Raw genomic sequence first — 52,619 nt, 5'->3', positions numbered from 1 at the left:
GGTAGGTCTGGAGCTTGACGCCCTTGCCGCGGGGCATCTCGGGGAGCTCGTCGGCGGGGAAGATCAGGATCTTGCCGTTGTCGCCGACGACGGCCAGGTGGTCGCCGGTCAGAGGGAGGGAGACCTGGGCGGCGTTCTTGCCGTTCGCGCTGGAGACGTTCAGCACCTGCTTGCCGGCGCGGCGGAAGGCGATGGCCTCGTCCTCGGGCAGGATGAAGCCGTAGCCCTCCTTTGACGCGATCACGCGCTTGCCGCCCGGGCGGTGGGTGAAGACGTCGAGGATGCCCACCTTGTCGTCGAGGTCGATCATCAGGCGCAGCGGCTCGCCGTGGCCGCGGGCGCCCGGCAGGGTGTGGCAGGCGAGCGTGAAGAAGCGGCCGTCGGAGGCGAAGATCAGGAGCTTGTCGGTGGTCTCGGCCGGGACCAGGAAGGCGAGCTTGTCGCCCTCCTTGAACTTCAGCTCCGACGGGTCCTCCACGCGGCCCTTGGCGGCGCGGATCCAGCCGCGCTCGGACAGGATGACGGTGATCGGCTCGCGCACGATGGTGGCGGCGAGCGCGGCCTCGGTGTCGACCTGGGGGGCGTCGGCGAAGATCGAGCGGCGGTCGTTGAGGGCGCCCAGCTGGGCCTTGGTGTCCTTGAGCCCCTGCCCCACCAGCTTCCACTGGGCCTTGTCGGAGGCCAGCATGGCGTTGATGCCGTCGCGTTCCTCGGAGAGCTCGGCGTGCTCGCGGCGCAGCTCCATCTCCTCCAGGCGGGCGAGCTGGCGCAGGCGCGTGTTGAGGATGGCCTCGGCCTGGATCTCGGTGAGGTCGAAGGCGGCGATCAGCTTGGCCTTGGGCTCGTCCTCGTAGCGGACGATGCGGATCACCTCGTCGAGGTTGAGGTAGGCGATGACCAGGCCGTCCAGGATGTGGAGGCGGGCCTCGATCTTGGCGAGCCGGTTGCGGGCGCGGCGGACCAGCACCTCGCGACGGTGGTCGAGGAAGGCCTTGAGGGCCTGGCGCAGGTTCATGACGCCCGGGGTGCCGCGGGCGTCGAGGACGTTGAGGTTGACGCTGAAGCGGGTCTCGAGGTCGGAGAGCTTGAACAGGCTCTCCATGAGCACTTCCGGCTCGACGTTGCGGCTCTTGGGCTCGAGCACCAGGCGGACGTCCTCGGCGGACTCGTCGCGCACGTCGCCGAGCAGCGGAGCCTTCTTGGTCTCGATCAGGCCGGCGAGCTGTTCCACCAGGTCGGCCTTCTTCACCTGGTAGGGCACCTGGGTGACGACGATCTGCCAGGTCCCCTTGCCGAGGTCCTCCTTCTCCCACAGCGCGCGCAGGCGCACCCCGCCGCGGCCGGTGTCGTAGGTCTCGAGCAGGCTGGCGCGGGGCTCGACGATGACGCCGCCCGTGGGGAAGTCGGGGCCCTGGACGTGGGCCATCAGGGCCTCGGTGGAGGCGTCGGGCTGGTCGAGCAGCAGCAGGCAGGCGTCGATCAGCTCGCCGGCGTTGTGCGGCGGGATCGAGGTGGCCATGCCGACCGCAATGCCGGTGGTGCCGTTGGCCAGCAGGTTGGGGAAGCCGGTGGGCAGGACCACGGGCTCCTCGTCGGCGCCGTCGTAGGTCGGCTTGAAGTCGACCGCGTCCTCGTCGATGCCGTCGAGCAGCAGCATGGCCGCGGCCGTCAGCTTGGCCTCGGTGTAGCGCATGGCGGCGGGGTTATCGCCGTCGATGTTGCCGAAGTTGCCCTGGCCGTCGACCAGCGGATAGCGCTGGGCGAAGGACTGGGCCATGCGGACCAGGGTGTCGTAGATCGCCTGGTCGCCGTGGGGGTGGTAGCCCCCCATGACTTCCCCCACCACCTTGGCGCACTTGCGGGCGGCGGCCTCGGGGTTCAGGCGCATCTCGCGCATGGCGTAGAGCACGCGCCGCTGCACGGGCTTCAGGCCGTCGCGCACGTCCGGCAGGGCGCGGTCGGTGATGACGCTGAGCGCATAGGCCAGGTAGCGGCGGCTGAGCGCCTCGGCCAACGGCTCGCGGATGATCCCCGGGCCGTCGTTGTCGGCGGGATCGTCGGTTTCGGGCGGGGGCACGTCGAGGGGCATGGGCGGTCAGTCAGGCAGAATCGGAAGGGTTCGACCCTCAGTCATAGCGGTCCGCCGCGCGCGCGTCCCTGCGGCGCGGCGGACCTTCCACATCATTCGCTCAGAACGGCAGGGGCGCGAGGTCGGGAGCCACCCAGGCGCGGCGGGCCTCGACGCTGAACAGCCGAGCTCGGGACCAGTGGGCGAGCAGCCAGTCGGAGCGGCCGCACGGCCCGGCGAGCAGCGCCGCCAGGGCCTCCGCCGGGGTGCGGCCCACGAGCGCCGCGCGGGCGGCGCGCAGCGAGGCCTGGGTGATGGTCTCGTGGTAGCCCTCGCTGTCGGTGTTGGGCGTGCCGACGGCGGCGTTGTAGGCGCGGATCAGGCCCGGCATCTCGGCCACGGCGTCGCGGCCCGGCTGGGCGAGCAGCCAGACGGCGGCGGCGAAGTGGGCGGCGTGGGTCCACTCGGGCTTCGGCAGGGTGCGGGCGGCGACGCCTTCGCCGATGCGGGCGATGTCGGCCTCGGTGAAGGGATGATGGGGCGGCATGGTCGAGCTCCTGTAGCGTGGGGCTCGGCGGGGCGGCGCGCAGCAAAAACCCCGCCGGAGCGGGGTTTGCGGGGCCTGCTTCTCGGTGGGAGGTCAGACGCGCGCGAACACCGCCATGGGCTGGCGTTGCTGTTGCTGGGTCTGGTTCGCGCGGCGAAGCATGGCGGCGCTTCTAGCACATCGAACAGCGGTTGACAGGATCGATTACGGGCGTAATCGTCAGGCCAACGATTACGGACGTAAACATCGATGCGGATCAGCGGCGCCGAGAGCGTGGTGATGGAGGCCCTATGGCGGAAGAGCCCGCGCACGGCCGAGGACGTGGCCGCCGAGGTGGCCGGCCCGCAGGGCTGGACCGAGGCCACGGTGAAGACCCTGATCAACCGGCTCCTGAAGAAGAAGGCGGTGGACGCCGAGCGCGAGGGCCGGCGCTACCTCTACCGGCCCCGGCTGACCCGGGACGCCTGGCTTGCGACGGAGAGCGGGACGGTGGTCGACCGGCTGTTCGGCGGGCGCGTGGCCCCGCTGGTCAGCCATTTCTCGAAGAGCGGCCGACTGACGGCCGAGGACGTGGCCGAGCTGAAGCGGCTCGTGGCGGAGCTGGACGATGAGTGAGGTCCTGGCGACCCTCCTGCGGGTCAACCTGGCGCTCGCCCTTTCCGTGGGCCTGACGCTCGTGCTGCGCGCGCCGGTGCGGCGAGCGTTCGGAGCCCGAGTAGCCTATGCGCTGTGGGCGCTGCCGCTGGCGGCGAGCCTCGCGGCCCTGGCGCCGCGGCCGGCGGCGCAGACCCTGCCGTTCGTGGCCGAAGCGACGGAGGCGGTGGCTCGGGCGATCCCCCGCGCGACGGCCGGCGGGGCCGCGGCGGAGCTCTGGATCGGCCTGTGGCTGGCCGGGGCTGCGGCGGCGATCGCCTGGACCGCCCTCCGGCAGGCGCAGTTCGTGCGCGGCCTGGGACGGCTGCAGCCGGCGCCCGGCGGCGTCTGGCGCGCGGCCCGTCCCGACGCGGGGCCGGCGGTGGTCGGCGCGCTGCGGCCGCGGATCGTGACGCCCAGCGACTTCGAGCAACGGTTCGACCCGGCCGAGCGCGAGGTGATCCTGGCGCACGAGCGGGCGCACCTGAGGGGCGGCGACGCCCTGGTCAACGCCGCCCTCGCGGCCGTCCAGGCCCTGTGCTGGTTCAATCCGGCGGCGCACCTGGCCGCGCGCGCGCTTCGCGTCGACCAGGAGCTGGCCTGCGACGCCGCCGTGCTGGCGCGCTTCCCGAAAGCGCGGCGGCTCTACGGCGAACTGCTCCTGAAGACCCAGATCGGCAGCCAGCCGCTGCCCCTCGGCTGCCACTGGCCGCCCGCATCGCAACACCCCCTGAAAGAGAGGATCGCCATGCTGAAGTCTCCCCTGCCCGCCCGCTCGCGCCGGCGGCTCGGCCTGGCGGCCGTGGCGTCTCTCGCCGCCGCCTGCGCCGGCGCCGCCTGGGCGGCCGGCGGCAAGCCGGCCGAGGTCGGAGCGCCGCAGTGGGTGGAGCGCCCGACCGGCGCCGACATCGCCGACGTCTATCCGCCGCAAGCGGCGGCGCAGAACCTGGGCGGGCTGGCCCTGATCACCTGCCGGGTGAACGGCGAGGGGCGGCTGGAGCGCTGCGCCCTGCTCAAGGAGGACCCCGCCGGCGCGGGCTTCGGCGAGGCCGCGCTGCGGCTCTCCGACCGGTTCCGGATGACCACGACCGCCTCCGACGGCGCGTCCACGGCCGGGGCGGAGGTGCGGATCCCGATCCGCTTCCTGATCCCGGGATGATGGCCTCCGCCGACATCCCGCCCGAGCCGCCGGGCGTGGTGGTGATCCGCCGGCAGGAGGTGTCGGAGGTGGTGGCGGCCAGCGACCTGCCGCGCCGGCTGGTGAAGGGTCCCCAAGCCGAGCAGGCGCTGATCCGCCAGGCCCTGTTCGTGTCGGGCGCGGTGCGCGTGACCCGGCCGGCGGCCGATCCCGAGGCGCCGCTCGCCTACGCCTGGAGCTTCCAGGGCTTCGTGCAGCGGCAGGTGTGCTTCACCTCGATCACCGGCCTGTTCGCCTGCAGCGAACCGCAGGTGGAGAAGCTGCCCGACGCGGCGGAGGGCGACGCGCCGCTCGGGCCCGGCGAGCCGCCGGCCTTCCCGCTGGCGGAGGCCGCAAAGGCGCAGCTCGCGGCGGCATTGAAGGCGCGTGCGCCAGCGGTGTTCGACGCCGACAGGCGGGCGCGCATCGAGCCGCTGTTCCGCGCGGCGGGCGTGAGCACGCCGCGCCCCGCGGCGCGCTGATCAGAGCCGCCCCGCTTCGGCGAGGCGGTCAACCAGCCACAGGCGGGCCGGCGGCAGGGGACGGTTCAGCGGGTTGAAGATGAAGGCCTCGAGAAAGTGGGCGGTGAGGTCGAGGCCGGCCTTCACGTCGCCGGGCCCGAGCCCCGCCTGGCTGGCCAGCAGGAAACCCGGCAGCGGCAGGAGCCGGTCCTTATAAGGCTCACCGGCTTCGCGGCTGACGGCGCGGCCGGTGCGGGGACTGACCCAGACGAGGTCGTCCACGGCGCCGGTGGCGGCGCACTTCGAAAGGTCGAGGCCGAAGCCCAGCTCCTGCAGCAGGCCGGCCTCGAAGCGGACGAAGACGGCGGGCCAGACCTCCGGGTGAACCAGGGCGCGGGTCAGCGCCTCGAAGGCGTAGTAGGCGCCCGGGTGCGGCTCGCGCTCGGGCAGAGCGCCGGCGGCCACGGCGGCCGCCGCCTGAAGGCCGACGAGCGCCAGCCGGTCGTCGAACAGAGCGGCCGGCCCCTCCCCCACCGGCTCGAGGCTGGCGGAGCCGAGCTGGTCGGAGACCCGGGCGCGATAGCGCGCGATCACCTGGGCGCCCGGCTGCAGGAAGGGCTTGATGCGCCGCGAGGAGCCGCCGGCCACATGGGCGGCGTACTTGCCGTGCCGCTCGGTCAGGAGCTCGACGATGGCCCCGGACTCGCCGTGGGCGCGGGCCTGGAGCACGAAGGCGTCGTCCTCGAATTCCATGCCGACACCCTAGGGCAAGACGCGGCTCAGGCCGAGGCGGCGCTGCGCACCCGGGCCTGGGGCGCCAGCCGCATCCAGACCTCTTCCAGCGCGTCGCGGAAGCGGGCGTGGGACCACTGGCGGGCGGTCTCGAACCCCGCCTCCCGGCGGCGCGCCAGCTCCGGCCCGCCGGTGAGGAAGATGTCGGCGGCCCGGGCGAGCGCGTCGGCCGCGGCCTCGCAGTCCTCGGACGGGACCCAGAAGCCGTTCTCGGGCGTCGCGTAAGCCTCACCGCCCACGCCGGTGAATCCCGCCACCAGGCAGCCGCTGGCCATGGCCTCGAGCGGCGTCATGCCGACGGATTCCAGGTGGCTGAGGCTGAGGAACAGCCCCGCGCGGGCGAAGGCCTGCGCCACCTGCTCTTCCGTGGCGCCCTTGAGCTCGCGCCAGTCGAGCTGAAGCCGCCCCGGGATCAGCCGGCGATAGAAGGCCTGGATTGCGGCGGCCTCCACCGGGCGCTTGCGCGGCACGAGGGCGACCTCGGCCGCCTTGTCCGCCGTCGGCCGGAACAGGCGCTCGTCGGCGAAGCAGGGCACGATCTCGACGACGTTGTCCGGGAACGCGCGTCGGAAGGTGGCGGCCAGCCGCGGAGCCACGGCGATCACCGGCGGGGCTTTCTCCGGCGGGTAGGCCGCGATCGCGTCCAGGCCACCGCTCGAGGCCGCGTAGTAGGGGTTCTGCGCGAAGACGACGACCGGATATCGGCGCGCCACCAGGTCGCGCAGGGCGGGTGTCTCGTCGTCGGGGACCACAATGATGTCGCCGGATTTCAGACCGCCGCCGATCAGGAACGGCGCGTCATGCTTGAACCAGCTCGGCACGACGTTCTTCGGGTTGGTGTAGCAGGCCGCGTCGAAGCCCAGCTCGCGCAGGGTCTCCACGTGCCGGATGATCATCTTGTGCCCGCCGGCGATGCCACCCCCGGACACGGCCATGTAGACGATGCGGCTCATCGGCGGCGCAGGCCCTCAGACGTCATAGTCCAGGCCCATGTCGCCGTAGAACTCGCGCTTGTCGGCCCAGCGCTCGTCCACCTGGACGTGGAGGAAGAGGTGCACCGGGCGGTCGAGGATGGCGGTGAGCTCCTCGCGGGCCTTCTGGCCGATCCACTTCAGGGTCTGGCCGCCCTTGCCCAGGATGATCGGCCGCTGGCTCTCCCGCTCGACGTAGATGGTCTGCTCGATGCGGATGGAGCCGTCCTTGCGATCCTCGAACTTGGTGGTCTCCACGGCGGCCGAATAGGGCAGCTCCTCGTGGACGCGGAGGTAGACCTTCTCGCGGGTGATCTCGGCCGCCAGCAGGCGGGCCGGCAGGTCGGCGGTCTGGTCCTCGGGGTAGAACCAGGGGTTCTCCGGCATCAGCGCGGCGATCCGCGCCTTGAGGTCGTCCACGCCGGAGCCGGATACGGCCGAGATCATGAAGACCTCGTCGTAGACGCCCGCCTCGAAGAGGCGCTGGGAGAGCGCCAGCAGGTTCTCGCGCTTGACCTGGTCGACCTTGTTGAGCGCCAGGATGGCCTTGCGGCCGGACTTCTTCAGGCCGTCCACGATGGCCTCGACGTCCTGGGCGGCGCGGCGGTCGGCGGGCTTGCCCTCGGGCGTCCCGGCGGCGATCTCGGCGGCGGCGTCCACCAGGTGGACCACGGCGTCGGCGTCCTCGGCCCCGCCCCAGGCGGCGCGCACCATGGCGCGGTCCAGGCGCCGGCGCGGCTGGAAGATGCCGGGGGTGTCGACCAGGACGATCTGGACGTCGCCCTCGATGGCCACGCCGCGCACGGGGAAGCGGGTCGTCTGCACCTTCTGGGTGACGATCGACACCTTGGCGCCCACCAGCCGGTTGGTGAGCGTCGACTTGCCGGCGTTGGGCGCGCCGATGATGGCGCAGAAACCGGCGCGGCTCATTCGTCGTCCAACTGGCGGTCCGACATGTTCGGTTCGGGTCCTTCGCGCTTGAGCAGCATCTGCTGGGCGGCGGCCTTCTCGGCGTCCTGCCGCGAGCGGCCCTGGGCCTGCTCGGGCGGGAAGCCCTCCACCGTCACCTGAACGGTGAAGGACGGTGCGTGATCCGGCCCCTCCCGGGAAATGATCTCATAGGCCGGCAGGGGCAAGCCCTGGCCCTGCGCCCACTCCTGGAGCTGGGTCTTGGGATCCTTCGAGCGCGGCTCGTCCAGGCGGGCGAACTCCTCCTGCCAGAACTTCAGGAAGAAGGCCCGGGCGCACTCCAGCCCGCCGTCGATGTAGAGGGCCGCGATCAGCGCCTCGCAGGCGTCGCCCAGCACGGCGTCGGACTTGCGCGCCCCGACCTTGGTCGCCGAGGCGCTCATGCGCAGCGCCTCGGGCAGGCCGCAGCGCTTCGCCGCCCGGGCGCAGGCGTGGTAGTTCACGAGGGACGCCAGGAGCCGGCTCATCTCGCCTTCCCGTGCGTCGGGATCGAGCGCCATCAGCCGCTCCGCGGCGCAGAGGTTCAGAACCCGGTCGCCCAGGAACTCCAGCCGCTCGTTGTGGCGCACCGAACGGGCCCCGTCGCCCACGCTGGCGTGGGTGAGCGCACGCTCCAGGAGGTCGCGGTCGTGGAACTGGTAGCCGATGCGCCGTTCGAGCTCGGCGACGGCGGCCTCACGCGTATTCATCGATTACTTCAGAAGGTGGAAGAAGCGGCTGGGCTGGGCGTCGAGCACCCAGGTCCACGGCTTGAAGATGGAGGCCCCAGGCTTCCACGACAGCAGGATGATCTGCGCCTTGCCGACCAGGTTCTCGGCCGGGACGTAGCCGACGCCGCCGGCCTCGGGGATGACCCGGCTGTCGGAGGAGTTGTCGCGGTTGTCGCCCATCATGAAGTAGTGGCCCTCGGGCACCACGTAGATCTCGGTGTCGTCGAGGTCGTGCTCGGGGCCGAAGTCGTTGGTCATGTAGGTGCGGCCGCCGGGCAGGGTCTCGCGGAAGCGCGTGACGTCGCGCTCGAAACCGTAGCCGGACTGCTCGCGGAAGGTTCCTTCGGCCTGACGGCGGACCTGTTCGCCGTTGAGATAGAGCAGGCCGTCGCGCATCTGGATCCGGTCGCCCGGCAGGCCGATGACCCGCTTGACGTAGTCGGTGTGGCCGTCGCGGGGCAGCTTGAAGACCACGATGTCGCCGCGGGCCGGCGCGCGGCCCAGAACCCGGCCCTCGAAGACGGGCGGGCTGAACGGCACGGAGTGCTTCGAGTAGCCGTAGCTGAACTTCGAGACGATGATGTAGTCGCCCTCGTAGAGGTTCGGCTCCATGGAGGCCGACGGGATGGTGAAGGGCTGGAAGAACAGCACGCGCAGGACGAGCGCGATCAGCAGGGCGTAGATCACCGTCTTCACGATCTCGACGATCTCGCTGACGGCGCTGGATTTCCCCTCGGGCTGCGCGGCCTGCACGTTCTCGCTCATGGTGGTCCCTGCGTGACTCCGGCGGGCCGGACGTGGGTGTCGTTACGCGCTGGCGGGTGCGGGGGCAAGGTGGGGGCGTGTGCTGTGGAGCCCCCTCGCGCGCGGCCGGAGGAGTCCCGCCGCCCGCGCCGCGCCTCTCCCGGCCCTCTCCCCTCGGGCTGCGCCTCCGGGGAGAGGAGGATGCGGTCAGCCCAGCGGGCGGAGGAAGCGGGCGGTGTCGAGGTTGAACCAGGTCCAGGGCTTGAGGATCGAGGCGCCCGGCTTCCAGGAGACGAGGACGATGCGGGCGCGGCCGACGAGGTTCTCCTCGGGCAGGTAGCCGACGCCGCCGGCGGCGACCGGGACCCGGCTGTCGGCCGAGTTGTCGCGGTTGTCGCCCATCATGAAGTAGTGGCCCTCGGGGACCACATAGACCTCGGTGTCGTCGTACGGGTTGTCCGGGCCGTAGTCTTGGGTGAGGTAGGCGCGGCCGCCGGGCAGGGTCTCGCGGTAGAGGCGGCCGCCGCCGCCGCGCCAGGACATCGACGTGGCGATCTCGCGGGGCGGCGGATCGACCAGGGCGCGCGGGACCGCCTCGCCGTTCAGGTAGAGGACGCCGCCGCGCATCTGGATGCGGTCGCCGGGCAGGCCGACCACCCGCTTGATGAGGTCGGTCCGGTTGTCGCGCGGGGTCTTGAACACCGCCACGTCGCCGCGCTGCGGCGCGCGGGCCAGGACGCGGCCCTCGAACAGCGGCGGGCTGAACGGCGCGGAGTGCCGGGAATAGCCGTAGCTCCACTTGGTGACCACGATGTAGTCGCCCTCATAGAGGTTCGGCTCCATGGAGGCCGAGGGGATGGTGTAGGGCTGCAGCAGGAAGACGCGCAGCACGAGCGCGATGGCCAGCGCCCAGAGGATGGTCTTCAGGACCTCGGCGAACTCGTTGGCGGCGCCCGACGGCGACCTGGACTTGCTCAAACGGCGATCCTCCGCTGCGCCGGCCGACTCCGGCGCTCCTGTGTTACGACAGCCGGGCGGCCGGCGCCCATGAACTTGTGGTCACACGGACGCCCGCGGGACGCGCGGGGGACTATCCAAACGGCAGCGCTGCGGCCATATCGGCCGCATGACCCGGCCCGCCCTGCCCCCGCTCCACGCCCTGCTCGCGCTCGCGGTGGTGGCGGTATGGGGGACCAACTTCGTGGTCATCCGCTGGGGGCTGGACGACCTGCCGCCGCTGACCTTCGCGGCGCTGAGGTTCACCTTCGCGGTGCTGCCGGCGGTGTTCTTCCTGAAGCGGCCGGCCGTGCCGTGGTGGAACCTGGCGGCCTACGGCGTGCTGATCGGGGTCGGGCAGTTCGGCATGCTCTACATCGCGATGACCCAGTGGATCTCGCCGGGCCTGGCGTCCCTGGTGGTGCAGACCCAGGCCTTCTTCACCATCGGCTTCGCCATGCTGATGGCCGGCGAGCGGGTGCAGCGGTTCCAGCTCGCCGCCCTGGGCCTGGCCGCGGCGGGACTGGCCTCGCTGATGATCCACGCCAACGCCGACGCGCGCCCCTTGGGCATCGCCCTGGTGCTGGTGGCGGCCCTGTCGTGGGCCGGCGGAAACACGGTGGCGCGGCGGGCCGGGCCGGTGAACATGCTGGCCTATGTGGTCTGGGCGTCGATCTTCTCGGCCCCGCCGCTGTTCGCGCTCGCCATCGCCTTCGAGGGCTGGCCGGCGGTGAGCGGAGCGATCGCGCATGCGGACGCCGGCGCCTGGAGCGCCGTGCTCTGGCAGTCGGTGGGGAACACCATCTTCGGCTACACCGCCTGGGCCTGGCTGCTGGCCCGGCACCCGACGGCGACCATCGCGCCGCTGTCGCTGCTGGTGCCGGTGTTCGGCATGGGCGCCTCGGCGCTCCTGCTGAACGAGCCGCTGACCGCCTGGAAGCTGCTGGCGGCGCTGCTGGTGCTGGCGGGCCTGGCGCTGAACACCCTGTGGCCGGCCTGGAAGCGCCGGGCGATGGTGTCGGGCGAGCCGGCCTAGGCCGGGATCAGCCGCCCGGCTGCTGCAGGCTGCTGGCGGCGACGCCGCCCTGCTGCACCTCGACGCCGAGGTAGCGCATCACGCCGCCCGCGAAGCTGATGTCCTCCAGGCCGACGCTGGCGTCGCGGCGGAGCTGGTTCAGCTCGCCCAGGGTGAGCAGGAGGCGCATGTCGCCGCGGGCGACCCCGGCGGCCTCGGCCGCCTCGATCTCGCGCCGGAAGCGCAGCGCCACGGAGGGTCGGACGGCGGCCTTCATGACGCGAAGAAGCCGTGCTCGCCCATGACCCGCACCTGGCAGGCGCGGCCGTCGTCCTGCATGGACCGGGCGCGCCGGTTGGCGGCGGCCTTGCAGACTTCCTTGTCGGGCGAATGGCCGAAGAACTCGCCGTCGAGCTCCACCGCCCAGGCGCCATCGTGTCGGACAACCGTGAGGACGGCCCGTTCCTGTGTCATTCTCATGATTTACCGTAGCACACGAAGGCGCCGGTGTCAGAGTTTTCATAATATTCTTTGGCAAGACGAGTCTCGGGGAACGGTGGAATGCTCGACGGCGACCGGAAGAGGCAGCCGCGAATCCCAGGCGAGAATTTGCCGACGCGGCGCGCCGGACCGGCGAGATCTGGGGCCCGGCGGCGCGCCAGGCGAGCCGCCCGACGGAAAAGCGACAGCGGCTTGCCCGATGTGAAGGCGCGGCCCCCGGGCTCCGTCGTAGAGTCGACGGATGCTGTCGTTCGAGTTCTGCCTGTCGAAGGCCGAGGAGTGCGAGTTCCGGGCGCAGGAGAGGCCGGAGTCCGCGGACGCCCGCGAGTGGCTCTGGATGGCGAACGAATGGCGGCTGGCGGCGACGCTCTGGGACGCCCCGCCCGATGGCTGCGGGGTCCGGCCTGGCGACCGGCCCGCTCGGCCACGAACGTCGGGCGAAGCCGTAGGGCGCCGTCGCCGTCCGTAACCTCGACGCGCCACCGGCCGCAGCCCGCGTCACGCCTGGCGGCGGCCCGACACGACCTCCGGGCGGCGGCGGATATAGTGGAGGTAGTTGGGGTTGAACTCCGCCAGGGCCTCCAGGCGCGGGCGGTCGAGAATGGTCAGGGTCTTCTCGCGCCACTCGATCAGCTCCTCGGCGCGGAGCTGCTGCAGGACGCGGTTCACGTGCACGCTCGAGAGGCCGACGGTGTCCGCCAGGTCGGTCTGGGTGACCGGGAGCTCGACGCTGCGGCCGTCGCTCGCGCCCACCGCCTCGAGCCGGGCCAGGAGCTCGCAGAACAGGTGGGCGATCTGCCGTTCCGCCGGGCGGCGGCCCATGGCCACCAGCCATTCCCGGAGGATCGCCTCGTCCACCAGGGTGGCCCACCACAGGGCGCGCGAGAGCTGCGGGCTGGTGCTGGACAGCCGCTCCACCTGGTCGCGCGGGATCGCGCCGATGCGCGAGGGGGTGAGCGTGCCGATGTTGTGGTCCATCTCGCCCAGGATGGCCACGTGCAGGTCGCAGAAGTCGCCCGGCACCAGCCAGGCCATGATCTGCCGGCCGCCGTCGGGCAGCATCTTGAAGCGGCAGGCGAAGCCCTCGAGCACCACGTGGACCTCGTGGGGCCGGTCGCCCTCCTGGATCAGGTTCGCCCGCGCCGGGACCTCCTTCACCGTGGCGCAGGCCTGGAACAGCGCCTGCTCGTCGGCTTCTGAGAGCTCCGCGCCGTGGCGCAGCTTGCGGACCATGGGAGTCGGCATCGTGATCCTCCCGAAGGCGGATGGCTCCTGCCCTTAACCTATGTAAGCCGCGGTTGTTGCGCGAACGCCTAAGATAAAGGGGAGGTCCGCCCAACCAGCTCCGCCCCGGCGTTCGGACGTCCAGGCCTCGCGGAGATCCCCTTGAAGCCATCCGGAACACCGGCGCCGGTGACGGCGCGTCTGGTCGCGAAACTGCGCACCATCGCGAACCTTCCGAGCGCCGCCGAGCAGGCGCTGCTCGCCCTCCCCTACCGCCTGAAGCGCTTCCCCGAGAACGCCGACCTGGTCAGCCAGGGCGACCGGCCACTGGAATGCGGGCTGCTCGTCGAGGGCTTCGCCTGCCGCTACAAGATGCTCGGCGACGGCCAGCGGCAGATCCTGTCGTTCCACATCCCCGGCGACGTTCCCGACCTCCAGAGCCTGCACCTGCCGGTGATGGACCACAGCATCCTGGCGATGACCGAGGTGCAGATGGCCTTCATCCCGCACGCCGCCATGGACCAGGTGATCCGCACCTATCCGGAGGTGGCCGGCGCCTGCTGGCGCGACACCCTGATCGACGCGGCCGTGTTCCGGGAATGGCTGGCCGGAGTCGGGCGGCGGAGCGCGCGGCAGCGGATCGCCCACCTGATCTGCGAGATCTATGTGCGGATGCGGGCGCTGGGGCTGACGGAGGAGCTGCGCTTCCCCCTGCCCGTGACGCAAGCGGAACTGGCGGACGCGCTGGGGCTTTCCTCTGTTCACGTGAACCGGGTGCTGCAGGACCTCCGCCGCGAAGGGCTGATCTCCTCCAGCGGCCGGTACATGGCGATCAACGACTGGGAACAGCTCAAGGCGGCCGGCGACTTCGAAGCGGGCTACCTCCACCTGAGGGATGTGGCGGCCGCGTGAACCTGACCTTCCAACCCGCGCTTGTGGCGAGCGGCGAGGACGGGGAAGCCCGGCTCGTCTGGCGGGACGACTACCTGGTGGCGGTGCTGGTCCGCCTGTCGAGCGCGCAGGGCGAGATGGCCGGCCACTGGTTCCTGGAGAAGGGGTTCGGCAGCCTAGACGCGCCGAACCCGCCCGCCTTCTTCGACCTGGACACGGCGGAGAGCTGGATCCGCGAGCGCCTGGCCGACGGCTTCGGCGGCCGCTACTGGCCGTAAGCGGACGACCTTAACCCAGTTAATTCGGGTTCTCGGCGCGCCCGTCCATGCAAGGGGAATGGCCGGGCGATTCCTCGCGAACCTTGAAAACTATATGCCTCTGGACGATGCGGCCCGACGCGCGGTGCAGGCGCTGAGCGGCGCGCGGCGGAGCTTCCGCTCCGGGACCGACCTGGTGGAGGACGGCGAGCCCGTGGGCGAGAGCCTGCTGCTGCTGGTGGACGGCCAGGCCTTCCGCCACAAGACCTTGCCGGACGGGCGGCGCCAGATCCTGTCGTTCCACGCGCCGGGCGACCTGCTCGACCTGCAGCGGCTGTTCATCGGCGTGGACTACAGCGTCTGCGCGCTGAGCGCCGGCGAGGTGGAGGTGATCCCGCGCGTCGCGCTGCAGCAGATCATGGCCGACCACCCGCAGGTGGCCCAGGCGCTGTGGAAGATCAGCCTGGTCGAGGCCGCGATCTATCGGGCCTGGATGGTGGGGATGGGCCGCCGGACGGCCTACCGGCGGGTGGCGCACCTGCTGTGCGAGGTGTTCACGAGGCTACGGGCGGTGGGGGAATGCGACGGCTGGGCCTGCCCCTTCCCCGCCACCCAGACGCATCTCAGCGACTCGCTGGGGCTGTCGGTGGTGCACACCAACCGCGTGCTGCGCGCCCTGCAGCGCGACGGGCTGGTGGCGGTCCAGGGGCGGCAGATCCTGGTGCGCAACTGGCCGGGGCTGAAGGCGGCCGGGGAGTTCGACCCCTGCTACCTCCAGCTTCCCGACATCGCCGCCTGACGCCTCAGGAGGCCGTGCGATCGAGGCGTGCGGCCCGGCGGGCCACCAGCCGGCCGCCGCGGCGCAGCTCGGCCTCGCCTTCCGGCAGCGGCAGGTCCTGGAACCGCCGCAGCGCGGTTTCGCCGTCGCTGCAGCGAAGCGTGGCCCCGCAGAAATACTGACCATTCCTGGTCACCGTGACCTCGTAGCGCAATCCGTCCTCCTGATCCGCGCGTGAAGGCCCCCTCCCATGCTCAGCCTGCCCGCTCCGCCCGTCTCGGGAAATAAACCAGGTTAGGATTTGAGCATTCAGGCGCCGTGCAGAGCGGCCGGGACGAAGGCCTGGTCGAAGATCGCGTGCAGCGCCTGGACGTGGCCCTGCACGCCGCGCGCGGCCGGGTCGGAGGTCATGGCCACGGTCAGGCCCAGCGTCGGGGCGACGTAGACCATCTGGCCGCCGTAGCCCCAGGCGAAGGCGACGGGATGCCCCGCCGCCTCGCGCAGCCACCAGCCGAGGCCATAGGTGTAGCCGGTCCAGGGCGAGCGCCCGCCGCGGGAGCGCCAGGCGTCGCGGACGAAGGCCTCGGGCAGGACACGGACGCCGGCGTGGAGGCCGCCGTTGCGATGCATCTCTCCGAAGGCCAGCAGGGCGCGGGGCGAGAGCGCCATCTCGTTGCCGCCGAAGTAGATCCCTTGCGGGTCCCGGGTCCAGGCCGGGATCTCGACACCCAGGGGGCCACCGAGCCAGGCGCGGGTGTTCTCCAGCGTCGAGCGGCCGGTGGCGGCGGTGAGCACGGCCGAGAGGATGTGCGAGGCGCCCGTGGAGTAGAGCATCCGCCCGCCGGGCTCGTCGACGAACGGCCGCGACAGCGCATAGCCCACCCAGTCGCGGCTGGAGACCCAGGCGCCGTAGTTGGCGCCGGAGGTGGGCTCGAGCCCGGCCTCCATCGAGAGCAGGTGCTCGACGGTGATCCGGCGCACGCGGGGGTCGGCGGCGGCGGGCACGCGGCGGCCGAGGATCGGTGCGACCGGCTGGTCGAGGGCGAGCTCTCCGCGGGCGATGGCGGCGCCGGTCACCGAGGCGAGCACGGTCTTCGACGCCGACTTGACGTTGACCGGGGTGTCGAGCCCGGGACCGCGGAAGGCGCGCTCGAAGGCGACCTCGCCGTCGCGGGCGACGATCAGGCTGCGGAGCTGCGGCAGGCGCCCGGCGGCGTCCACGCCCTCGGCCAGGCGGCGGGCGTCGAGGCCCGGACGGCGCGGCGGCGGCGCGGCGGCAGCGGCGGCCCGCGGGGCGGCCTCGCCGCAGCCGGCGAGCGGGACGAAGGTGGCGGAGAGCAGGCCGGCGGCTGCGGCGCGACGGGTGGGCATCCCGTCTAGATAGGCAGCGCCTCGATGATCACGAAGGCCTGGGCGTAGGGATGGTCGTCGGTGAGCGACAGGTGGATGTGCGCCTTCATGCCCGGCGGGGTGATCTCCTCCAGCCGCTTCAGCGCCCCGCCGGTCAGCGCCATGGTCGGCTGGCCGGAGCGGAGGTTCACCACGCCCATGTCCCGCCAGAAGACGCCCCGGCGCATGCCGGTGCCGAGCGCCTTGGCGCAGGCCTCCTTGGCGGCGAAGCGCTTGGCGTAGCTGGAGGCCGCGTCGGTCTTGCGGTCCGAGCGGGCGCGCTCCAGTTCGGTGAAGACGCGGTGGCGGAAGCGGTCGCCGAAGCGATCCAGGCTCGCCTGGACACGGCGGATGTCGGACAGGTCCGAGCCGATGCCGATGATCACGCGGCCACCTGGGCGCGGGCCTCGTCCATCAGGGCGCGCATCCGCTGGATGGCGGGGCCCAGGCCGATGAAGATCGCCTCGCCGATCAGGAAGTGGCCGATGTTGAGCTCCATCACCTCGGGGATGGCGGCCACGGGCTTCACGGTCTCGTAGTCGATGCCGTGGCCGGCGTGGACCTCCAGGCCGAGGCGAGCCGCCTCGCGGGCGGCGGCCTTCAGGCCCTCGAGGATCTGGCCGGCGGCCGGATCGCGGTGGCGCACGGCCTCGCAGTAGGCGCCGGTGTGCAGCTCGACCACCTGGGCGCCGGCCGACCTGGCGGCGGCCACCTGGGCAGGGTCGGCGTCGATGAAGCAGGAGACGCGGATGCCCGCGTCGGCCAGCCGGCCGATCACCGGGGCGATGCGGTTGTGGCCGCCGGCGACGTCCAGGCCGCCCTCGGTGGTCACCTCCTCACGCCGCTCGGGCACCAGGCAGGCGGCGTGCGGCCGGTGGGCGAGCGCGATGGCCTCCATCTCCGGCGTCACGGCGCACTCGAAGTTCAGCGGACGGCCGCGGCGGCGGCAGATCACCGCGAGCTGGTCGATGTCGGCGTCCGAGATGTGCCGGCGGTCCTCGCGCAGGTGGGCAGTGATGCCGTCGGCCCCGGCGGCCAGGGCCATCTCGGCGGCGCGCACCGGGTCGGGATAGCTCTCGCCGCGGGCGTTCCGCACCGTGGCCACGTGGTCGATGTTGACGCCCAGCCTGAGCGCGGACTTCGCGGTCACTTGTTCAGCCTCCGGCTGCCGGGGTCCTCGATGGGGATGGCGGCAAGCTCGGGCGGGAGCTGGTCGGCGGGATAGGCCGGAACGTCCAGCCGCGCGAGCGCCACGAACGGCGCGCCGGGATCGGCCCGGCCGCCCGAGCGGTCGACGATGCAGGCGGCGACCACCACCTCGCCGCCGGCCTTGCGGATTGCGTCGACGCACTCGCGGGAGGACAGGCCGGTGGTGACGATGTCCTCGACCATGGCCACGCGGGCGCCCGGCTCGATCTGGAAGGCCCGGCGGAGCTTGAACTCGCCCCCTTCCCGTTCGACGTACATGGAGGGCACGCCCAGGTGGCGGGCCGTCTCGTAACCGGGAATGATGCCGCCCACGGCCGGCGAGATGCAGCAGTCCACCTCGCCCACCGTCTCGCGGATCTTCGCCGCCAGCGCCTTGCACAGGCGCTCGGTGCGCTCCGGATACTGGAAGACCAGGTTCTTCTGCAGGAAGACGCCCGAGTGCAGGCCGGACGACAGGACGAAATGGCCTTCGCGCAGGGCGCCGGCGCCGCGGAACTCGTTGAGGACGTCTTCGGTGTTCATGGAAACCGGAGATAATCCCGTTCGAGGCGGTGCGGAAGGTCGGCCGGGCAAGTTGCTCCCCCTCCGGGGGAGCTCGCAGCGAAGCTGACTGAGGCGGTCGGAGCCGCGGTTCGAGCGGACACCCTCCGGCCCTCCGGGCCACCTCCCCCTGCGGGGGAGGAACTGTCCCCTAGCCCTTCACCCGGTCGACGGTTTCGACGCTGGGGTTGGCGCGCAGCGCGGCGGCGATGTGGGTGAGGTGCCGGGCGTCGTTGACGTCGACGTCGAAGTCCACGTCGAAGAAGTCGGCCTGGCGGTGGTGCATGCGCACCCCGACGATATTGCCGCCGGCCTCGCCGATGATGGTGCAGGCCTGGCCGAGCACGCCCGGCGCGTTGCGGATGGTGGCCGTGAGCTTGGCGCGGGCGATGGCGTTGCGTTCGGCCTCAGGCGTCCACTGCAGGTCGCGCCACAGCTCCTCGCGATCCTCGAAGGCCTCGAGCTGCTCGCAGTCGATGGTGTGGACGGTGAGGCCCGTGCCGTCGCTCTCCAGGATGCCGACGATCCGGTCGCCGGGCACCGGCGAGCAGCAGGCGCCGAAGTGGAGGGTGACGCCGGGGGTGAGCCCGCCGCCGCGGACGTAGAGCCGGGCGGACTTGCCGTCTTCGATTCGCCCGCGGGCGGCGGCGGCCTCGCGCTCGGTGGGCTTCAGGCCTGGGAAGACGGTCTCGAGCACCTGGGGCGGCGAGACCCGGCCGCGGCCGACGGCCTCGAACAGGTCTTCCTCGGTGGCGGCGGCGAAGCGCTCCATGGCCGGGCGCAGGGAGACTTCCTTGCGGCTCTTGCCGGCGGCCTCGAAGGTCTGGTCGACGGTGGCGCGGCCGAGACGGAGGAACTCCTCCTTCTCTGTCTGGCGGATGTGCCGGCGGATGGCCGACCGGGCGCGGCCGGTGACGGTGAGCGAGCGCCAGTCGGGCGGCACGGTGGGCTTGCCGCCGCGGATGACCTCCACCACGTCGCCGTTCTGCAGCACGGTGCGGAGCGGCTTCAGCTCGCCGTTGATCTTCACCCCGATGGCGGTGTCGCCGATATCGGTGTGGACGGCGTAGGCGAAGTCGAGGGGCATGGCCCCGCGCGGCAGGCTGACGAGCTGGCCCTTCGGCGTGAAGACGAACACCTGGTCGAGGAACATCTCGAGCTTGGCGTGCTCCACCAGCTCCTCGGCGTCGCCACCGTGTTCCAGCACCTGGACGAGGTGGCGCAGGTTGACCAGCGGGTCGCGGCCGCCGGCCTCCTTCTGGGCGTCCTGATCGAAGCCGTAGGACTGGTCCTTGTAGCGCCAGTGGGCGGCCACGCCCTCCTCCGCCACCCGGTCCATGGCCTCGGTGCGGATCTGCATCTCGATCCGCATGCCCTTCGGGCCCACGACCGTGGTGTGCAGCGAGCGGTAGTTGTTCCGCTTGGGCGTCGAGATGAAGTCCTTGAACCGCTCGGGCACCGCCGGCCACGCCCGGTGGATGACGCCCAGCGCGCGGTAGCAGTCCTCCTCGGTGTCGACGATCACCCGGAAGGCATAGATGTCGGAGAGCTGGGAGAAGCCGATCGACTTGCGCTGGAGCTTCCGCCAGATCGAATAGGGGTGCTTCTCGCGGCCGAAGACGCGGGCCGGGATGCCGCCGTGCTCCAGCTTGTTGGCCACCTCCTGGCTGACCAGGGCCACCGCCCCGCCCTGCTCGTGGCGCAGCGCGTCGAGCCGGCGGTAGATGGCGTCCCGGGCCACCGGGTTCAGGTGCTCGAAGGCGAGCTCCTCCAGCTCGGTGCAGATGCGGTGGACGCCGATCGAGCGGGCGAGCGGGGCGTAGATGTCGAGGGTCTCGCGCGCGATCCGCTCCCGCTTGGCGGGGCTGGAGATGAAGTGGAGCGTGCGCATGTTGTGGAGCCGGTCGGCCAGCTTCACGAGAAGCACGCGCACGTCCCGGGAGATCGCGAGGATGAACTTCCGGAGGTTCTCCGCCTGGCGCAGGTGCTCGGAGGACAACTCCAGCTTGGAGAGCTTGGTGACGCCCTCGACGAGCTCGGCGATCTCGGCGCCGAACAGCTCCTCGATCTCCTTGCGGGTGACCGGGGTATCCTCGATCACGTCGTGCAGCAGCGCCGTGACGATGGTCTCGGTGTCGAGGCGGTAGTCGGTGAGGATGCCCGCCACCTCGATGGGGTGGGCGAAGTAGGGGTCGCCGGACGCCCGCTTCTGCGCGCCGTGCATCCGCATGGCGTAGACGTAGGCGCGATTGAGCAGCGCCTCGTCGGCGGTAGGGTCGTAGGAGCGGACCTTCTCGATCAGCTCGAACTGGCGGAGGAACTTGGGACGCTTCGCCGCCGCGGCGGCTGCCGGCGGCGGCTGGGCGTCCTTGGGCGCTGCGGCGGGTTGGGCCGCCGCCGGAAGAGTGAGGGGGTCTGCGCCTTCGGGGCTCAGTACCGCTCCTCCTGGCCGCCGTCGCGGTCGCTCTGCAGGGCGCGGACCAGTTCCAGCTCGCTCATCTGCATGTGGGTCGGATCGGCGAGCAGGGCCAGGGTCTCGGCCTCTTCCTCGGCTTCCGAACGCTCGTCGACGCGCTGCAGCGTGCCGATCAGGGTTTCCTTCAGCTCGTCGGCGTCGACCACGTCGTCCGCGATCTCGCGCAGGGCCACGACCGGGTTCTTGTCGTTGTCGCGATCGACCAGAAGCTGCGAACCGGCCGAGATGGCGCGGGCGCGATGGGCCGACAGCAGCACGAGGGCGAACCGGTTCGGGACCTTTTCGATGCAGTCTTCGACAGTGACGCGGGCCATGGAGCTCTCTTGCGGGAGGATAGAACCGGAGAAAATAGAGGTTCGCTCCCCATTGTGCAACGCCGCAAAACGAGCTCGGCCGGTGTTTCCGGCCGGCCGGGCCCAACCGGGCTGGTGGGCGAGACCCGGTGAGCCGCTGATCCGCGCGCGCCTGCGGGCGCTGGGCGACGCCGGGGCTAGGCCGCCGCCTGGGCGATGGCGCCGGCCAGGTCCTGGAGCTGGAACGGCTTGCGGATGACGGTGACGGCGCCGCGCCACGGCGGCTCGAGCCCGGCCGAGCCGTAGCCGCTGGCGAAGATGAAGGGCACGCCCCGGGCCTGCAGGCGCTCGGCGACCGGGAAGGAAAACCGCCCGTCGAGGTTGATGTCGAGGATGGCGAAGTCGCAGGGCTGGGCGTCGGCCATCTGCAGGGCCTGCGGCAGGCGCATGGCGAGGCCCACCACTTCGTGGCCGAGGTCGGTGAGCATGTCCTCGATGAGCAGGGCGATGGTCATCTCGTCCTCGACGACCAGGATGCGCAGCGGCCGGGTCATGGGGCGGGGTCTCCGTCGTCCGGGATCAGCGGGGCGTCGACCCGGCAGACCAGGCCCTGCGGCTCGAACACCAGCTCCACCCGGCCGCCGAGCTCGGCGGCCAGGCCGCGCTCGATGAGCCGCGAGCCGAAGCCCCGGCGGGCGGGCGGGACGACCGGCGGACCGCCCTGCTCGCGCCAGGTGAGGCGCAGGCGGCGGGCCTCCTTGGGCCCGTCCACCTCCCAGCGGACCACGACCCGGCCCTGCGGCGAGGACCAGGCGCCGTATTTCACGGCGTTGGTGGCCAGCTCGTGCAGCGCCATGCACAGCGACAGCGCGGTCTTGGACGAGAGCTGGACCGGCGCGCCGGAGACCTCCAGGCGGTCCGAGGCGCCCTCGCAGTAGATGGCCAGGCTCTGGCGGACGACCTCCTCCAGCGAGGCGCCCGCCCAGCGCTCGCTGGTCAGCAGGTCGTTGGCGCGCGACAGCGCCATCACCCGGCCGGTGAAGTTGGCCTGGGCCTGGGCCAGGTCGTCGGCGTTCCGGAAGCTCTGGGCCGCCAGCGCCTGCATCATGGCCAGCGTGTTCTTCACCCGGTGGTTCAGCTCATTGATGACGAGCCGCAGGTGCTCCTCGATCTGGCGACGGTCCTCGATGTCGAGCACCGAGCCCACGTAGCCCAGGAACTCGCCGTGCTCGCCCAGCCGCGGGACGGCCGCGTCGATGGCCCAGCGGTAGACGCCGTCGGCCCGGCGCAGCCGGTACTCCAGGCGGAACGGCTCGCGCCGTTGGTTCGCCTCGACGAAGACCCGCTGCGCCTCGGCCCGGTCGTCGGGATGGGTGGCCTCCAGCCAGCCGTACCCCAGGGCTTCGGCGGGCTGCTGGCCGGTGAAGTCGTACCAGGACCTGGACAGGAAGCTGCAGGCGCCGTCCGGCTCGGTGACCCAGACCATGACCGGGGCGTTGTCAGCCAGGTGGCGGAAGCGGCTCTCGCTCTCCCGGAGCTGCAGCTCGGCCATGACCTTGTCGGTGGTCTCCACCACGATGGCCAGCACGCCGGCCGGGCGGCCGTCGTCGCCGAGCACCGGGCCGTAGTTCAGGTCCATCCACACCTGCTCGGGCCGGTTGTTGCGGTAGAGGGTGAGCTCCTGGTCCTTGAACGAGAGCGTGCCGCCGGCCAGGCCGACCTCGAGGACGCGACGGTTGAAGTCGGCCACCTCGGCCCAGCCCTCCAGCACCTTGGAGCCCAGAAGCCAGGGGTGGCGCTGGCCAGCGAACACCGAATAGGCGTCGTTGTAGATCATCACGCCGTCGGGGCCCCACAGCATGACCAGGGGCAGCGGGCTCCGCAGCACGATATTGGTGGCGGTGCGCAGGGCTGGCGGCCAGCCGGAGATCGGGCCCAGGCTGGTGGCGCTCCAGTCGAACCGGCGGATCAGCTCGCCCAGCTCGCCGCCGCCCACCGGAAAACGCGCGGACTCCTCGCCCGCCTGCAACTCGACTCCGACGCTCACGTCCGCTCCAGCTTCGGGCCGGACGCCTGCCTGCGCCGTCGACCATGATCACCCTGAACGCCCGGCCCCCGCCCCGGAGCCAACCGCGCGAGCGTCGGCCTCTGTTAGACGCCGGCGGGGGCAGCCAGCAAGCCAGACGTGGCGGCGCGGCCCGGCCGGGGCGAACCCTCACAAGTTAGTGCGGCGGCCCCCGGCGCCGCGTAAGACCCGAGCCCCTCCGCCGACCGGAGTTCCGCCGCCGATGCCCAGGTTCTACTTCCACCTCGTCAACCGGATCGGCGCGTCCCCGGACGAGGACGGCCGCGAACTGCCCGACCTCGCGACCGCGAGGCAGGCGGCCATCGACGACATCCGCTCGATCCTCAGCGACGACGTGAAGACCGGCGTCCTCGACCTCTGCGGCCGCATCGAGATCGCCGACGAGGCGGACCTGCGGACCGCTGTGCCGTTCGCCGAGGCCATCGAGCTGAAGCTGCCGGACCTCCGCGCATGATCGAGCGGCACCTAATGAAGCTTCGGGCGCGGGACGAGATCAGCGACGAGGAGGAAGCGGCCATCCGCGCCTCCGTCGCCACCATCCGGCGCGTCCCGGCCGACCAGCCGATCGCGCGCGCGTTCCAGCCGCTGGACGTCTGCACCATCCTGCTCGACGGCTTCGCCGCGCGGGCGAAGGACCTGGAGGACGGCCGCCGGCAGATCACCGAGCTGCACACGCCGGGCGACTACACCGACCTGCACAGCTTCACCCTGAAGCACCTGGATCACGACGTGATCGCGCTGTCGGAGTGTACGATCGCGCTCGTGCCGCACACCACGCTGCGGGAGATCACCGAGACCCTGCCGCACCTCACCCGGGTCTATTGGTTCGCCACCAACCTCGACGCGGCGATCCACCGGGAGTGGGAGCTGTCGCTCGGCCGCCGCACCGCGCTGGAGCGCATGGCGCACCTGTTCTGCGAGCTGCACGTGCGGATAGGCCTGGTCGGGCTGACGGACGGCGACAGCTACGAGCTCAGCCTCACCCAGGTGGAACTGGCCGAGTGCCTGGGCCTCACCTCGGTGCACGTGAACCGCACCCTGATGCAGCTCCGCGAAGATGGGCTGCTGGAGTTCCGCGCCCGGCGGGTGACGATCCACGACATGGCCAGGCTGCGCGAGCTGGCGGGGTTCGACCCCGCCTACCTCTACCTTGAGCGCGGGGCGCGCTGAGGCGCACGGAGGCGGACGGCCGCGCCGGCCGCCGCGCCGGCCACCAGCAGCGGCCACGCGACGAGCGCCAGGCGACCGGCGCCGGCGAGCGCGCCCTGCAGCGCGCTGTCGAGGCCGGCGGCGCGGCCGCCTTCCAGGCGTCCCACCAGGAAGGCCGCGCCGAACGCCAGAACGAACCAGAAGGCGAGGCTCGCCGCCAGGCCGACGAGGAGACCGCCCCGGCCGAACCGGGCCGTGAGCCAGGCCAGCGCCAGCGCCTCGCCGACCAGGGCGAGCTGGAGCCAGAGCGGGGCGGTCAGCAGGGTCACGCGGGCTGCTTCGCCCCGCCGAGGCCGATGCGCTCGGACTGGGCCTTGAGGTCGGCGTCGAAGGCGTCGCCGAAGTCCTCGATCTCGTAGACCGGCCGGACCTCGAGGATCAGGCCGTCGCCGCCGTCGCACTCCGCCGGCCAGCGCTTGGCCCACTCCAGCACCTGCTCCAGGCTGTCGGCCTCCACGAGGGTGTAGCCGGCGATCAGCTCCTTGGTCTCGGCGAAGGGGCCGTCGATCACCAGCGGCTTGCCGCCCTGGAAATGGACGCGCGCGCCGGTGGAGGTGGGCTTCAGACCGTTGCCGTCGAGGATCTTCAGGTGCTTCGCCATCTCCTCGTGGTAGGCGATCATGGTGGCGGCGAGCTCGCGGTCGGGGGCCTTGCCGGCCTCGGTGTCGGCGTCGGCCTTGCGGATGATCATGAAGCGCATGGGCGGGTCTCCAGGGGGGCCGCCGGGATGGCGTCCCTGCGCGAAGGACGGCGCAGGCCGGCGGCGCCCGACATTTTCCGGATCAGGCCGCGCGGAAGGCGCGCCGCGCCCGGCCCGCATAGTCGGCCAGGGTGACCATGGCGAGCGCGGCGGCGACCGCCAGCAGGCCCGCTCCGAGCGCGTGCTGCCCGACGCCGGCCAGGTCGAAGAACGGCGGGGCGAGCAGCAGGCCGGCGGCCACGAAGTGGCAGGTGATCTTCACCCGCTCGAGCGGCGAGACGCGGATCTCGAGGCGGCCCGGCAACGCCTCGTTGAAGCTGGCGACGACCAGGTCGCGCACGATGAGCGCCAGGGCTGCCAGCGCGCCCCAGCCGCTCAGCGTTCCGGCGACCAGGAGGCCGAGCAGGGTCACCACCGTCAGCAGGCGGTCGGCGATGAGGTCGAGCATGGCCCCGAAGGCGGAGACCTGGTTCAGCCGGCGAGCCAGGAAGCCGTCCACCACGTCGGTGAAGCCGGCGGCCAGGAACACGGCGAGCGCCCACCAGCGGGCCTGGTCCCCCTCCCCCAGCGCCAGCAGGCCGTAGAGCGGCGCCAGGAGGACGATCCGGAGCGAGGTGACGGCGTTGGCGATCATTGCGCCCGCGCCGCCTCGGCCGCCACGATGTGCGCCCCCAGCGTGGCCCCGTAGTCCATGAGCTTCCGCGCCTCCCCCTCGGTCATCGCGAGGTTCATGCCGCCCTCGTCCGCCGTCAACCGGGCCTGATAGATGCGCGCCCGGCGGCCGGGCGCCCGGGCCGCCGCCCGCAGCCGGCCCTCCCGCAGCGCCACCAGCAGCGACCAGACGAAGGGACGCAGCGTGGTGAGGTCCGGCGGGCGGTCGACCTCGGCGGGGTCCAGCTCGCGCACCCGCGGCAGGTGGGCGTCGGCCGGGTGCAGGGTGTCGAGGTCGAGCCCCAGGGTGAGGCGCGCGTCGGCCTCGAAAAGCTCGAACGGGAAGTTGGTGGTGAGCCCGCCGTCGGAGAACCAGACCCGCGCGCCGCCGGGGGCCACCGCCGGGACCGCCTCCATGAGCGCGGGACAGGCGAGGCTCATGCGCACGGCGACCAGCACCGGCAGCGCGTCGCCCACGGGAATCGGCGCCAGATCGTCGACCGGCAGCGCCGTCATCACCTCGGCGGGGAACAGGCGGGCCCACTCGGCCGGCCGGAAGTCGAGGCCCGCGCCCAGCTCGGGCGAGACCTCGGGCCGTGAGGTGGAGAGGTTGGTGGTCACGAGCCGCAGGTCGATCCCCGCACCCGCGAGGTCGCCGAAGGTCAGCGGCCGGTCGAGGCGGGAGATGGCCTGCAGGCTGTCGTGCAGCCAATCGGTGAGCGCCGGGCGGCCGGTGCGGGACAGGCCGCTGCAGAGGCCGAAGTTGTGGCGCGGCGCCTCGCGGACCAGCAGCCACGCCAGGTGGCCGGCGAGCGCGAAGACGGCGCCGGCGGCGGCCCCGAACACCGCGCCCAGCAGCTCGGGCGCGCCCAGCAGCAGGCCCAGCAGGGCGCCGGCGAGCAGGGTCGGCCAGAAGGCGAGCACGGCCTCGACGATGCGCGCGCGGCCCGTGCCCGGCGCGAGGCGGACCAGCGCCCGCATCAGCCGCTCGAAGGGCGGCGAGGCCTGGAAGAGGTCCGGCAGCCGCGTCGGCAGCTCGGCGCAGCGCGCCTGAAGCCGCTCGAAGCCGGCCGGGTCGCCACGGACCCGGGCGTACTCTGCGGCGGCGCAGAAGGCGGCGGCGATGGCCCCGGCGCTGGAACCGGCGACGGCTCGGAAGCGGTAGCGGGCGGCGAGCGGCGGGAAGGCGCCCGCCCAGACCAGGCCCGAGGTCACACCGCCCTTCAGGACGAGGTTGCAGTCGATCATCGAACGGGCTCCGCATCGCGGCCGACGGGAGCCTCCGCCGCCAGTTCGACGGCGGTCCGGCCGAGCACCGGATGGCGCCAGCCCGGCAGCAGCTCGGCCAGGGGGCCCATGACGAAGCGGCGCTCGTGCGCCCGGGGGTGCGGCAGGACGAGGCCTGGCGTGTCGATCACCTGCCGCCCGTAGGCGATCAGGTCGAGATCGAGGGTGCGGGGCGCGTTTTTCGCAGATCGGGTACGGCCGAGGTCGGTTTCGATCGCCAGCAGGGCCTGGAGCACCGCAGCCGGCCCCTGGTCCGCCTCGACAAGCGCGATTCCGTTGCGATACTCAGGCGCAGAGGGGTCGGGCCAGGCGGCGGAGCGCCACCAGCTCGACCTCGCCACGACACCCAAGCCCGCCCGGGGGAACCGCGCCAGAGCCGCTTCGAGCAGCGCCTCGCACGAGGCGAAGTCGCCCGCCAGGTTGCCGCCGAGGGCCACGACGACGGCCTCGTCCGGCCTGATCTTCAGGAAATCCGCTTCTATGACCTTCTACCCCACGGACCGGCTGGCGCTCTTCATCGACGGGGCCAACCTCTATTCGGCCGCCAAGGGCCTCGGCTTCGACATCGACTACCGCAAGCTGCTCGAGGAGTTCCGCAAGCGCGGGGTCCTCGTGCGGGCCTACTACTACACCGCCCTGGTGGAGCAGGAGGAGTATTCCCCCATCCGGCCGCTGGTCGACTGGCTCGACTACAACGGCTACCGCCTGGTGACCAAGTCGGCGCGGGAATACACCGACAGCCAGGGGCGCAAGCGCTGGCGCGGCGACATGGACGTGGAGATCGCCGTCGACATGATGGAGATGGCCAGTCACGCCGACCACCTGGTGCTGTTCTCCGGCGACGGCGACTTCCGGGTGCTGGTGGAGGCGGTGCAGCGCCGCGGCTGCCGGGTGACGGTGGTCTCCACCGTGAAGTCCCAGCCGCCGATGGCCTCCGACGACCTGCGCCGGCAGGCCGACACCTTCGTGGACCTGGCGGACCTGGCGGACATCATCGGCCGGCCGAGCCGGCTGCCGCGCTTCATCCAGGAAAGCCGCGCCGCCGAGCGCGACCTAGATCCCGCGACCGATGCCGAAGCTTGAGGCGCAGGCGGCGCTCGCCGCCGGCCCCGAGGCCCCGCCCGACTGCCCGCTCTGCCCGAGGCTGGTGGCCTACCGGGCGGCCAATGCGGCGGGAAACCCGGACTGGTTCAACGGCGCCGTCCCCTCGTTCGGCGACGAGAACGCACGCCTGCTGGTGGCGGGCCTGGCGCCCGGGCGCACCGGTGCGAACCGGACGGGCCGGCCGTTCACCGGCGACCACGCCGGCATGCTGCTCTACGGGACCCTGCTGAAGGCCGGCTTCGCCACGGGCCGCTACGACAAGGACGGGGCCGACGACCTGCGGCTGGTGGACTGCATGATCACCAACGCGGTGCGCTGCGCCCCGCCGGGCAACAAGCCGGAGACGATCGAGGAGGCCAACTGCCGGCCGTTCCTGCAGGCCAGGCTCTCCGCCCTGCCCCGGCTGAAGGTGATCGTGACGCTGGGCGACGTCTCGCGGCGCAACGTGCTGCGCGCGCTGGGGCTCAAGGCCTCGGCCGGGATCGCCGGCCACGGCACGGAGTTCCAGGCCGGACCCTACACCGTGCTGAACAGCTACCACTGCTCGCGGCTCAACACGAACACGGGCCGGCTGACGCCCGAGATGTTCGAGGCGGTGTTCGCCCGCGCCCGCCAGCTCATCGGCGACTGAGGCCATGCGCTGCCTGATGATCAACCGCGACGGGGCCGCGGAGCGCCGGCGAAATGTCGAGGCCAGCTTCGCCGCCACGGCCCCGCCCGGCTGGGAGCTGGTCCGGGTGGCGGCGCGGGAGGGCGCCGAGCCGGCCGCCGAGGCCGGCGGCCTGACGCCGGCCGAGCGGGCCTGCCGCCTTAGCCACCTGGATGCGCTGGCCATGGCGGGACCCGAGGACGTGCTGATCGTCGAGGACGACACGCGCTTCTCGCCCAAGGTGTTCGCGGTGGCCACGGGGATGCTGGCCGCGGCGCCCGACTGCGACCTGCTGTTCACCGAGCTAATGCCCACCGACGTACGGCTGCTGGCGGACCTCGCGCGGCAGTGGCCGGCGCTGACCCGGAAGGGCGACTTCCTGATGCAAAGCCTGGCGCGGACCGGCTTCATCGGGGCCAGCGCCTACCTGGTCCGCGGCGGCGCGGCCGCGAAGATCGCCGCCGCCCTGGCGGCGCCGGAGCTGGCCGCCGTGCCCTACGACATCGCCCTGGGGAAGCTCGCCCAGTCGGGGACGATCCAGGCGAGGTTCGCCTTCCCCTTCCTGACCGCCCCCAGCGAGGACGCCGACCGCTCGCAGATCCAGGGCGCGGACGCGGACCTCAGGCAGGCCACCCTGCACGCCTTCCGGCGGCTGATGTTCGTGGACCGGGACCTCGCGGGCTCGCGCGCCGAGATGGCGAGGCTGACCGCCGCGCACGGGGACGAGGGCGCGAAGCTGATGGGGGCCGTGTTCGCCGCCCTGATCTCGGAGGCCTTCCCCGACAGCTATTGAACCGCCGCGCGTTTACCCGGCCGCCCGCGCATGGCACGGAGCGCCGATGAACGACGAGGCCGAGACCCTGCTGCGCGACGGCGACGCGCACTACGCCGCCGGGCGCTTCGACGCCGCCGCCCAGGCGTATCGCGCAGCCTTCGGGCTCAGCCCACGGAACCTGGCGGCCGGCTTCAACGTCGGCAACGCGCTGAAGCAGGCGGGCCGCCCGCGAGAGGCCATCGCCGCCTACGACGCGGTGCTGGCGATCGCCCCCGACTTCGCCATCGCCCGGCACAACCGCGCAACCTGCCTGCTGCAGGTGGGCGACCTGGGCGACGGCTTCCGCGAATACGAGTGGCGCAAGGGCTGCCCCGGCTTCGTGGACGACGCGCGCTACGGCCTGGAGCGGCCGTGGCGGGGCGAGGAGATCGCCGGAAAGACCCTGTTCGTCTACCCGGAGCTGTTCCAGGGCGACCTGATCCAGTTCGGCCGCTACGCGGTGATGGCCGAGCGCCTCGGAGCGCGGGTGATCCTGGGCGCGCCCCGGACGATGCACGCCCTGCTGTCCACCATGAGCCCGACGCTGACGCTCGTGGACAGCGAAGGGCCGGCGCCGGACTACGACTACAACGTGGCCCTCATGACGCTGCCCGCGATGTTCGGGACGACGCTGGAGACCGTGCCGCGGGCGGGACGCTACCTGCAGGCGCAGCCCGAGCGGGTGGCGCGCTGGCGCGAGCGGCTCGGAACCGAGGGCGTAAAGGTGGGCATCGCCTGGCAGGGCAGCGCCAATGCGGCGCAGCGCTCCTTCCCGCTCGCCTTGGCCGCCGAGCGGCTGGCCGCAGTGCCGGGCGTGCGGCTGATCAGCCTGCAGAAGGTGAACGGGCTGGAGCAGCTCGCCGCCTTACCGCCCGGCCTGGTGCAGGACCTGGGCGACGACTTCGATCCGGGGCCCGACGCCTTCGTGGACACCGCTGCGGCGATGATGGCCTGCGACCTGTTCATCAGCGCCGACACCAGCGTGGTCCATGTGGCCGGCGGGCTTGGACGGCCGACCTGGCTCGCCACCACAACCCCCGCCGACTGGCGCTGGCTGGAGGATCGGGTGGACAGCCCCTGGTACCCGAGCCTCAGGATCTTCCGCCAGCCGGCGCCCGGCGACTGGGCGGGCCTGTTCGACCGGATGGCGCAGACGCTGCAAGCCACACTGGCGGCGCGGGGGAACGCGGCGGGGGGCTAGCGCGGCCGAGCCTTCCCGGCTTAGCGTCGCTGGCCTTTCAGTCGGGGAGTCGAAGCGTTGCGTCTCATGAAGCCGGCGGCCGTGGCGGCCGCGATCCTCGCCCTCGCCGGGCCCGCCGCCGCGGCGGCCAAGCCGGATCCGAAGCTGCACGCCGAGGCGCTGGAGATCCTCACCAAGGGGATCGCCTTCCGGACGGTCACCGGCCACCCCGACCAGACGGTAGCCTACGCCGAATACCTGAAGGGCGTGCTGGTCAAGGCGGGCTTCGACCCGGCGGACATCAAGGTGACGCCGTCGGACGGCACGGCCTTTCTCACCGCCCGCTACCCCGGCCGCGACCGGGCGAAGAAGCCGATCGTCATCCTCGGCCACATGGACGTGGTGGAGGCCAAGCGCGAGGACTGGACCCGGGACCCGTTCGTTCCGGTGGTGGAAAACGGCTACGTCTTCGGCCGCGGCTCGGTGGACAACAAGTTCGACGTCTCCATGGCGGTGGCGACGCTGGCCAAGCTGAAGCGGGAGGGCTGGGTCCCCGGCCGCGACGTGATCCTGGCGCTGTCCGGCGACGAGGAGACCGCCATGGCCACCACCCAGAAGCTCGCCGCCGAGCTGAAGGGCGCGGAGATGGCGCTGAACGCCGACGGCGGCGGCGGGATGCTCGACGAGGCGGGCCGGCCGGTGGTCTACGGCCTGCAGGCCGGGGAGAAGACCTACGCCGACTTCACCCTCACCGTGACGGATCCCGGCGGCCACTCCAGCCGGCCGGGAAAGACGAACGCGATCAACACCCTGGCCGCGGCGCTTCAGAGGATCGGGGCCTATCAGTTCCCGGTCATGCGCTCGGAGCTGACGGACGCCTACTTCCGGGCGAGCGCGCCGCGCACCGAAGGCCCGGTGGGCGAGGCCATGAAGCGCTACGTGGCCAATCCGGACGACAAGGCCGCCATCGCCGTGCTGGCGGCCGACCCGGAGTACGTGGGCCAGCTTCGCACCACCTGCGTGGCGACCCAGGTGAGCGGCGGCCACGCGCCCAACGCCCTGCCCCAGCGGGCCACCGCCAACGTCAACTGCCGGATCTTCCCGGGCACGCCGTCCGAGCGGGTGCGCCAGGAGCTGGCCGGGGTGATCGCCGATCCCGCGGTGAAGATCGAGCGGGTGCAGGGCGACGGGGCCATCGACAGCCCCGCCTCCCCGCTGCGCGCGGACGTGATGGCGGCGGTGAAGAAGGCGGTGAACGCCCGCTATCCCGGCGTGACCATCGTGCCGTCTATGTCGGCGGGCGCGACGGACTCCATGCACTTTCGGGCCCAGGGCGTGCCGAGCTACGGCGTCGCCGGCCTGTTCATGAAGTCGTCGGACGACTTCGCGCACGGGCTGAACGAGCGCGCGCCCGTGGGCTCCATCGACGGCGCGCTCGCCCACTGGGAAAGCCTGCTGAAGGACCTGGCGAAATAGGCCCTCAGGCTGGGGCCAGGCCCGCGGCGCGGTAGCGCGGCGCGGGCTGCGCCTGGCTGAAGCCGGGGATCATCGCGCGGCGGGCGGCCTCGAAGGCCTTCCACTGGCCCTCGTCATGCAGCGGCGGGATGCTCACGCCCTCGCGGGCGTCGAAGCCCGCCAGAGCGGCGTCCACCAGGTCATCCACCTCCATCAGACCCGGAATGGCGTCCGGGTCCTTGCCGGACTTCTTCCAGATGTCGGTGCGCGTGGCGGCGGGCAGCACGGCCTGGACGTAGACCCCCTTGGGCCCGACCTCGGCGGCCAGCGCCTGGCTGAAGTGCAGGACGAAGGCCTTGGTCCCGCCGTAGACCGCCATGGCGAACTCGGGCGTGAGGCCGACCACCGAGCCGATGTTGACGATGGCGCCCTGCCCGGCGCGGGCGAAGCGGCCAGCGGCGGCGTTGGCGAGGCGGGCCAGCGCCGTGACGTTGAGCGCGATCAGCCGGCCGACGTCGTCCGCCGACTGGTCGAGGAAGCCGCCCGCCAGGCTCGCGCCGGCGTTGTTCACCAGCACGTCGATACCGGCGTCGTCGCGAAGCCGCTGCTCGACGCGGGCGAGGCCGGACGGGTCGGCCAGGTCGGCGGCGAGCACGTCCACGGCCACGCCGGCCTCGGCGCGGAGGCGGGCGGCGAGCGCATCCAACTGGTCCTGGCTGCGGGCGACGAGCACGAGGTCGTGGCCCCGGCGGGCGAAGCGGTCGGCGTAGGCGGCGCCGATGCCGGTGGAAGCGCCGGTGATCAGGACGGCGGGCTTGGCGGACATGGAGAGCTCCTGCTGCGAAGGGGTTTATATGACACGCATCATACCATCAGCGCAGATGGCGTCCCACGGCGGCGCTTTCAAGCGGGGATCGGACGTGAAAGCCGCGGGGCGGCTGGACCTTGTGCGCGAGCCCGGTATCTGAAGGACATGACCCGACACCCGCTCGACCGGCCGATCTGGACGGCGCTCTCCGGCCGGCAGTCCGGCTTCGCCCTCGGCACGGGCCGCGCCCGCCGCATCGCCGCCGACGTGGGCGTGTTCATCGCCGCCGAGGACGATAGCCCCGGGAGCCTGGCGGCGCTGGCCGAGCTCGTGAGGGCCCATGGCGAATCCTGGCGGATGGAGGTGGGCGCCGCCCCGGTTCCAGGCGTGCAGACGCTCAGCGAGGCGGCCGGGGTGCAGATGGTGGCCGAGTCGCTGACGCCCGCCCCGCCCCCGGCCTTCGCGTTCGAGCCCCTGACCGAGGCGGACGCGCCGGCCATGCTGGCGCTGGCGACGCTCACCAAGCCCGGGCCGTTCCTGGCGCGCACCCACCAGCTCGGCGATTTCGTCGGCGTGAAGCGCGACGGCGAGCTGATCGCCATGGCCGGCGAGCGCCTGAAGCCCGTGGGCTACACCGAGGTGAGCGGGGTCTGCACCCACCCGGACCATCGCGGCAAGGGCTACGCCGCCGGCCTGATGCGGCACGTGGCGGGCAGGATTCTCGAGCGCGGCGAGACGCCCTTCCTGCACGCCTACGCGACCAACACCGGCGCGATCGCGCTCTACGAGACGCTCGGATTCCGCATCCGGACGCAGGTGACGGTGACGGCGCTGGTCCCGGCCTGAGCGCTCAGCGCGACCAGTAGTGATAGGTCCAGGCGCGCTGGAAGCCGGCCTTGCGGTAGAGGCTGCGCGCCGGGTTGGGCTCTTCCACCTGAAGGAAGACTCGGGCGACGCCCCGGGCCAGGGCGAGGCGACCGAACGCGGCGAGTATGTGGCCGGCGTGGCCCTGGCCCCGGTGCTCCACGGCGGTGCGCATCCCGTGGATCCCCATCCAGCCGTGGCCGAAGCTCGCCACGCCCACGGCCGCCGCCCGGTCGCCCACGCGGACCACGCCGTAGGCGGCGCCGGGCGAACGGCTCAGCACCCTGACGCGATGGGCGCCGTCCACGGGATCGAAGCCAGGTCCCAGGAACACCTCGCCCCAGCCCGCGTCGGGGGAGTCGAGGATCTCCGCGGCGGCGCCGGAGAAGGCGGCGAGCCGCGCCACGTCGCCGATCTTGACCAGGGTCGGCTTGCCCGGGGCGAGGCCCTCGGCGGCCAGGACGGCGCGCAGCGGCGCGAGAGCGTCCGTGTCGGGGATGCGGAAGACGGGCGGCAGGCCGCGGGCGGCGTAGGCCTCGAGGATCGCCGGAACGGGGGCGGCCGAGACGTCGTGGCGGAGCGGGACCGCGGACCTGGCCCGGCCGATGGTCCCGTCGTCGAAGGCCAGCAGCCAGCCGGGCATCTCCATCACCTCGGGCGGGGCCACCGCCGCGACGGTGGCGCGCTCGAGGCTCTCGACGAGCCCGGCCTCCAAGCTCAGCCCTTGTCCCGGAGCAGGCGGGCCTTGTCGCGCTGCCAGTCGCGCTCGGCGACGGTCTCGCGCTTGTCGTGCACCTTCTTGCCCTTGGCCAGGGCCAGTTCGAGCTTCGCCAGGCCCTTGTCGTTCCAGTAGAGCCGGGTGGGGATGATCGTGCGCCCTTCCCGGTTCACCGCGCCGATCAGCTTGTCCAGCTCGCGCCGGTGCAGCAGCAGCTTCCGGGGCCGCCGGGGCTCGTGGTTGAAGTGCGGGCCGGCCTGGGCGTACTTCGGGATGTCGGCGTTGATCAGCACCACCTCGTCGCCTTCCACGGCGGCGTAGCTCTCGGCGATGTTGGCCTTGCCATTGCGCAGGCTCTTCACCTCGGAGCCGACGAGCGCAATGCCGGCCTCGAAGGTGTCCTCGAGGAAGTAGTCGAATCGGGCGCGCCGGTTCTCGGCGATCAGCTTCTGGGCCATCAGACGACCCCGGCCGCCCGCATGGCTTCGAGCACCTCGCGGCGGGAGGCCTCCGACGCCGGCACGATCGGCAGGCGGACGTCCTCGGCGCAGAGGCCGAGGTGGGCGAGCGCGTATTTGGTGGGCGACGGCGAGGCGTCGGAGAACAGCGCCTTGTGCAGGCGCACGAGCCGGTCCTGGTGCTGCAAGGCGCCGGCCCAGTCGCCGGCCAGGGCGGCGTCGTACATGGCGGCGGTCTGCTCCGGGGCGACGTTGGCGGTCACCGAGATGCAGCCGTGGCCGCCGTGGGCCATGTAGCCGAGCCCCGAGCCGTCGTCGCCGGACAGCATCACCCAGTCCTCGCCGCACTCGATCCGCTGCAGGCTGGCGCGGGTGAGGTCGCCGGTGGCGTCCTTGATCCCGACGATGTTCGGCAGCTTCGAAAGCCTGGCCAGGACGTCGTTGGAGATGTCGACGCTGGTCCGGCCGGGCACGTTGTAGACCAGGATCGGGAGCTGCACGGCCTCGTTGATCGCCGCATAGTGGGCGTAGAGGCCCTCCTGGCTCGGGCGGTTGTAGTAGGGCGTGACCACCAGGGCCGCGTCGGCGCCGATGGCTTTGGCGTGGCGGACGAGCTCGATGGCCTCGTCGGTGGAGTTGGAGCCGGCGCCGGCGACCACGGGCACGCGGCCTCTGGCGGTCTGGACGCAGAGCTCCACCACGCGGCGGTGCTCCTCGTGGCTGAGTGTCGCGGTTTCACCGGTCGTGCCTACGGGTACAAGGCCGTGGACTCCCCCAGCGATCTGCCGCTCGACGAGCGCCACGAAGGCGTCTTCGTCCACGCGGCCGTCGCGGAACGGGGTCACAAGCGCCGGAAGGACGCCCCTGAACAAAGGGTCGGTCATGGTGTGCAAAATGCCGTGAATGGAGCGCTTGTTAAGCGACGTTCAGAATTTGCCGGACAATATCGGGATGCGGGCGGCGCTCGCAATCACCATGTCGGCGGTACCAGTTTGGGGGCGAGAGTTGCACGCCAAGGTCCGTAAAGCGTTTCTCCTGTCGAGCGTGGTCCTGCTGGCCGGGACCCTGGCCCGCGCCCAGTCGGCGACCGATCCCGTGGGGGACCTGCTGGCCAACCTGCCGGCCGAGGCGCCCGCGCCCGTCACCCAGCACCAGACCGTGCGTCGGCCGCTGTCGGAGGCCGACGCGGCCAACTTCCGCCGCGCCGTCGATTCGGCCCGCCGGGCCGACGTGAGCGGCGCGCGCGCCGCGATCGCGGCGATCGACGATTCGCTGGCCCGGAAGGCCGCCACCTGGGTGCTGGTGGACGCCAACAGCCAGGCCGTGAGCTTCCACGAGGCCGACCGGGCCCGCCGCGAGCTGGACGGCTGGCCGCGCGAGGCGCGCCGGCAGCAGGCGGCCGAGCGGCTGCTGGAGACCTCGGGCAAGAGCCCGCACCAGATCGTCGAGTGGTTCGGCGGCCGCGAGCCGCAGACCGCGGAGGGCGCCATCGCGCTGGCCTCGGCCTGGCGCGTCCAGGGCAAGACCGGCGAGGCTTCGGCGCTGATCAAGCGCTGGTGGCGCGACCGGAGCTTCGAGGCGGACGCCCAGCGCTCGATGCTGGCCCGGTTCGGCGACGTGCTGACCGTGGACGACCACGTGCGCCGCGCCGACATCCTGCTCTACGGCCCGCAGGGGCCGGCGACGCGGGACATCGTGGCCCTGCTGCCGGCCGATCAGCAGCAGGCGGCGTTCGCGCGCATCGCCCTGCGCTCGGGCGCGGCCAACGCCACCACCCTGGTCAACGCCCTGCCCCCGTCGGTGGCCCAGAGCCCCGGCGTGGCGGTGGAGCGCGCCTCGTTCCTGCGGCGCGGCGGCATGGACACCCTGGCCGCGGCCCAGCTCGCCTACTTCCCGCGCGAGGTGGTCACCGACGAACAGGCCGACAAGATCTGGGACGAGCGCCGGCGCCTGGTGCTGGCGGCGCTGCGCAACGGCGACGCGCAGGGCGCCTACGCCGCGGTGGCCAACAGCGGGCTCAACAAGGGCAGCGACGCCACCGACGCGGAGTTCTACGCCGGCTGGATCGCGCTCTCGAAGCTGAAGGATCCCGACCGGGCGCTGAAGCACTTCGCCGCCATCGAGCGGATCGGCTCCTCGCCGATCACCCGCGGCCGGGCCTTCTACTGGCAGGGCCGCGCGGCCGAGGCCAAGGGCGACCACGCCGCGGCGCAGGAGTTCTACGCCCAGGGGGCGCAGTACTACACGACCTTCTACGGCCAACTCGCCGGCGAGAAGCTCGGCCAGCAGCTCGTGCTGCCGAAGGACCCGGCGCTGACCAGCGCCCACCGCGCCCGCTTCGAGGGCCGCGACACCGTCCAGGCCATGCGGCTGTTCTACGACCAGGGTTACCGCGACCTGTTCCGGGTGTTCGCCCTGTCGCTGGACGACACCTTGCCCTCGCTCGAGGACCAGGCGCTGCTGGTGGACCTGGTGCGCGGCTACGGCGACCAGGACACCTCGATGAAGGTGGTCCGCGGCGCGGCGCAGCGCGGCATGATCCTGGCCGAGCGCGGCTATCCGTACCGCTCGCCGCCGTCGGTGGCGAACGCGCCGGAGCCGGCGCTGGTGCTGGGGATCACCCGGCAGGAGAGCGGCTTCGACCCGCTGGTGCGCTCGGGCGTCGGCGCGCGCGGCATGATGCAGCTCATGCCCGCGACGGCGCAGATCGTCGCCCGCCGGATCGGCGTCTCCTACTCGCCCAGCATGCTGGACGAGCCGGAATACAACATGCGCCTGGGCTCGAGCTTCCTCGGCCAACTCGTCGGCCAGTTCTCCGGCTCCTACGTGATGGCGACCGCCGGCTACAACGCCGGACCGGGCCGCCCGACCCAGTGGACCGCCTTCTGCGGCGACCCGCGGGGCGGGAGCAGCGACCCGCTCGACTTCATCGAGTGCATCCCGTTCTCGGAGACCCGGAACTACGTCATGCGGGTGATGGAGGGGATGCAGGTGTACCGCGCGAAGATCCACGGCGGCGCCGTGCCGATCACCCTGTCCAACGACCTGCGCCGCGGCGGCTACGGCTATCCGCCGCCGGCCGCGACCGTCGTCACGGACGCCCGCTAGGCCGCCGTCCGGCCGCCAGCACCGGACCGTGGGGGCTGGCCTGCAGCGCCCCCTCCAGCCCGAACGCCTGGGCCAGCACCTCGGGCCGCAGCGCCTCGGCCGGCAAGCCGTCGGCGACCACTCGGCCGCCGTGCAGCACGACGAGCCGGTCGCAGGCGCGCGCGGCGAGGCCGAGGTCGTGCAGGGTCATGACCACCGCCGCGCCGCGGGTCGCCTCCTCGCGGAAGAGGTCGAGGGCGAGCAACTGGGCGTCGGGATCGAGGCCGGCCGCCGGCTCGTCGGCGACCAGCAGCGGCGCGCCCGAGACCAGCAGGCGCGCGAGCAGCGCCCTCGCCCGCTCTCCGCCGGACATGTCCAGCACGCCGCGCGACTCCAGCCCCGCGAGCCCGACCCGGGCCAGGGCGGCGTAGGCCATCTCCCGGGCCACGGCCGGCGGGCGATCGAAGGCCCCGAGGCTCGCCACGCGCCAGGCCGGCAGGTTCCAGCCCACACGCCGCTCCTGCGGGAGGTAGGCGCAGAGCGCCGCACGCTCGGCCTCGGAGAGTTCGCGCACCGGGCGCCCGCCCAGCAGCGCCTGCCCCGCGTCGAGGGCCGCCAGGCCCAGGGCGGCGCGCAGAAGCGTGGTCTTGCCCGCGCCGTTCGCGCCGACCACGCCCAGCAGCTCGCCCCGCGCGGCCGCGAGGCCAACGTGGTCGAGGACCGGACGCCCGGCGCGGTGGACGACGGCGTCGCGAAGTTCCAGCGCCGGGGTCATCCGCGCCAGCTCCGCGCGGCGCGCCAGGCGATGAGCGCGAACAGCGGCGCGCCGAACAGGGCGGTGACCACGCCGAGCTTCAGCTCCAGATCGGTCGGGATCAGGCGCGCGGCGAGGTCGGCGGCCACCAGCAGGCCGGCGCCGGCGAGCGCCGAGGGCATGAGGATGCGACCGGGATCCGCGCCCGCCCCTGCCCGCACGAGATGCGGCGCGGCGAGGCCCACGAACCCGACGATGCCGGCCACCGCCACCGCCGCTCCCGTGAGCAGCGAGGCGCCGGCGACCGCGGCGGTGCGGAGCCGCTGCATGGGCAGGCCGGACAGGGCGGCGGTCTCCTCGCCCAGCGTCAGCATGACAAGCCCACGGGCGGCGTAGAGGCAGAGCCCGGCCCCCACCGCCATGGGCGCGAGCGCGCGCCCGATGTCGCCCCAGTCGCGGTTCTGCACCGATCCGAGCAGCCAGGAGAACACCTCCGCCAGGGTCACGGGCGAGGGCGCGAAGTTGAACACCAGCGAGGTGACCGCCCCGCAGAAGGCCGACAGCGCCACCCCGAACAGGATCAGGGTCTCGGGCTCGCGGAAGCGGGCGGCGACGGCGGTGAGCACCAGGCCGACGAGCAGGGCCGCGGCCAGGGCGGCGAGCTCCACCCCGCCCGGCACGGCGGCAAGGCCGAAGGCGATCGCGAGCGCCGCGCCGAGGCCCGCGCCGCCGGCGACGCCGAGCACGCCGGGGTCGGCCAGCGGATTGCGCAGCAGCCCCTGCAGCACCGCGCCCGAGAGACCGAGCGCCGCGCCCACCACCGCGGCGCAGACCGCCCGCGGCAGGCGGATGGCGAACAGCACCTCGTGGGCGCCCGAGGACGGATCGGCAAAGGCCTGGGCGTACTGCGCCACGGTGAGCTGGGTCTCGCCGAGCAGCAGGCCGGCGGCGAGCAGGACCAGGAGGGCGCACGCCAGGGTGAGGTTGAGCGCGGCGTCCTTCATCGGGGCGCCTTCGCGGCGAGCAGTTCGACCGCCTCCGCCGCGCCCCAGTCGGGGCAGCCCAGATAACGGCTGGGGATGCTGGCCACCGCGCGCTCGGCGGCCACGCGCTTGAGGACCCGGTGCCGGCCGGGCCCCCAGGCGTCGCCGGCCGCCTGCAGGCTGTCGAAGAAGCCCAGCACCACGCGGCGCGGCGGATCGAGCGCCAGCGCCTCCAGCGACGCGGTCTGGAAGCCGGGGCGGGTCTCGGCGTTCCGCAGGCCCGCGGCGGTGAGGACGGCGTGCACCAGGGCGCCCGGTCCGGCGGTGACGCCGCCGGGCGTCAGGTAGAGGGCGGTCTCCCCCCGCCAGGCGCCCGCCGAGCGGGCCAGGCGGGCGTCCATGTGCGCCACCAGCGCCTCGCCGCGGGCGGTTTGGCCGAGCGCGGCGGCCACCTTGCGAATATTGGCGCGCACGCCATCGAAGTCGCCGGCCTCGTCGATGGTGACCACGCGCACGCCGCGCCGTTCGAGGGCCGCCACGAGGCGCGGATCGCCGCCCCAATAGCGGACCACCACCTCCGGACGCCTGGAGAGCGCGGTCTCCAGGTCCACGCGGAAGCGCGGCAGGCCGGTGGCAAGGTGGCGCAGGCGAGAGTCGGCGTCATCGGCGCGGGTGGAGAGCCCGACGATGGCGCTGCGCGGGGCCAGGCCGAGCACATACTGGTCGGCGCACTGATCGAAGGCGAGCACCCGAGCGGCCGGGGCCGCGGCGGCCTGGGTGGAGATCGCCCCGGCCAGCGCCAGGGCGAGGCCGGCCAGGATCAGTCCACCACCAGCCCGTGCAGCAGGCCGTCGAGCGTCACCTGCATCAGCGGCTCGGGTTCGCACCAGCCGAAATTCGGCCGCGAGGCGAGCAGCGCCACCACGCCGTGGCACGACATCCACAGCGCCTGGGCCGCCGAGTCGGCCGTGCCGGTCCGCAACCGGCCGGAGGCGGCGATCTCGCGGACGACGCCTGAGAAGATCTCGTAGCATTGGGTGGAGAGGTCGACCGTGTCCTCGGGCCAGGACACCGCCGATAGCGGACGCGGCGCCGAGTAGACAAGCTGATAGGCGTTGGGATGCTCCAGCCCCCAGCGCATGTAGGCCTCGAGCATCATCTTCACGCGGACCACGGCGTCCAGCGGGCGGGCGGCGATCTCGGTGTTGCGTTCCAGGAGCTGGCGCAGCGTCCGCTCGCAGATCTCCAGCAGGATGCAGCCCTTGTCCGGGAAGTGCATGTAGAGGGCGGTGGAGGAGACCCCCACCTCCTCCGCGATCCGGCGGATGGTGGCGCCTTCGTAGCCCTCGGCGATGAAGATCCTTTCAGCCGCCTCGAGGATCTCGGCCCGGCGCAGGTGGCCGTCGCCTTTCGCCTTGCGCGCCGAGCGGCGCGAGGTGGTCGCAGCAGACAAAGCGTTTCCCCCAGCACTCTCTTATGGCCGTAGCGGACCCCAAATCGGCGGGTGTGACAAGTCCGCGAACGCGTTGACCTTCCTCGGCGAAAGCGGCGGACTGGACGGCGGCCGCGCAATCCGCGTAAGGCCCGCCCATGAGTGCGCGCGATCCCGTCGTGGCCGAGGCGCCCGGTGTCATGCGCACGCGGGGCTGGGCCGACTATGCCCTGCTGGACTCCGGCGGCGGTCGGAAGCTTGAGCGGTACGGGCCCTACAGGGTCGTCCGCCCCGAGCCGCAGTGCCTGTGGAGCCCCACCCTGCCGGCGCGGGCCTGGGACGAGGCGGACGCGGTCTTCGACCCCACGAACGACGACGAGGACGCCGGCCGCTGGCGCTTCCGCGAACGGCCGGCCGACGCCTGGCCGCTCGCCTACGGGGAAGTGAAGTTCAAGGGCCGCTTCACCGCCTTCCGGCACCTGGCCTTCTTCCCCGAGCAGGCGGCCAACTGGGAATGGCTGGACGCCCGCGTGCGGCAGGCGGGCCAGCCGAAGGTGCTGAATCTGTTCGGCTACACCGGGGTGGCGAGCCTGGTGATGGCGGCGGCCGGCGCGCACGTGACCCACGTGGACGCCTCCAAGAAGGCCGTGGCCATGGCCCGCGAGAACGCCGAGCTCTCCGGCCTCGCCGAACGGCCGATCCGCTGGATCACCGAGGACGCGCGGAAGTACGTCGCGCGCGAGGTGCGCCGCGGCTCGAAGTACGACGGCATCATCCTCGACCCGCCGAAGTACGGCCGCGGGCCCACGGGCGAGGTCTGGCGGCTGTTCGAGGACCTGCCTGAACTTGCCGGGCTATGCGCCGAACTTCTTTCGGAAAACGCCCAGTTCCTGATCCTGAACGCCTATGCCGAGCGGATCAGCGGCGCGGCGCTCGCCGGCCTGCTTGCCGACAAGCTGAAGGGCCGCGGCGGGGCGATCGAGTGGGGCGAGCTGGCCCTGGTGCAGGACGGCGGCCAGCGGCAGATCGGGATGAGCTTCTACGCGCGGTGGTCCTCGTGAGCCCGCGCACCATCAGCTCGCTGCAGAACCCGACGGTGAAGGCCGTGCGAGCCCTGCACATGCGGAAGGAACGCGACGAGACCGGCCTGTTCGTGGCGGAAGGGCTGAAGAACGTCATCGAGGGCATCGACACCGGCCACGCCCCGAAGATCCTGATGCACGGGCCGGACGCCGCCGCGCACCCGATGATGCAGAAGGCGGTGAAGGCGACGCAGGCCGCCCGGGGCGAGGTGATCGAGGTCACCCACGACATCCTGGCCAAGGTCTCCCGGCGCGAAAATCCGCAGGCGGTGGTGGGCGTCTTTCCGCAGGTGTTCCGGCCGCTCGGCGACGTGCAGCCGGGGCCGGCCGGATGCGTGGTGGCGCTGCACCGGGTGCGCGATCCGGGGAACCTCGGGACCATCGTGCGCACGGCGGACGCGGCCGGCTGCGGCGGGGTGATCCTGGTGGGCGAGTGCTGCGATCCCTATTCGGTGGAGGCGGTGCGCGCGACCATGGGCTCGATCTTCGCCGTGCCGCTGTCGCGGGCGAACGAGGCCGAGTTCGCCGCCTGGCGGGCGGGCTGGCCGGGCTCGGTGGTCGGCACCCTGCTGAGCGCCGACACCGACCACCGGCGGGCGGCCTACCGGAAGCCGGCCCTGATCCTGATGGGCAACGAGCAGCAGGGGCTCACGCCCGACATGGCGGCTCTGCCCGACGTGAACGTGAAGATCCCCATGCGCGGGCGAGCCGACAGCCTGAACCTGTCGGTGGCCACCGGGATCATGATCTACGCCGCCACGGACTAAGGCGGATCTTTTCCGGGCGGAGGCAGTGCGGACTTGCGGCGGAGCCCGTCTTCGGGCTGAGTGCCGGCCGCACCTTCCGCCACGGACAAGCTCCTTGACGCACCCTAGCGACGTCGCCGTGGCCGACCGGTCGGATTCCAGTCCGGCCGAGGTCCGGCGCCTGCGTCACGAGCTCGCCCTCGCCCGTACGATCATCGACAACGCCGCAGAAGCCATCTTCCACCTGGACGCCGAGGGGCGGTCGACGTTCGCCAATCCGGCGGCCGAGCGGATGTTCGGCTGGACCGTGGCGGAGCTGACCGGCCGCAAGCTGCACGACCTCGTGCATTACAAGCACCCGGACGGGTCCCCATTCCCGATGCACGACTGCCCGCTGGGCGAGGTCTTCGCCACCGGCGAGACCCTGAAGGACCACGAGGACATCTTCTTCCGGCGCGACGGGGTGGCGGTGCCGGTGGCCTGCTCCAACGCCGCCATCGTCCGCGAGAACCGGGTGGTGGGCAGCGTGCTGATCGTCCACGACATCACCGAGCGGCGGAAGGCCGAGGAGCACCGGCTCCTGCTGGTGAACGAGCTGAACCACCGGGTGAAGAACACCCTGACCATCATCCAGAGCATCGCGCGGCAGTCGTTCCGCAGCGGGGCCGAGGGGGCGGAACTGGCGGCCTTCGAGGCCCGGCTGAGCGCGCTGTCGGCGGCGCACAACCTGCTCACGGACGAGAACTGGGGCGCGGCCTCGATCCATCCCCTGCTGCTGCGCGCGCTCGGCCCGTTCCGGGTGAACCCCGGGCGGCTGGAGCTATCGGGCCCCGAGTTGCGGCTGACGCCTCGCACGGCGGTGACCTTCGCGGTGGCCATGCACGAGCTGGCGACCAATGCGGCCAAGTATGGCGCGCTCTCCAATGCCGCCGGCAAGGTGAGCTGCACCTGGGAGATCACCGGCACGAACGAGGCCCCGCGGCTGCGGCTGCGCTGGGTGGAGGCCGGCGGACCGCCGGTGAGCCCCCCCGCCCGCCAGGGCTTCGGCACGCGGATGCTGGAGCGGGCGCTGGCCGCCGAACTCGACGGCCGGGTGACCCTGGAATACCTGCCCGAGGGCGTCCGCTGCACGGTCGACGCGCCCCTGCCGCCCGCGTGAGCGGGCGGGGACCTCGAAGGCCCCCGCCCCTGCCGCCGACGCTCCCGGGGATCAGCCGAAGATCGCGCTGTAGTTGAAGCTGGCGTTCAGACTGTGGTTCTGGACGAGCACGCCGCCGGGCGCCGCGTCGGCGTCGGTATCGCCGTCCAGGCCGTAGTAGATCTCCGTCGTGGCGTACTTCAGCGCGCCGCCCAGGAGCTGGGCGCCGGCCGGCAGGCCCGCGTCATGGGCCCGGACGTACTCCAGCGCCTGGTTCAGCCACGCGTCTAGGTCGTCGTTGGCCGCGCCCGGCACATTGTCGACCTTCACCGTGCGCAGGTCGAGCTTGCCGTCGTTGGGCGAGGTCTCGAAGTAGAGGGTGACGTGGGAGATGTCCTTCGGCGCGGTCGGGAAGTGGTCGCCGGTGATGGCCGGCTGGACGAGCGCGGGGCTCGCCACGGGCGCGGGCAGCGGCGCGGGCAGCGGGGCCGGCGCCGGCGCCGGGGCGACCACCGGCTCGGCGACGCCGGTGACGGTCCACTGCACGGAAGCGCCGGTGGTCAGGGCCCCATCCGAGACGCCGTAGTCCACCCGGACCGTCAGGGTCTCGCCGGCGCCCAGGGCCTGGAAGGCGGCATGGGCGGGGTCGAGGGTGAAGAGCCCGGTGGCGGCGTCGTAGGCGACGCCGGCCGGCAGCTCGGCGGGCACGCCGACGACGCACAGCCGCGCGCCGGCGTCCACGTCCGAGGCGTTCTGCAGGGCGTTCAGCGACACCTTGGCTGCGTCCTCCGTCGCCTGCCCGGCCACTGCCCCGCTCACCACCGGGGCGTCGTTGGTCCCGGTGACGGTCCACTCGGCGTAGGTCGGGACGGTCACGTAGCCGTCGGAGACGCCGTAGGCGACGCGCACGGTCGTCGTCTGGCCCTCGGCCAGGCTCTGGAACGCGGCGTCGGCCGGGTCGAGGGTGAAGGCCTGGCTCGCGGGATCGTAGGCGACGCCGGCCGGCAGGGCGGCCACGCCGACCACCTTCAGCACCGCGCCGGTGTCCACGTCGGAGGCGTTGGCCAGGGCATTCACCTTGACCGCCGCGCCGTCCTCGGCCGCCGCGCCGAACAGGGCGCCGGACACCACCGGGGCGTCGTTCACACCGGCGACGGTGAAGGTCATGGCGGAGGTCTCGGCGAGTTGCCCCACCTGGTGGCCGATGGCGTCGAAGTAGGTCTGGGCGACGCCGTAGGTCAGCTTGAAGGCCACCGAGACGCCTTCGGCCAGGGCGTCGCAGCCCTGGGCGTCGATGACGTAGCCGCCGTCGGTGCGGACCACGATGGTGGCGCCTGTGTCGCCCAGGACCTGGGCGCTCCCCAGCGCGAACTTTGTCTGGCCGCCGTCGAGCGAGGCCCAGGCGAGCGCCTGCTTCACCTGGCCGCCATCGGTGTTGGCGAAGGCGTCGCGCACCAGGTCGCCGGCCGCGGACGCGTTCTCGAGCGCCGGCGGCGGCGCCTCGTCCGCGTCGGGAGCCACGGCGAAGGACGCGCCGGTGAGCTTCAGCGAGGCCTCGCGGGCGCCGCCGAGCACGCCCACCGAGGTCATGCGCAGGCCGAAGTCCTGGCCGGCGAGGTCGGCCAGGGTCACCTTGCCGAGGTTGAGCGTGAACGACACCCCGCCCACGTCGTCCTTGCCGACGCCGCTCGTGCCGAACTCGACGCCGACGTCGTAGCCGGTGGCCTCCGCGCCCTTGCCGTTGAAGGCCAGGGCGCCGCTCATGGTGGTGTCGGAGCCGGCCACCTTGGTGACGGAGTCGTTGCCCTTCACGGCGCTGGCGCCGATGGCGAGGGCCTGGCCGGTCTGGGTGACGGCGCTGAGGCCGGAGACACTGGCGGCGGTCAGGTTGGCTTCCTGGCCGACGTCGAAGAACAGGCCGCGCAGGTCGCCGATCACGGCGCCGGACTGGACGAGCTCGAACCTGAAGGTGCCCGTGGAGAGCTCGGTGATGGTGATGATGACCTTCGGCTGGGTGGCGCCGTCACCGACCTGGACCTGAACCGTTCCGGACATGGATTTCGCTCCTGAGCGGAGCCCCCAGACGCCCATCGCCTGCCCCCGCCTTCACTGTGGGGGCGGGATATCCGAACCGTCCGGGGCCGGAACTTACGCAATACTACAGTGAGGCTCCGGAACGCGCGGCCGCGCATGTCACAGGACCCGACGGCGCTCCGTCCTTGGGGCATCGAGACAAAGGAGCGATCGATGCAGACCCGCCTCAACCCCCACGCCGTCGCGCCCAAGGCCATCGAGCCGATGCTGGCGCTGGAGGCCTACATCCACGCCTCCAGCCTGGAGCACGCGCTGATCGAGCTGGTGAAGACCCGCGCCTCGCAGATCAACGGCTGCGCCTACTGCCTCCACATGCACACCTATGACGCACGGCAGGCCGGCGAATCCGAGGCCCGGCTCTACCTGCTGAGCGCCTGGCGCGAGTCGCACCTCTACACCCCGCGCGAACGGGCGGCGCTGGCCTGGACCGAGTCGCTGACGCGGATCGCCGACACTGGCGCGCCGGACGCCGACTATGAGCCGCTGAAGGCGCACTTCAGCGACGAGGAGATCGTGACCCTGACCCTGCTGATCACCACCATCAACGCCTGGAACCGGATCGCCATCGGCTTCCGGACCCAGCATCCGCGCGACCGGGCGCCGAGGGCGGAGGCGGCCTAGGTCCCCCTCGGCTTGGCCCGGGTGGTGGGGGCGGCGACGGCCGGATCCTCGGGCCAGACGTGCTTCGGATAACGCCCGCGCATGTCGGTGCGGACGTCCCTCCACGAGCCCTTCCAGAAGCCGGGCAGGTCCTTGGTGGTCTGGATCGGGCGGTGGGCGGGGGACAGGAGGCTGAGGGTCAGCGGCGCGCCGCCGACCGTGGGGTGCTCCGAGAGGCCATAGACCTCCTGCACCCGCACCTCGACCTTCGGCCCGCCCTCGGCCCCGTAGTCGATGGCGAAGCTGTTGCCGGTGGGTGCGGTCCAGCGGGCGGGCGCCTCGGCGTCAAGCCGACGCTGCTGGTCCCAGGGGACCAGGGTGCGAAGGGCGCCGTCGAGCACGTCCGGCTTCAGGTCGGAGAGCCGGCGCACGCCCGCGAGCAGCGGCGTCAGCCACTCGTCCAGCCGGGCGAGCAGCGCCGCATCCGAAAGGTCCGGCCAGGAAGGGTCGGCCGCGCGGAGGAAGGTGGCCCGCTCGCGCAGCGACTCCGCCGCCGCCCCCCACGGCAGCGCCTTCAGGCCTTCGGCGCGGAGGCGGTCGGCGAGCGCCGCGGCGATCAGGGCGGGGTCGGGGTTGTCGTCCACCTGTTCGTGGACCACGAGCCGCCCGAGGCGGGTCAGACGCTTGGCGCGCAGGCGGCCCCCGCCGCTCTCCTCCAGCCGGTCTTCGGTGCTCAACTGGTCCCGGAACGCCTGCAGCAGCTCCGCCTCGTCCAGCGGCGCGGCGAGCAGGATCCGGTCCCGCCGCTCGCCGCCGCCGAGCTCGGCCACCGCCAGCCAGGTCTCGCGGGCGAGCGCATCGGTCGGCTCCAGGAAGGCGCCGCGGCCGCTGACCAACTGGAACTCGCCCTGCGGGCCCCGCTGGCGGGCGATGCGCTCGGGATAGGCGAAGGCCAGCAGCAAGCCGTCCGACAGGGGCTCTCCCCGCCCCGGCCGGCCCGCCATGCCCGCCCAGCGGTCGGCCAGCGCGCGGGCGTCACGGGCCCTCGGCGAACGGTCGCGCTCGAGGCTTTCCAGGCGGTGGCGGAGGTCGGCGTCCCGGCCGCCCAGCCCCCGCTCCGTCACCAGGGCGGCGATGCGCGCCGCGCGCGGGGCCTGGCCGGTGTCGGCGGCCTTCAGCACCATGTGCGCGAGCCTGGGGGGCAGCGGCGTCTCGGAAAGCGCCTGGCCGTGCGGGGTCAGGACGCCGTCGGGTGTCAGGGCCTCCAGACGGCCGAGCAGCGCCCGGGCCTCGCCGAAGGCGGCGGCCGGCGGCGGATCGAGGAAGGCCAGGCCCGAGACGTCCTTGGCGCCCCAGCGGGCGAGGTCGAGGGCGAGGCCCGAAAGGTCGGCGTCGAGAATCTCCGGATCGGCGTAGGCCGGCAGCGCGCGGGTCTCGGCCTCGTCCCACAGCCGATAACAGACGCCGGGCTCGGTGCGTCCGGCGCGGCCGCGGCGCTGGTCGGCGGCGGCGCGGCTGACGCGGACGGTGGCCAGCCGGGTGAGGCCGCTCGCCGGGTCGAACCGCGGCACGCGGGCCAGGCCGCCATCGATCACCACCCGCACGCCCTGGATCGTCAGGCTGGTCTCGGCGATGGACGTCGCCAGCACGACCTTGCGCCGGCCGGGCGGCGCCGGGCTGATGGCGCGGTCCTGGTCCTTCGGGTCGAGGGCGCCGAACAGCGGTGCGATGTCCACGTCGGGGCGGCGGACCCGCTCGGCCAGGCGCTCGGCGGTGCGCAGGATCTCCCCCTGCCCCGGCAGGAAGACCAGCAGCGAGCCAGTCTCCTCGGCGAGCGCCTTCTCCACCGCGCGGACCACGCGGTCCTCGAGGCGCAGGCGCTCGTCGCGGCCGAGATAGCGGGTCTCCACCGGGAAGGCGCGCCCCTGGCTCTCGATCACGGGCGCGTCCCCGAGCAGCTTCGCCACCGCCGCGCCGTCGAGGGTGGCCGACATGACCAGCAGGCGCAGGTCTTCACGCAGCAGCCCCTGGGCGTCGCGGGCGAGCGCCAGGCCCAGGTCGGCGTCCAGGCTGCGCTCGTGGAACTCGTCGAACACCACGCAGGCCACGCCCGCGAGCTCGGGGTCGGCCAGCAGCATGCGGGTGAAGACGCCTTCGGTGACCACCTCGATGCGGGTGGCGGCCGAGACCTTGGACTGCATGCGGACCCGGAAGCCCACCGTCCGGCCCACCGGCTGGCCCAGCGTCTGGGCCATGCGCGCCGCCGCGGCCCGGGCGGCAAGCCGCCGGGGCTCCAGCACCACGATCTTCCCCTCGCCCACCCAGGGTTCGCCCAGCAGCTCGAGCGGCACGACCGTGGTCTTGCCGGCGCCGGGGGGCGCGACGAGCACGGCTGCCGTCGCGGCGCGCAGCGACGACTTCAGTTCGGGCAGGATCTCGTGGACGGGGAGCATATTTTCCCCGCCATAGCCGGGGTTCGGGGTGAGGTCACGCGCGGGGGCGTTGCCTAGAGGAAGCGGTCTCACTAACGTCCGCGCCAACAGTCAACCGGCCGGCCACCCTTTCTGGGCCGCGCCCAGGGGGAACGACCAAATGAGCGTAGACGCCGCACCCAGTGGGAACCGGCTCTTCATCCGAAAATCGATCGAACAGGTCCAAGCCGAATCCCAGAGCCACGGTCTGAAGCGGACCCTCGGCGCCTGGAACTTGGTCCTGCTCGGGATCGGCTGCATCATCGGCGCGGGCATCTATGTGATGACCGGCAACGCGGCGGCGAACTTCGCCGGCCCGGCCGTGATCCTGTCCTTCATCGTCGCGTTCTTCGCCTGCGTCTTCGCGGGCCTGTGCTACGCGGAGCTGGCCTCCACCATGCCGGTGGCGGGCTCGGCCTACACCTATTCCTACACCACGCTCGGCGAGGTGGTCGCCTGGATCATGGGCTGGCTGCTCGTGCTCGAGTACGGCGTCGCCGCCGCCACGGTGGCCGCCGGCTGGTCGGGCAACGTGGTCTCGCTGCTCAAGGACTTCGGCCTCGTCATCCCGCCGGAGTTCACCACCTCGTTCGTGCGCGCCGTCCAGCTTCCGCAGGGCGGGTTCACCTTCGAGAGCGGCGGAAGCTTCAACCTGCTGGGGGCGGCCGGGATCCTGGCCATCACCGTCCTGCTGGTGATCGGCATCTCGGAATCGGCGACCGTCAACAACGTCATCGTGTTCATCAAGGTGGGCGTGCTGCTGCTGTTCATCGGCATGGGCGTCGCCTTCATCAACCTCGACAACTGGACGCCGTTCATCCCGCCGAACGAGGGCGGCTTCACCTACGGCCTGCCGGGCATCTTCCGCGCCGCCTCGGTGATCTTCTTCGCCTACGTGGGCTTCGAGGCGGTCTCCACCGCCGCGGCCGAGGCCAAGAACCCGCAGCGAGACATCCCGATCGGCGTGCTGGGCTCGCTGATCGTCTGCACCATCATCTACATGCTGGTGGCCGCCGTGCTGACCGGCGTGGTGCCCTACAAGCAACTGGGCGTGGCCGCCCCCATCGCCCTGGCGGTGGACGCCATGAACATGCAGTGGTTCTCGCTGCTGATCAAAATCGGCGCGGTCGCCGGCCTCACCTCGGTGATGCTGATCCTGACCTACGGCCAGACCCGCATCTTCTTCGCCATGGCCAAGGACGGCCTCCTGCCGCGGTTCTTCTCGGTCCTGCATCCGAAGTTCCGGACGCCGTGGATCGGGACGGTGGCTCTGGGCCTGATCATCGCCTTCGCCGCCTCCATGCTGCCGATCCAGATCCTCGGCGACCTGGTGAGCCTGGGCACCGCGACGGCCTTCGCCATCGTCTGCATCAGCGTGCTGTGGCTGCGGAAGAACCGTCCCGACCTGCAGCGGCCGTTCCGCGCCCCGCTGGGCGTGGTGACGCCGGTGCTCGGCATCATCTTCGCGCTGGTCATGATCGCGCCGCTTGTGCTGGACATCTTCGCCAAGGCGGCCTCCGGCGACCCGATCCCGGCCATCCTGCTGGGCAGCTACTTCGCCATCGGGGCGGCGCTCTACATCTTCTACGGCTACCGCAACTCGCGGCTGGGCCGCGGCCTGCCGCAGATCGACGCCGACCAGGACGCCGGCACCGGCCCCGAGCAGGCCCTCCTGCACGGGATCGAGGACGGCAAGGCCTAAGCGCCGCGTCCGAACGGACCCTGAAAGCCCGGGCCTCACCGCCCGGGCTTTTATTTTGCGGATCGAATGCCGATCATATGAGCGCATGAACGCCACGCCCGCCCCCGAGCCGCCGATCCGCGCCGTCATCGCGCCGGTCACCCCCCTGCAGCAGAACTGCACCATCGTCTGGTGCTCCAAGACCAAGAAGGCGGCGGTGATCGATCCCGGCGGCGAGGTCCCGCGGCTGCTGGAGGCGCTCGCCCAGTACGGGCTGACCCTCGAGAAGATCTGGATCACCCACGGCCACCTGGACCACGCGGGCGGCACGGCGGCGCTGAAGGAGGCCACCGGCGCCCCCATCGAGGGGCCGCACCGCGAGGACGCCTTCTGGATCGACGACATCGAACAGTCCGGCGCCCGCTGGGGCATGCCGGACGCCCGCAGCTTCACCCCCGACCGTTGGCTCGAAGACGGCGACCGGGTGACGCTGGGCGAGACGGAGTTCGAGGTCTACCACTGCCCCGGCCACACGCCCGGGCATGTGATCTTCTTCCACCGACCCACCAAGTTCGCGCAGGTGGGCGACGTGCTGTTCCAGGGCTCAATCGGACGCACAGACTTCCCGAGGGGCAACCACGCCGACCTGATCCGGGCGATCACCACCAAGCTGTGGCCGCTCGGCGACGACGTGCGCTTCGTGCCGGGCCACGGCCCGATGTCCACCTTCGGCCAGGAGCGGCGGACCAATCCGTTCGTCGCCGACGCCGTCCTGGCGGAATCGTGATTTCAGGGGCGAAATCCGACTGTTACGGCCGGCTTCGACAATGCCGGTCATGGAGACGCACGACGACATGAGCCAGGCCGGCGCCCGCATCCTGATGGTCGACGACGACCCGGGCATCCGCGACGTCGTCTCGGACTTCCTGGGCCGCCACGGCTACAAGGTCGACACCGCCGGCGACGCGCGGGAGATGGAGCAGGCGCTGGAGCGCGGCCCCGTGGATCTCATCGTGCTCGACGTCATGCTGCCGGGCGAGGACGGCCTTGCCATCTGCCGCCGCCTGACCACCGGCGAGACCTCGCCGCCGATCATCATGCTCTCGGCGATGGGCGAGGACACCGACCGGATCGTCGGCCTCGAACTCGGCGCCGACGACTATCTGGCGAAGCCCTGCAATCCCCGCGAACTGCTGGCGCGGGTGCGGGCCGTGCTGCGCCGGGCCGAGCAGCGGACCGCCGGCGCCGAGATCGGCGCGGGCTGCGAATTCGCCGGGTGGCGGCTCGACCTGGTCCGCCGCGAACTGCGCTCGCCGCAGGGCGTGGTGGTGAACCTGTCCTCCGGCGAGTTCAGCCTGCTGCGCGCCTTCGTGGAGCGGCCGCAGCGGGTGCTGACCCGCGACCAGCTCCTGGAATACGCCCGCGGCCCGGATTCCGACGCCTTCGACCGCGCCATCGACGTGCAGATCAGCCGGCTCCGGCGGAAGCTCGACGACGGCGGCGGCGGCCAGGACCTGATCCGCACCATCCGCAACGAGGGCTACATGTTCACGCCCAAGGTGAAGCGCGGATGACCCTGCTTCGCGCGCAGGCGAGTTTCGCAGGGCCTGGCACGATGGACGCCGAAAACGTCCGCGGTACCACCGCGAGGCGCGAAGCAGGATGAGCCGGTTCAGCGGAGCGAGGCCGACGGCGTCGCTGTTCGGCCAGCTCCTGACGCTGACGGGCCTCACGCTCGTGGCGGCCCAGGTGATCAGCCTGATCCTGATCTTCAACCTGCCCCCGCCGACGCCGGACTTCTACCGGCTGTCCGAGATCGTCGCCACTTACCGCGGCCATCCGCCGACCTTCACCGAGCGGCGGCCGCTGGAGCTCGTCACTCTGAACGAGCCGCCCGGCCCGGCCATGGAGGGGCGCACCGCGCCGG

At 72.3% G+C, this 52,619-nt stretch carries 60 protein-coding genes (2 of these 60 cut by a window edge); 25 read left to right on the top strand and 35 right to left on the bottom strand.

Going from position 1 to position 52,619, the window contains the following annotated elements; translation table 11 throughout:
* Both parC and ACE3Q8_RS01935 read right to left on the bottom strand, forming a co-directional pair.
* On the bottom strand, positions 1-2,089 hold the 5' portion of the coding sequence (gene parC / locus ACE3Q8_RS01940; protein ID WP_374468377.1) for a DNA topoisomerase IV subunit A. Its footprint begins 182 nt before the window's first position; only the first 2,089 of its 2,271 coding nucleotides appear in the window; it begins with the start codon at positions 2,087-2,089; its stop codon lies off the left edge, out of view.
* A gap of 100 nt (positions 2,090-2,189) precedes the next feature.
* A complete protein-coding gene (locus ACE3Q8_RS01935) occupies positions 2,190-2,615 on the bottom strand; it encodes a hypothetical protein (protein WP_374468375.1) in 426 nt (141 codons plus the stop codon).
* Between the two features lie 249 nt (positions 2,616-2,864).
* On the opposite strand from ACE3Q8_RS01935, the gene ACE3Q8_RS01930 reads away from it, so the two are divergent.
* The 3 genes from ACE3Q8_RS01930 to ACE3Q8_RS01920 are packed head-to-tail and all read left to right on the top strand — an operon-like array spanning position 2,865 to position 4,907.
* The gene (locus ACE3Q8_RS01930; protein WP_374468374.1) at positions 2,865-3,230 is read left to right on the top strand and encodes a BlaI/MecI/CopY family transcriptional regulator; all 366 of its coding nucleotides are present in this window, start codon (positions 2,865-2,867) and stop codon (positions 3,228-3,230) included.
* A complete protein-coding gene (locus ACE3Q8_RS01925) occupies positions 3,223-4,407 on the top strand; it encodes a TonB family protein (RefSeq protein ID WP_374468372.1) in 1,185 nt (394 codons plus the stop codon). Before ACE3Q8_RS01930 ends, ACE3Q8_RS01925 begins: the two co-directional genes overlap by 8 nt.
* Positions 4,404-4,907 carry a hypothetical protein gene (locus ACE3Q8_RS01920; RefSeq protein ID WP_374468370.1) on the top strand — a complete coding sequence of 168 codons (504 nt, stop codon included), beginning with the start codon at positions 4,404-4,406 and terminating at the stop codon, positions 4,905-4,907. The genes ACE3Q8_RS01925 and ACE3Q8_RS01920 overlap by 4 nt, the downstream gene beginning before the upstream one ends.
* Here ACE3Q8_RS01920 and recO read toward each other — a convergent pair whose 3' ends face one another.
* From recO to lepB (ACE3Q8_RS01890), 6 genes are all read right to left on the bottom strand, one after another.
* Positions 4,908-5,639 (bottom strand): DNA repair protein RecO, encoded by a 732-nt coding sequence (gene recO, locus ACE3Q8_RS01915; RefSeq protein ID WP_374468368.1) that lies wholly within the window; start codon positions 5,637-5,639, stop codon positions 4,908-4,910.
* A 26-nt stretch (positions 5,640-5,665) separates the two neighbouring features.
* Positions 5,666-6,631: a glycosyltransferase gene (locus ACE3Q8_RS01910; RefSeq protein ID WP_374468366.1), complete on the bottom strand. Its 966-nt coding sequence runs from the start codon at positions 6,629-6,631 to the stop codon at positions 5,666-5,668.
* 15 nt (positions 6,632-6,646) lie between these two features.
* Positions 6,647-7,579 (bottom strand): GTPase Era, encoded by a 933-nt coding sequence (gene era, locus ACE3Q8_RS01905; protein WP_374468364.1) that lies wholly within the window; start codon positions 7,577-7,579, stop codon positions 6,647-6,649.
* Entirely contained in the window at positions 7,576-8,307 is a 732-nt protein-coding gene (gene rnc, locus ACE3Q8_RS01900) for a ribonuclease III (protein ID WP_374468362.1), read from the bottom strand. The genes era and rnc overlap by 4 nt, the downstream gene beginning before the upstream one ends.
* A gap of 3 nt (positions 8,308-8,310) precedes the next feature.
* Positions 8,311-9,093 carry a signal peptidase I gene (lepB, locus tag ACE3Q8_RS01895; protein WP_374468360.1) on the bottom strand — a complete coding sequence of 261 codons (783 nt, stop codon included), beginning with the start codon at positions 9,091-9,093 and terminating at the stop codon, positions 8,311-8,313.
* Positions 9,094-9,279: 186 nt separating this feature from the next.
* Positions 9,280-10,050: a signal peptidase I gene (gene lepB / locus ACE3Q8_RS01890; protein WP_374468358.1), complete on the bottom strand. Its 771-nt coding sequence runs from the start codon at positions 10,048-10,050 to the stop codon at positions 9,280-9,282.
* 148 nt (positions 10,051-10,198) lie between these two features.
* On the opposite strand from lepB (ACE3Q8_RS01890), the gene ACE3Q8_RS01885 reads away from it, so the two are divergent.
* Positions 10,199-11,104: an EamA family transporter gene (locus ACE3Q8_RS01885; RefSeq protein WP_374468356.1), complete on the top strand. Its 906-nt coding sequence runs from the start codon at positions 10,199-10,201 to the stop codon at positions 11,102-11,104.
* Between the two features lie 7 nt (positions 11,105-11,111).
* Here the strand turns inward: ACE3Q8_RS01885 and ACE3Q8_RS01880 are convergent, their stop codons facing one another.
* The gene (locus ACE3Q8_RS01880) at positions 11,112-11,360 is read right to left on the bottom strand and encodes a hypothetical protein (protein ID WP_374468354.1); all 249 of its coding nucleotides are present in this window, start codon (positions 11,358-11,360) and stop codon (positions 11,112-11,114) included.
* Entirely contained in the window at positions 11,357-11,563 is a 207-nt protein-coding gene (locus tag ACE3Q8_RS01875; protein WP_374468352.1) for a hypothetical protein, read from the bottom strand. Before ACE3Q8_RS01875 ends, ACE3Q8_RS01880 begins: the two co-directional genes overlap by 4 nt.
* Before the next feature lie 262 nt (positions 11,564-11,825).
* Between ACE3Q8_RS01875 and ACE3Q8_RS01870 the strand changes: the two genes are divergently transcribed.
* Positions 11,826-12,053 carry a hypothetical protein gene (locus tag ACE3Q8_RS01870; RefSeq protein ID WP_374468350.1) on the top strand — a complete coding sequence of 76 codons (228 nt, stop codon included), beginning with the start codon at positions 11,826-11,828 and terminating at the stop codon, positions 12,051-12,053.
* Positions 12,054-12,082: 29 nt separating this feature from the next.
* On the opposite strand, the gene ACE3Q8_RS01865 is transcribed toward ACE3Q8_RS01870, so the two are convergent.
* Entirely contained in the window at positions 12,083-12,829 is a 747-nt protein-coding gene (locus ACE3Q8_RS01865) for a Crp/Fnr family transcriptional regulator (RefSeq protein WP_374468348.1), read from the bottom strand.
* A 141-nt stretch (positions 12,830-12,970) separates the two neighbouring features.
* On the opposite strand from ACE3Q8_RS01865, the gene ACE3Q8_RS01860 reads away from it, so the two are divergent.
* From ACE3Q8_RS01860 to ACE3Q8_RS01850, 3 genes are all read left to right on the top strand, one after another.
* The gene (locus tag ACE3Q8_RS01860) at positions 12,971-13,720 is read left to right on the top strand and encodes a Crp/Fnr family transcriptional regulator (RefSeq protein WP_374468346.1); all 750 of its coding nucleotides are present in this window, start codon (positions 12,971-12,973) and stop codon (positions 13,718-13,720) included.
* On the top strand, positions 13,717-13,977 hold the full coding sequence (locus ACE3Q8_RS01855) for a hypothetical protein (protein ID WP_374468345.1): 261 nt from the start codon (positions 13,717-13,719) through the stop codon (positions 13,975-13,977). Before ACE3Q8_RS01860 ends, ACE3Q8_RS01855 begins: the two co-directional genes overlap by 4 nt.
* Positions 13,978-14,071: 94 nt before the next feature.
* Positions 14,072-14,755 carry a Crp/Fnr family transcriptional regulator gene (locus ACE3Q8_RS01850; RefSeq protein WP_374468343.1) on the top strand — a complete coding sequence of 228 codons (684 nt, stop codon included), beginning with the start codon at positions 14,072-14,074 and terminating at the stop codon, positions 14,753-14,755.
* 4 nt (positions 14,756-14,759) lie between these two features.
* On the opposite strand, the gene ACE3Q8_RS01845 is transcribed toward ACE3Q8_RS01850, so the two are convergent.
* The 9 genes from ACE3Q8_RS01845 to ACE3Q8_RS01805 all read right to left on the bottom strand — a co-directional run bounded on the left by ACE3Q8_RS01845 (position 14,760) and on the right by ACE3Q8_RS01805 (position 22,688).
* Complete coding sequence (locus tag ACE3Q8_RS01845) at positions 14,760-14,948, bottom strand: hypothetical protein (protein ID WP_374468341.1); 189 nt, start codon at positions 14,946-14,948, stop codon at positions 14,760-14,762.
* Between the two features lie 95 nt (positions 14,949-15,043).
* Positions 15,044-16,105, bottom strand: coding sequence for a serine hydrolase domain-containing protein (locus tag ACE3Q8_RS01840; protein WP_374468339.1), 1,062 nt, complete (start codon positions 16,103-16,105; stop codon positions 15,044-15,046).
* Positions 16,106-16,110: 5 nt separating this feature from the next.
* Positions 16,111-16,509: a holo-ACP synthase gene (gene acpS, locus ACE3Q8_RS01835; protein ID WP_374468337.1), complete on the bottom strand. Its 399-nt coding sequence runs from the start codon at positions 16,507-16,509 to the stop codon at positions 16,111-16,113.
* Positions 16,506-17,273, bottom strand: a complete 768-nt coding sequence (locus tag ACE3Q8_RS01830) for a pyridoxine 5'-phosphate synthase (protein ID WP_374468335.1) — start codon at positions 17,271-17,273, stop codon at positions 16,506-16,508. The genes acpS and ACE3Q8_RS01830 overlap by 4 nt, the downstream gene beginning before the upstream one ends.
* On the bottom strand, positions 17,270-17,854 hold the full coding sequence (gene pyrE, locus ACE3Q8_RS01825) for an orotate phosphoribosyltransferase (RefSeq protein ID WP_374468334.1): 585 nt from the start codon (positions 17,852-17,854) through the stop codon (positions 17,270-17,272). Before pyrE ends, ACE3Q8_RS01830 begins: the two co-directional genes overlap by 4 nt.
* 169 nt (positions 17,855-18,023) lie before the next feature.
* On the bottom strand, positions 18,024-20,174 hold the full coding sequence (locus ACE3Q8_RS01820; RefSeq protein WP_374468623.1) for a bifunctional (p)ppGpp synthetase/guanosine-3',5'-bis(diphosphate) 3'-pyrophosphohydrolase: 2,151 nt from the start codon (positions 20,172-20,174) through the stop codon (positions 18,024-18,026).
* Positions 20,175-20,302: 128 nt separating this feature from the next.
* The gene (gene rpoZ, locus ACE3Q8_RS01815; RefSeq protein ID WP_374468621.1) at positions 20,303-20,662 is read right to left on the bottom strand and encodes a DNA-directed RNA polymerase subunit omega; all 360 of its coding nucleotides are present in this window, start codon (positions 20,660-20,662) and stop codon (positions 20,303-20,305) included.
* Positions 20,663-20,838: 176 nt separating this feature from the next.
* The gene (locus ACE3Q8_RS01810) at positions 20,839-21,195 is read right to left on the bottom strand and encodes a response regulator (protein WP_374468332.1); all 357 of its coding nucleotides are present in this window, start codon (positions 21,193-21,195) and stop codon (positions 20,839-20,841) included.
* The gene (locus tag ACE3Q8_RS01805; protein WP_374468330.1) at positions 21,192-22,688 is read right to left on the bottom strand and encodes a sensor histidine kinase; all 1,497 of its coding nucleotides are present in this window, start codon (positions 22,686-22,688) and stop codon (positions 21,192-21,194) included. Before ACE3Q8_RS01805 ends, ACE3Q8_RS01810 begins: the two co-directional genes overlap by 4 nt.
* 241 nt (positions 22,689-22,929) lie before the next feature.
* On the opposite strand from ACE3Q8_RS01805, the gene ACE3Q8_RS01800 reads away from it, so the two are divergent.
* Positions 22,930-23,181, top strand: coding sequence for a hypothetical protein (locus ACE3Q8_RS01800; RefSeq protein WP_374468328.1), 252 nt, complete (start codon positions 22,930-22,932; stop codon positions 23,179-23,181).
* A complete protein-coding gene (locus tag ACE3Q8_RS01795) occupies positions 23,178-23,897 on the top strand; it encodes a Crp/Fnr family transcriptional regulator (protein ID WP_374468326.1) in 720 nt (239 codons plus the stop codon). Before ACE3Q8_RS01800 ends, ACE3Q8_RS01795 begins: the two co-directional genes overlap by 4 nt.
* On the opposite strand, the gene ACE3Q8_RS01790 is transcribed toward ACE3Q8_RS01795, so the two are convergent.
* The 5 genes from ACE3Q8_RS01790 to folK all read right to left on the bottom strand — a co-directional run bounded on the left by ACE3Q8_RS01790 (position 23,873) and on the right by folK (position 27,011).
* Positions 23,873-24,205, bottom strand: coding sequence for a hypothetical protein (locus ACE3Q8_RS01790; protein ID WP_374468324.1), 333 nt, complete (start codon positions 24,203-24,205; stop codon positions 23,873-23,875). The genes ACE3Q8_RS01795 and ACE3Q8_RS01790 overlap by 25 nt on opposite strands.
* The gene (locus ACE3Q8_RS01785) at positions 24,202-24,636 is read right to left on the bottom strand and encodes a YciI family protein (protein ID WP_374468322.1); all 435 of its coding nucleotides are present in this window, start codon (positions 24,634-24,636) and stop codon (positions 24,202-24,204) included. Before ACE3Q8_RS01785 ends, ACE3Q8_RS01790 begins: the two co-directional genes overlap by 4 nt.
* Before the next feature lie 82 nt (positions 24,637-24,718).
* Positions 24,719-25,270 carry a CDP-alcohol phosphatidyltransferase family protein gene (locus ACE3Q8_RS01780; protein ID WP_374468320.1) on the bottom strand — a complete coding sequence of 184 codons (552 nt, stop codon included), beginning with the start codon at positions 25,268-25,270 and terminating at the stop codon, positions 24,719-24,721.
* Positions 25,267-26,535 (bottom strand): patatin-like phospholipase family protein, encoded by a 1,269-nt coding sequence (locus ACE3Q8_RS01775; protein ID WP_374468318.1) that lies wholly within the window; start codon positions 26,533-26,535, stop codon positions 25,267-25,269. The genes ACE3Q8_RS01780 and ACE3Q8_RS01775 overlap by 4 nt, the downstream gene beginning before the upstream one ends.
* Positions 26,532-27,011 carry a 2-amino-4-hydroxy-6-hydroxymethyldihydropteridine diphosphokinase gene (gene folK, locus ACE3Q8_RS01770; RefSeq protein ID WP_374468316.1) on the bottom strand — a complete coding sequence of 160 codons (480 nt, stop codon included), beginning with the start codon at positions 27,009-27,011 and terminating at the stop codon, positions 26,532-26,534. Before folK ends, ACE3Q8_RS01775 begins: the two co-directional genes overlap by 4 nt.
* A 43-nt stretch (positions 27,012-27,054) precedes the next feature.
* On the opposite strand from folK, the gene ACE3Q8_RS01765 reads away from it, so the two are divergent.
* The 5 genes from ACE3Q8_RS01765 (at position 27,055) to ACE3Q8_RS01745 (ending at position 31,797) form a co-directional block, all read left to right on the top strand.
* The gene (locus ACE3Q8_RS01765; RefSeq protein ID WP_374468314.1) at positions 27,055-27,657 is read left to right on the top strand and encodes an NYN domain-containing protein; all 603 of its coding nucleotides are present in this window, start codon (positions 27,055-27,057) and stop codon (positions 27,655-27,657) included.
* Positions 27,644-28,309, top strand: a complete 666-nt coding sequence (locus ACE3Q8_RS01760) for a uracil-DNA glycosylase (RefSeq protein ID WP_374468313.1) — start codon at positions 27,644-27,646, stop codon at positions 28,307-28,309. Before ACE3Q8_RS01765 ends, ACE3Q8_RS01760 begins: the two co-directional genes overlap by 14 nt.
* Positions 28,310-28,325: 16 nt before the next feature.
* Positions 28,326-29,120, top strand: a complete 795-nt coding sequence (locus ACE3Q8_RS01755) for a hypothetical protein (protein ID WP_374468311.1) — start codon at positions 28,326-28,328, stop codon at positions 29,118-29,120.
* 46 nt (positions 29,121-29,166) lie between these two features.
* A complete protein-coding gene (locus ACE3Q8_RS01750; protein ID WP_374468309.1) occupies positions 29,167-30,342 on the top strand; it encodes a tetratricopeptide repeat protein in 1,176 nt (391 codons plus the stop codon).
* A 66-nt stretch (positions 30,343-30,408) separates the two neighbouring features.
* The gene (locus tag ACE3Q8_RS01745) at positions 30,409-31,797 is read left to right on the top strand and encodes a M20/M25/M40 family metallo-hydrolase (RefSeq protein WP_374468620.1); all 1,389 of its coding nucleotides are present in this window, start codon (positions 30,409-30,411) and stop codon (positions 31,795-31,797) included.
* A 4-nt stretch (positions 31,798-31,801) separates the two neighbouring features.
* Here the strand turns inward: ACE3Q8_RS01745 and ACE3Q8_RS01740 are convergent, their stop codons facing one another.
* Positions 31,802-32,602, bottom strand: coding sequence for an SDR family NAD(P)-dependent oxidoreductase (locus ACE3Q8_RS01740; RefSeq protein ID WP_374468307.1), 801 nt, complete (start codon positions 32,600-32,602; stop codon positions 31,802-31,804).
* A 147-nt stretch (positions 32,603-32,749) separates the two neighbouring features.
* Here ACE3Q8_RS01740 and ACE3Q8_RS01735 point away from each other — a divergent pair, with 147 nt between their 5' ends.
* On the top strand, positions 32,750-33,430 hold the full coding sequence (locus ACE3Q8_RS01735) for a GNAT family N-acetyltransferase (protein ID WP_374468305.1): 681 nt from the start codon (positions 32,750-32,752) through the stop codon (positions 33,428-33,430).
* Positions 33,431-33,434: 4 nt separating this feature from the next.
* On the opposite strand, the gene ACE3Q8_RS01730 is transcribed toward ACE3Q8_RS01735, so the two are convergent.
* The 3 genes from ACE3Q8_RS01730 to dapA are packed head-to-tail and all read right to left on the bottom strand — an operon-like array spanning position 33,435 to position 35,508.
* Positions 33,435-34,163, bottom strand: coding sequence for a GNAT family N-acetyltransferase (locus ACE3Q8_RS01730; RefSeq protein ID WP_374468303.1), 729 nt, complete (start codon positions 34,161-34,163; stop codon positions 33,435-33,437).
* A 2-nt stretch (positions 34,164-34,165) separates the two neighbouring features.
* Positions 34,166-34,624 carry an SsrA-binding protein SmpB gene (smpB, locus tag ACE3Q8_RS01725; protein WP_374468301.1) on the bottom strand — a complete coding sequence of 153 codons (459 nt, stop codon included), beginning with the start codon at positions 34,622-34,624 and terminating at the stop codon, positions 34,166-34,168.
* Entirely contained in the window at positions 34,624-35,508 is an 885-nt protein-coding gene (gene dapA / locus ACE3Q8_RS01720) for a 4-hydroxy-tetrahydrodipicolinate synthase (RefSeq protein ID WP_374468299.1), read from the bottom strand. Before dapA ends, smpB begins: the two co-directional genes overlap by 1 nt.
* A 121-nt stretch (positions 35,509-35,629) precedes the next feature.
* Between dapA and ACE3Q8_RS01715 the strand changes: the two genes are divergently transcribed.
* On the top strand, positions 35,630-37,732 hold the full coding sequence (locus ACE3Q8_RS01715; RefSeq protein WP_374468297.1) for a transglycosylase SLT domain-containing protein: 2,103 nt from the start codon (positions 35,630-35,632) through the stop codon (positions 37,730-37,732).
* On the opposite strand, the gene ACE3Q8_RS01710 is transcribed toward ACE3Q8_RS01715, so the two are convergent.
* Genes ACE3Q8_RS01710 through ACE3Q8_RS01695 form a run of 4 tightly spaced genes read right to left on the bottom strand, consistent with a single transcriptional unit; the run spans position 37,716 to position 40,901 of the window.
* Positions 37,716-38,486 (bottom strand): ABC transporter ATP-binding protein, encoded by a 771-nt coding sequence (locus ACE3Q8_RS01710; RefSeq protein WP_374468295.1) that lies wholly within the window; start codon positions 38,484-38,486, stop codon positions 37,716-37,718. The genes ACE3Q8_RS01715 and ACE3Q8_RS01710 overlap by 17 nt on opposite strands.
* The gene (locus tag ACE3Q8_RS01705; RefSeq protein ID WP_374468294.1) at positions 38,483-39,469 is read right to left on the bottom strand and encodes a FecCD family ABC transporter permease; all 987 of its coding nucleotides are present in this window, start codon (positions 39,467-39,469) and stop codon (positions 38,483-38,485) included. Before ACE3Q8_RS01705 ends, ACE3Q8_RS01710 begins: the two co-directional genes overlap by 4 nt.
* The gene (locus ACE3Q8_RS01700) at positions 39,466-40,335 is read right to left on the bottom strand and encodes an ABC transporter substrate-binding protein (RefSeq protein ID WP_374468292.1); all 870 of its coding nucleotides are present in this window, start codon (positions 40,333-40,335) and stop codon (positions 39,466-39,468) included. Before ACE3Q8_RS01700 ends, ACE3Q8_RS01705 begins: the two co-directional genes overlap by 4 nt.
* Entirely contained in the window at positions 40,269-40,901 is a 633-nt protein-coding gene (locus ACE3Q8_RS01695; RefSeq protein WP_374468290.1) for a TetR/AcrR family transcriptional regulator, read from the bottom strand. Before ACE3Q8_RS01695 ends, ACE3Q8_RS01700 begins: the two co-directional genes overlap by 67 nt.
* A 137-nt stretch (positions 40,902-41,038) precedes the next feature.
* On the opposite strand from ACE3Q8_RS01695, the gene ACE3Q8_RS01690 reads away from it, so the two are divergent.
* From ACE3Q8_RS01690 to ACE3Q8_RS01680, 3 genes are all read left to right on the top strand, one after another.
* Positions 41,039-41,941 carry a class I SAM-dependent methyltransferase gene (locus tag ACE3Q8_RS01690; protein ID WP_374468288.1) on the top strand — a complete coding sequence of 301 codons (903 nt, stop codon included), beginning with the start codon at positions 41,039-41,041 and terminating at the stop codon, positions 41,939-41,941.
* A complete protein-coding gene (locus ACE3Q8_RS01685) occupies positions 41,938-42,729 on the top strand; it encodes a TrmH family RNA methyltransferase (protein ID WP_374468286.1) in 792 nt (263 codons plus the stop codon). Before ACE3Q8_RS01690 ends, ACE3Q8_RS01685 begins: the two co-directional genes overlap by 4 nt.
* Before the next feature lie 94 nt (positions 42,730-42,823).
* The gene (locus tag ACE3Q8_RS01680) at positions 42,824-43,867 is read left to right on the top strand and encodes a sensor histidine kinase (protein ID WP_374468284.1); all 1,044 of its coding nucleotides are present in this window, start codon (positions 42,824-42,826) and stop codon (positions 43,865-43,867) included.
* 51 nt (positions 43,868-43,918) lie between these two features.
* On the opposite strand, the gene ACE3Q8_RS01675 is transcribed toward ACE3Q8_RS01680, so the two are convergent.
* Entirely contained in the window at positions 43,919-45,901 is a 1,983-nt protein-coding gene (locus tag ACE3Q8_RS01675) for a cadherin-like domain-containing protein (protein ID WP_374468282.1), read from the bottom strand.
* Positions 45,902-46,093: 192 nt separating this feature from the next.
* Here ACE3Q8_RS01675 and ACE3Q8_RS01670 point away from each other — a divergent pair, with 192 nt between their 5' ends.
* Entirely contained in the window at positions 46,094-46,561 is a 468-nt protein-coding gene (locus ACE3Q8_RS01670) for a carboxymuconolactone decarboxylase family protein (protein ID WP_374468280.1), read from the top strand.
* Here the strand turns inward: ACE3Q8_RS01670 and hrpB are convergent.
* Complete coding sequence (hrpB, locus tag ACE3Q8_RS01665) at positions 46,558-48,993, bottom strand: ATP-dependent helicase HrpB (RefSeq protein WP_374468278.1); 2,436 nt, start codon at positions 48,991-48,993, stop codon at positions 46,558-46,560. The two genes, ACE3Q8_RS01670 and hrpB, sit on opposite strands and share 4 nt — an antisense overlap.
* 139 nt (positions 48,994-49,132) lie before the next feature.
* Between hrpB and ACE3Q8_RS01660 the strand changes: the two genes are divergently transcribed.
* The 4 genes from ACE3Q8_RS01660 to ACE3Q8_RS01645 form a co-directional block, all read left to right on the top strand.
* Positions 49,133-50,713, top strand: a complete 1,581-nt coding sequence (locus tag ACE3Q8_RS01660) for an amino acid permease (RefSeq protein ID WP_374468277.1) — start codon at positions 49,133-49,135, stop codon at positions 50,711-50,713.
* 85 nt (positions 50,714-50,798) lie between these two features.
* Positions 50,799-51,479 carry an MBL fold metallo-hydrolase gene (locus ACE3Q8_RS01655; RefSeq protein ID WP_374468275.1) on the top strand — a complete coding sequence of 227 codons (681 nt, stop codon included), beginning with the start codon at positions 50,799-50,801 and terminating at the stop codon, positions 51,477-51,479.
* Between the two features lie 40 nt (positions 51,480-51,519).
* Positions 51,520-52,266 (top strand): response regulator, encoded by a 747-nt coding sequence (locus ACE3Q8_RS01650; RefSeq protein ID WP_374468273.1) that lies wholly within the window; start codon positions 51,520-51,522, stop codon positions 52,264-52,266.
* Between the two features lie 88 nt (positions 52,267-52,354).
* On the top strand, positions 52,355-52,619 hold the 5' end (the start) of the coding sequence (locus ACE3Q8_RS01645) for an ATP-binding protein (protein ID WP_374468271.1). Its footprint extends 1,085 nt past the window's final position; the window shows 265 of its 1,350 coding nt (coding positions 1-265); the start codon lies at positions 52,355-52,357; its stop codon lies beyond the right edge, outside the window.

Source organism: Phenylobacterium sp. (assembly GCF_041913825.1).
Taxonomy (GTDB): Bacteria; Pseudomonadota; Alphaproteobacteria; order Caulobacterales; family Caulobacteraceae; genus Phenylobacterium.
This window is presented reverse-complemented; position numbering and strand designations above follow the sequence as displayed.

Excerpts from the sequence above, each read along its gene's own strand:
- ACE3Q8_RS01935 (WP_374468375.1), bottom strand. The coding sequence starts at position 2,615 with ATGCCGCCCCATCATCCCTTCACCGAGGCCGACATCGCCCGCATCGGC.
- ACE3Q8_RS01930 (WP_374468374.1), top strand. The coding sequence starts at position 2,865 with ATGCGGATCAGCGGCGCCGAGAGCGTGGTGATGGAGGCCCTATGGCGG.
- ACE3Q8_RS01925 (WP_374468372.1), top strand. The coding sequence starts at position 3,223 with ATGAGTGAGGTCCTGGCGACCCTCCTGCGGGTCAACCTGGCGCTCGCC.
- ACE3Q8_RS01920 (WP_374468370.1), top strand. The coding sequence starts at position 4,404 with ATGATGGCCTCCGCCGACATCCCGCCCGAGCCGCCGGGCGTGGTGGTG.
- recO (WP_374468368.1), bottom strand. The coding sequence starts at position 5,639 with ATGGAATTCGAGGACGACGCCTTCGTGCTCCAGGCCCGCGCCCACGGC.
- ACE3Q8_RS01910 (WP_374468366.1), bottom strand. The coding sequence starts at position 6,631 with ATGAGCCGCATCGTCTACATGGCCGTGTCCGGGGGTGGCATCGCCGGC.
- era (WP_374468364.1), bottom strand. The coding sequence starts at position 7,579 with ATGAGCCGCGCCGGTTTCTGCGCCATCATCGGCGCGCCCAACGCCGGC.
- rnc (WP_374468362.1), bottom strand. The coding sequence starts at position 8,307 with ATGAATACGCGTGAGGCCGCCGTCGCCGAGCTCGAACGGCGCATCGGC.
- lepB (WP_374468360.1), bottom strand. The coding sequence starts at position 9,093 with ATGAGCGAGAACGTGCAGGCCGCGCAGCCCGAGGGGAAATCCAGCGCC.
- ACE3Q8_RS01885 (WP_374468356.1), top strand. The coding sequence starts at position 10,199 with ATGACCCGGCCCGCCCTGCCCCCGCTCCACGCCCTGCTCGCGCTCGCG.
- ACE3Q8_RS01880 (WP_374468354.1), bottom strand. The coding sequence starts at position 11,360 with ATGAAGGCCGCCGTCCGACCCTCCGTGGCGCTGCGCTTCCGGCGCGAG.
- ACE3Q8_RS01875 (WP_374468352.1), bottom strand. The coding sequence starts at position 11,563 with ATGAGAATGACACAGGAACGGGCCGTCCTCACGGTTGTCCGACACGAT.
- ACE3Q8_RS01870 (WP_374468350.1), top strand. The coding sequence starts at position 11,826 with ATGCTGTCGTTCGAGTTCTGCCTGTCGAAGGCCGAGGAGTGCGAGTTC.
- ACE3Q8_RS01865 (WP_374468348.1), bottom strand. The coding sequence starts at position 12,829 with ATGCCGACTCCCATGGTCCGCAAGCTGCGCCACGGCGCGGAGCTCTCA.
- ACE3Q8_RS01850 (WP_374468343.1), top strand. The coding sequence starts at position 14,072 with ATGCCTCTGGACGATGCGGCCCGACGCGCGGTGCAGGCGCTGAGCGGC.
- ACE3Q8_RS01840 (WP_374468339.1), bottom strand. The coding sequence starts at position 16,105 with ATGCCCACCCGTCGCGCCGCAGCCGCCGGCCTGCTCTCCGCCACCTTC.
- pyrE (WP_374468334.1), bottom strand. The coding sequence starts at position 17,854 with ATGAACACCGAAGACGTCCTCAACGAGTTCCGCGGCGCCGGCGCCCTG.
- rpoZ (WP_374468621.1), bottom strand. The coding sequence starts at position 20,662 with ATGGCCCGCGTCACTGTCGAAGACTGCATCGAAAAGGTCCCGAACCGG.
- ACE3Q8_RS01810 (WP_374468332.1), bottom strand. The coding sequence starts at position 21,195 with ATGACCCGGCCGCTGCGCATCCTGGTCGTCGAGGACGAGATGACCATC.
- ACE3Q8_RS01800 (WP_374468328.1), top strand. The coding sequence starts at position 22,930 with ATGCCCAGGTTCTACTTCCACCTCGTCAACCGGATCGGCGCGTCCCCG.
- ACE3Q8_RS01795 (WP_374468326.1), top strand. The coding sequence starts at position 23,178 with ATGATCGAGCGGCACCTAATGAAGCTTCGGGCGCGGGACGAGATCAGC.
- ACE3Q8_RS01785 (WP_374468322.1), bottom strand. The coding sequence starts at position 24,636 with ATGCGCTTCATGATCATCCGCAAGGCCGACGCCGACACCGAGGCCGGC.
- ACE3Q8_RS01780 (WP_374468320.1), bottom strand. The coding sequence starts at position 25,270 with ATGATCGCCAACGCCGTCACCTCGCTCCGGATCGTCCTCCTGGCGCCG.
- ACE3Q8_RS01775 (WP_374468318.1), bottom strand. The coding sequence starts at position 26,535 with ATGATCGACTGCAACCTCGTCCTGAAGGGCGGTGTGACCTCGGGCCTG.
- ACE3Q8_RS01765 (WP_374468314.1), top strand. The coding sequence starts at position 27,055 with ATGACCTTCTACCCCACGGACCGGCTGGCGCTCTTCATCGACGGGGCC.
- ACE3Q8_RS01760 (WP_374468313.1), top strand. The coding sequence starts at position 27,644 with ATGCCGAAGCTTGAGGCGCAGGCGGCGCTCGCCGCCGGCCCCGAGGCC.
- ACE3Q8_RS01755 (WP_374468311.1), top strand. The coding sequence starts at position 28,326 with ATGATCAACCGCGACGGGGCCGCGGAGCGCCGGCGAAATGTCGAGGCC.
- ACE3Q8_RS01750 (WP_374468309.1), top strand. The coding sequence starts at position 29,167 with ATGAACGACGAGGCCGAGACCCTGCTGCGCGACGGCGACGCGCACTAC.
- ACE3Q8_RS01745 (WP_374468620.1), top strand. The coding sequence starts at position 30,409 with ATGAAGCCGGCGGCCGTGGCGGCCGCGATCCTCGCCCTCGCCGGGCCC.
- ACE3Q8_RS01740 (WP_374468307.1), bottom strand. The coding sequence starts at position 32,602 with ATGTCCGCCAAGCCCGCCGTCCTGATCACCGGCGCTTCCACCGGCATC.
- ACE3Q8_RS01735 (WP_374468305.1), top strand. The coding sequence starts at position 32,750 with ATGACCCGACACCCGCTCGACCGGCCGATCTGGACGGCGCTCTCCGGC.
- smpB (WP_374468301.1), bottom strand. The coding sequence starts at position 34,624 with ATGGCCCAGAAGCTGATCGCCGAGAACCGGCGCGCCCGATTCGACTAC.
- dapA (WP_374468299.1), bottom strand. The coding sequence starts at position 35,508 with ATGACCGACCCTTTGTTCAGGGGCGTCCTTCCGGCGCTTGTGACCCCG.
- ACE3Q8_RS01710 (WP_374468295.1), bottom strand. The coding sequence starts at position 38,486 with ATGACCCCGGCGCTGGAACTTCGCGACGCCGTCGTCCACCGCGCCGGG.
- ACE3Q8_RS01705 (WP_374468294.1), bottom strand. The coding sequence starts at position 39,469 with ATGAAGGACGCCGCGCTCAACCTCACCCTGGCGTGCGCCCTCCTGGTC.
- ACE3Q8_RS01690 (WP_374468288.1), top strand. The coding sequence starts at position 41,039 with ATGAGTGCGCGCGATCCCGTCGTGGCCGAGGCGCCCGGTGTCATGCGC.
- ACE3Q8_RS01675 (WP_374468282.1), bottom strand. The coding sequence starts at position 45,901 with ATGTCCGGAACGGTTCAGGTCCAGGTCGGTGACGGCGCCACCCAGCCG.
- ACE3Q8_RS01670 (WP_374468280.1), top strand. The coding sequence starts at position 46,094 with ATGCAGACCCGCCTCAACCCCCACGCCGTCGCGCCCAAGGCCATCGAG.
- hrpB (WP_374468278.1), bottom strand. The coding sequence starts at position 48,993 with ATGCTCCCCGTCCACGAGATCCTGCCCGAACTGAAGTCGTCGCTGCGC.
- ACE3Q8_RS01660 (WP_374468277.1), top strand. The coding sequence starts at position 49,133 with ATGAGCGTAGACGCCGCACCCAGTGGGAACCGGCTCTTCATCCGAAAA.
- ACE3Q8_RS01655 (WP_374468275.1), top strand. The coding sequence starts at position 50,799 with ATGAACGCCACGCCCGCCCCCGAGCCGCCGATCCGCGCCGTCATCGCG.
- ACE3Q8_RS01650 (WP_374468273.1), top strand. The coding sequence starts at position 51,520 with ATGCCGGTCATGGAGACGCACGACGACATGAGCCAGGCCGGCGCCCGC.